Annotated in this window: 49 protein-coding genes (1 of these 49 running past the window's edge); 28 read left to right on the forward strand and 21 right to left on the reverse strand. The window is 40.8% G+C overall.

Annotation, left to right across the window (positions count from 1 at the left end; all coding sequences use genetic code 11):
• Window positions 1-186 precede the first annotated feature (186 nt).
• The 4 genes from ACM5QX_RS21350 to ACM5QX_RS21365 form a co-directional block, all read right to left on the reverse strand.
• Window positions 187-927 (reverse strand): amino acid ABC transporter ATP-binding protein, encoded by a 741-nt coding sequence (locus ACM5QX_RS21350; protein ID WP_414755363.1) that lies wholly within the window; start codon window positions 925-927, stop codon window positions 187-189.
• Window positions 928-1,052: 125 nt separating this feature from the next.
• On the reverse strand, window positions 1,053-2,198 hold the full coding sequence (locus ACM5QX_RS21355; protein WP_414755364.1) for an amino acid ABC transporter permease: 1,146 nt from the start codon (window positions 2,196-2,198) through the stop codon (window positions 1,053-1,055).
• Between the two features lie 78 nt (window positions 2,199-2,276).
• Window positions 2,277-3,203, reverse strand: a complete 927-nt coding sequence (locus tag ACM5QX_RS21360) for an amino acid ABC transporter permease (RefSeq protein WP_414755365.1) — start codon at window positions 3,201-3,203, stop codon at window positions 2,277-2,279.
• Window positions 3,204-3,264: 61 nt separating this feature from the next.
• Window positions 3,265-4,329 (reverse strand): amino acid ABC transporter substrate-binding protein, encoded by a 1,065-nt coding sequence (locus tag ACM5QX_RS21365; RefSeq protein WP_414755366.1) that lies wholly within the window; start codon window positions 4,327-4,329, stop codon window positions 3,265-3,267.
• Between the two features lie 575 nt (window positions 4,330-4,904).
• Here ACM5QX_RS21365 and ACM5QX_RS21370 point away from each other — a divergent pair.
• A complete protein-coding gene (locus tag ACM5QX_RS21370; RefSeq protein ID WP_190567488.1) occupies window positions 4,905-5,462 on the forward strand; it encodes a hypothetical protein in 558 nt (185 codons plus the stop codon).
• Window positions 5,463-5,648: 186 nt separating this feature from the next.
• Window positions 5,649-6,287: a DUF3318 domain-containing protein gene (locus ACM5QX_RS21375; RefSeq protein ID WP_011317601.1), complete on the forward strand. Its 639-nt coding sequence runs from the start codon at window positions 5,649-5,651 to the stop codon at window positions 6,285-6,287.
• A gap of 234 nt (window positions 6,288-6,521) precedes the next feature.
• On the opposite strand, the gene ACM5QX_RS21380 is transcribed toward ACM5QX_RS21375, so the two are convergent.
• Complete coding sequence (locus tag ACM5QX_RS21380) at window positions 6,522-7,316, reverse strand: 7-carboxy-7-deazaguanine synthase QueE (protein ID WP_414755368.1); 795 nt, start codon at window positions 7,314-7,316, stop codon at window positions 6,522-6,524.
• 192 nt (window positions 7,317-7,508) lie between these two features.
• On the opposite strand from ACM5QX_RS21380, the gene ACM5QX_RS21385 reads away from it, so the two are divergent.
• The 3 genes from ACM5QX_RS21385 (at window position 7,509) to ACM5QX_RS21395 (ending at window position 11,712) form a co-directional block, all read left to right on the forward strand.
• Window positions 7,509-8,558, forward strand: a complete 1,050-nt coding sequence (locus tag ACM5QX_RS21385) for an anti-sigma factor antagonist (RefSeq protein WP_414755369.1) — start codon at window positions 7,509-7,511, stop codon at window positions 8,556-8,558.
• Window positions 8,559-8,935: 377 nt separating this feature from the next.
• Window positions 8,936-9,829, forward strand: a complete 894-nt coding sequence (locus tag ACM5QX_RS21390) for a 2OG-Fe(II) oxygenase (protein ID WP_414755371.1) — start codon at window positions 8,936-8,938, stop codon at window positions 9,827-9,829.
• A 587-nt stretch (window positions 9,830-10,416) separates the two neighbouring features.
• Entirely contained in the window at window positions 10,417-11,712 is a 1,296-nt protein-coding gene (locus ACM5QX_RS21395; RefSeq protein WP_414755372.1) for an MFS transporter, read from the forward strand.
• Window positions 11,713-11,857: 145 nt separating this feature from the next.
• On the opposite strand, the gene ACM5QX_RS21400 is transcribed toward ACM5QX_RS21395, so the two are convergent.
• The 3 genes from ACM5QX_RS21400 to ACM5QX_RS21410 form a co-directional block, all read right to left on the reverse strand.
• On the reverse strand, window positions 11,858-13,180 hold the full coding sequence (locus tag ACM5QX_RS21400; protein WP_414755373.1) for a CO2 hydration protein: 1,323 nt from the start codon (window positions 13,178-13,180) through the stop codon (window positions 11,858-11,860).
• Between the two features lie 66 nt (window positions 13,181-13,246).
• The gene (locus ACM5QX_RS21405) at window positions 13,247-14,749 is read right to left on the reverse strand and encodes an NADH-quinone oxidoreductase subunit M (protein ID WP_414755375.1); all 1,503 of its coding nucleotides are present in this window, start codon (window positions 14,747-14,749) and stop codon (window positions 13,247-13,249) included.
• A gap of 94 nt (window positions 14,750-14,843) precedes the next feature.
• Window positions 14,844-16,706, reverse strand: coding sequence for an NAD(P)H-quinone oxidoreductase subunit F (locus tag ACM5QX_RS21410; RefSeq protein WP_414755377.1), 1,863 nt, complete (start codon window positions 16,704-16,706; stop codon window positions 14,844-14,846).
• 432 nt (window positions 16,707-17,138) lie between these two features.
• Between ACM5QX_RS21410 and ACM5QX_RS21415 the strand changes: the two genes are divergently transcribed.
• A complete protein-coding gene (locus ACM5QX_RS21415; RefSeq protein ID WP_414755378.1) occupies window positions 17,139-17,972 on the forward strand; it encodes an SWIM zinc finger family protein in 834 nt (277 codons plus the stop codon).
• A 201-nt stretch (window positions 17,973-18,173) separates the two neighbouring features.
• On the opposite strand, the gene ACM5QX_RS21420 is transcribed toward ACM5QX_RS21415, so the two are convergent.
• Both ACM5QX_RS21420 and ACM5QX_RS21425 read right to left on the reverse strand, forming a co-directional pair.
• Window positions 18,174-18,359, reverse strand: a complete 186-nt coding sequence (locus tag ACM5QX_RS21420; protein WP_011317610.1) for a PCP reductase family protein — start codon at window positions 18,357-18,359, stop codon at window positions 18,174-18,176.
• A 253-nt stretch (window positions 18,360-18,612) separates the two neighbouring features.
• On the reverse strand, window positions 18,613-18,726 hold the full coding sequence (locus tag ACM5QX_RS21425; RefSeq protein ID WP_414755380.1) for a sporulation protein: 114 nt from the start codon (window positions 18,724-18,726) through the stop codon (window positions 18,613-18,615).
• Window positions 18,727-18,858: 132 nt separating this feature from the next.
• Between ACM5QX_RS21425 and ACM5QX_RS21430 the strand changes: the two genes are divergently transcribed.
• Entirely contained in the window at window positions 18,859-20,211 is a 1,353-nt protein-coding gene (locus ACM5QX_RS21430; RefSeq protein ID WP_414755381.1) for a pentapeptide repeat-containing protein, read from the forward strand.
• On the opposite strand, the gene ACM5QX_RS21435 is transcribed toward ACM5QX_RS21430, so the two are convergent.
• From ACM5QX_RS21435 to ACM5QX_RS21445, 3 genes are read right to left on the reverse strand one after another with little or no spacing between them, the layout of a single operon-like run.
• Window positions 20,208-20,870: a Coq4 family protein gene (locus tag ACM5QX_RS21435; protein WP_414755383.1), complete on the reverse strand. Its 663-nt coding sequence runs from the start codon at window positions 20,868-20,870 to the stop codon at window positions 20,208-20,210. The two genes, ACM5QX_RS21430 and ACM5QX_RS21435, sit on opposite strands and share 4 nt — an antisense overlap.
• 16 nt (window positions 20,871-20,886) lie before the next feature.
• Window positions 20,887-21,657, reverse strand: coding sequence for a type I methionyl aminopeptidase (gene map / locus ACM5QX_RS21440; RefSeq protein ID WP_414755385.1), 771 nt, complete (start codon window positions 21,655-21,657; stop codon window positions 20,887-20,889).
• Window positions 21,658-21,662: 5 nt separating this feature from the next.
• Complete coding sequence (locus tag ACM5QX_RS21445; RefSeq protein WP_414755387.1) at window positions 21,663-22,652, reverse strand: Gfo/Idh/MocA family protein; 990 nt, start codon at window positions 22,650-22,652, stop codon at window positions 21,663-21,665.
• A 392-nt stretch (window positions 22,653-23,044) separates the two neighbouring features.
• Between ACM5QX_RS21445 and petF1 the strand changes: the two genes are divergently transcribed.
• Complete coding sequence (petF1, locus tag ACM5QX_RS21450; protein WP_011317615.1) at window positions 23,045-23,344, forward strand: ferredoxin PetF1; 300 nt, start codon at window positions 23,045-23,047, stop codon at window positions 23,342-23,344.
• Window positions 23,345-23,666: 322 nt separating this feature from the next.
• Here the strand turns inward: petF1 and ACM5QX_RS21455 are convergent, their stop codons facing one another.
• A complete protein-coding gene (locus tag ACM5QX_RS21455) occupies window positions 23,667-25,334 on the reverse strand; it encodes a SpoIID/LytB domain-containing protein (RefSeq protein WP_414755388.1) in 1,668 nt (555 codons plus the stop codon).
• A 114-nt stretch (window positions 25,335-25,448) separates the two neighbouring features.
• On the opposite strand from ACM5QX_RS21455, the gene ACM5QX_RS21460 reads away from it, so the two are divergent.
• The 4 genes from ACM5QX_RS21460 to ACM5QX_RS21475 all read left to right on the forward strand — a co-directional run bounded on the left by ACM5QX_RS21460 (window position 25,449) and on the right by ACM5QX_RS21475 (window position 27,860).
• Entirely contained in the window at window positions 25,449-25,712 is a 264-nt protein-coding gene (locus ACM5QX_RS21460; RefSeq protein WP_010998285.1) for a ParB N-terminal domain-containing protein, read from the forward strand.
• 120 nt (window positions 25,713-25,832) lie between these two features.
• Complete coding sequence (locus ACM5QX_RS21465; protein WP_011317617.1) at window positions 25,833-26,324, forward strand: Dps family protein; 492 nt, start codon at window positions 25,833-25,835, stop codon at window positions 26,322-26,324.
• 94 nt (window positions 26,325-26,418) lie between these two features.
• A complete protein-coding gene (gene grpE, locus ACM5QX_RS21470; RefSeq protein WP_414755391.1) occupies window positions 26,419-27,063 on the forward strand; it encodes a nucleotide exchange factor GrpE in 645 nt (214 codons plus the stop codon).
• A 227-nt stretch (window positions 27,064-27,290) separates the two neighbouring features.
• Window positions 27,291-27,860, forward strand: coding sequence for a Uma2 family endonuclease (locus tag ACM5QX_RS21475; protein ID WP_414755393.1), 570 nt, complete (start codon window positions 27,291-27,293; stop codon window positions 27,858-27,860).
• Between the two features lie 165 nt (window positions 27,861-28,025).
• On the opposite strand, the gene ACM5QX_RS21480 is transcribed toward ACM5QX_RS21475, so the two are convergent.
• On the reverse strand, window positions 28,026-29,363 hold the full coding sequence (locus ACM5QX_RS21480) for a protein kinase domain-containing protein (RefSeq protein ID WP_414755395.1): 1,338 nt from the start codon (window positions 29,361-29,363) through the stop codon (window positions 28,026-28,028).
• 288 nt (window positions 29,364-29,651) lie between these two features.
• Between ACM5QX_RS21480 and typA the strand changes: the two genes are divergently transcribed.
• The gene (typA, locus tag ACM5QX_RS21485) at window positions 29,652-31,442 is read left to right on the forward strand and encodes a translational GTPase TypA (protein WP_414755396.1); all 1,791 of its coding nucleotides are present in this window, start codon (window positions 29,652-29,654) and stop codon (window positions 31,440-31,442) included.
• Window positions 31,443-31,594: 152 nt separating this feature from the next.
• Here typA and ACM5QX_RS21490 read toward each other — a convergent pair whose 3' ends face one another.
• Complete coding sequence (locus ACM5QX_RS21490; RefSeq protein ID WP_414755398.1) at window positions 31,595-33,307, reverse strand: AIPR family protein; 1,713 nt, start codon at window positions 33,305-33,307, stop codon at window positions 31,595-31,597.
• 146 nt (window positions 33,308-33,453) lie between these two features.
• Here ACM5QX_RS21490 and ACM5QX_RS21495 point away from each other — a divergent pair, with 146 nt between their 5' ends.
• From ACM5QX_RS21495 to ACM5QX_RS21505, 3 genes are all read left to right on the forward strand, one after another.
• The gene (locus ACM5QX_RS21495) at window positions 33,454-33,738 is read left to right on the forward strand and encodes a hypothetical protein (protein ID WP_414755400.1); all 285 of its coding nucleotides are present in this window, start codon (window positions 33,454-33,456) and stop codon (window positions 33,736-33,738) included.
• Between the two features lie 117 nt (window positions 33,739-33,855).
• Window positions 33,856-34,116 carry a DUF2281 domain-containing protein gene (locus ACM5QX_RS21500; protein ID WP_414755402.1) on the forward strand — a complete coding sequence of 87 codons (261 nt, stop codon included), beginning with the start codon at window positions 33,856-33,858 and terminating at the stop codon, window positions 34,114-34,116.
• Window positions 34,113-34,523, forward strand: coding sequence for a type II toxin-antitoxin system VapC family toxin (locus ACM5QX_RS21505; protein ID WP_414755404.1), 411 nt, complete (start codon window positions 34,113-34,115; stop codon window positions 34,521-34,523). The genes ACM5QX_RS21500 and ACM5QX_RS21505 overlap by 4 nt, the downstream gene beginning before the upstream one ends.
• A gap of 89 nt (window positions 34,524-34,612) precedes the next feature.
• Here the strand turns inward: ACM5QX_RS21505 and ACM5QX_RS21510 are convergent, their stop codons facing one another.
• Window positions 34,613-35,020, reverse strand: coding sequence for a universal stress protein (locus ACM5QX_RS21510; RefSeq protein WP_414755406.1), 408 nt, complete (start codon window positions 35,018-35,020; stop codon window positions 34,613-34,615).
• Window positions 35,021-35,109: 89 nt separating this feature from the next.
• Here ACM5QX_RS21510 and ACM5QX_RS21515 point away from each other — a divergent pair, with 89 nt between their 5' ends.
• From ACM5QX_RS21515 to ACM5QX_RS21525, 3 genes are all read left to right on the forward strand, one after another.
• Entirely contained in the window at window positions 35,110-36,312 is a 1,203-nt protein-coding gene (locus ACM5QX_RS21515; protein WP_414755408.1) for a phosphoglycerate kinase, read from the forward strand.
• Window positions 36,313-36,411: 99 nt separating this feature from the next.
• A complete protein-coding gene (locus ACM5QX_RS21520) occupies window positions 36,412-37,029 on the forward strand; it encodes an NUDIX hydrolase (protein ID WP_011317631.1) in 618 nt (205 codons plus the stop codon).
• A gap of 75 nt (window positions 37,030-37,104) precedes the next feature.
• Window positions 37,105-38,010 carry an amino acid ABC transporter substrate-binding protein gene (locus ACM5QX_RS21525; protein WP_041455994.1) on the forward strand — a complete coding sequence of 302 codons (906 nt, stop codon included), beginning with the start codon at window positions 37,105-37,107 and terminating at the stop codon, window positions 38,008-38,010.
• Window positions 38,011-38,059: 49 nt separating this feature from the next.
• Here ACM5QX_RS21525 and cofH read toward each other — a convergent pair whose 3' ends face one another.
• Complete coding sequence (gene cofH / locus ACM5QX_RS21530) at window positions 38,060-39,235, reverse strand: 7,8-didemethyl-8-hydroxy-5-deazariboflavin synthase subunit CofH (protein WP_414755410.1); 1,176 nt, start codon at window positions 39,233-39,235, stop codon at window positions 38,060-38,062.
• A 255-nt stretch (window positions 39,236-39,490) separates the two neighbouring features.
• Here cofH and ACM5QX_RS21535 point away from each other — a divergent pair, with 255 nt between their 5' ends.
• From ACM5QX_RS21535 to ACM5QX_RS21550, 4 genes are all read left to right on the forward strand, one after another.
• On the forward strand, window positions 39,491-41,077 hold the full coding sequence (locus tag ACM5QX_RS21535) for an LA_3751/LA_3752 family putative glycosyltransferase (protein ID WP_414755412.1): 1,587 nt from the start codon (window positions 39,491-39,493) through the stop codon (window positions 41,075-41,077).
• A gap of 523 nt (window positions 41,078-41,600) precedes the next feature.
• The gene (locus ACM5QX_RS21540) at window positions 41,601-43,292 is read left to right on the forward strand and encodes a glycosyltransferase family 39 protein (RefSeq protein ID WP_414755414.1); all 1,692 of its coding nucleotides are present in this window, start codon (window positions 41,601-41,603) and stop codon (window positions 43,290-43,292) included.
• Window positions 43,293-44,086: 794 nt separating this feature from the next.
• Window positions 44,087-45,331: a glycosyltransferase gene (locus tag ACM5QX_RS21545; RefSeq protein ID WP_414755416.1), complete on the forward strand. Its 1,245-nt coding sequence runs from the start codon at window positions 44,087-44,089 to the stop codon at window positions 45,329-45,331.
• A gap of 86 nt (window positions 45,332-45,417) precedes the next feature.
• Entirely contained in the window at window positions 45,418-47,091 is a 1,674-nt protein-coding gene (locus ACM5QX_RS21550) for a glycosyltransferase (protein WP_414755418.1), read from the forward strand.
• Between the two features lie 82 nt (window positions 47,092-47,173).
• Here the strand turns inward: ACM5QX_RS21550 and metK are convergent, their stop codons facing one another.
• Window positions 47,174-48,436, reverse strand: a complete 1,263-nt coding sequence (gene metK / locus ACM5QX_RS21555) for a methionine adenosyltransferase (RefSeq protein ID WP_414755420.1) — start codon at window positions 48,434-48,436, stop codon at window positions 47,174-47,176.
• A gap of 263 nt (window positions 48,437-48,699) precedes the next feature.
• The gene (locus ACM5QX_RS21560) at window positions 48,700-49,704 is read right to left on the reverse strand and encodes a phosphoribulokinase (protein WP_011317639.1); all 1,005 of its coding nucleotides are present in this window, start codon (window positions 49,702-49,704) and stop codon (window positions 48,700-48,702) included.
• 1,168 nt (window positions 49,705-50,872) lie between these two features.
• Here ACM5QX_RS21560 and petH point away from each other — a divergent pair.
• Both petH and ACM5QX_RS21570 read left to right on the forward strand, forming a co-directional pair.
• Window positions 50,873-52,195 (forward strand): ferredoxin--NADP reductase, encoded by a 1,323-nt coding sequence (gene petH, locus ACM5QX_RS21565; protein ID WP_011317640.1) that lies wholly within the window; start codon window positions 50,873-50,875, stop codon window positions 52,193-52,195.
• 189 nt (window positions 52,196-52,384) lie between these two features.
• Window positions 52,385-53,674, forward strand: coding sequence for a homoserine dehydrogenase (locus ACM5QX_RS21570; RefSeq protein ID WP_414755435.1), 1,290 nt, complete (start codon window positions 52,385-52,387; stop codon window positions 53,672-53,674).
• Between the two features lie 224 nt (window positions 53,675-53,898).
• Here ACM5QX_RS21570 and ACM5QX_RS21575 read toward each other — a convergent pair whose 3' ends face one another.
• Window positions 53,899-54,330 (reverse strand): CAAD domain-containing protein, encoded by a 432-nt coding sequence (locus tag ACM5QX_RS21575; protein ID WP_011317642.1) that lies wholly within the window; start codon window positions 54,328-54,330, stop codon window positions 53,899-53,901.
• 996 nt (window positions 54,331-55,326) lie between these two features.
• Between ACM5QX_RS21575 and ACM5QX_RS21580 the strand changes: the two genes are divergently transcribed.
• The 3 genes from ACM5QX_RS21580 to ACM5QX_RS21590 form a co-directional block, all read left to right on the forward strand.
• Window positions 55,327-55,866, forward strand: a complete 540-nt coding sequence (locus ACM5QX_RS21580) for a DUF3172 domain-containing protein (RefSeq protein WP_010998257.1) — start codon at window positions 55,327-55,329, stop codon at window positions 55,864-55,866.
• 394 nt (window positions 55,867-56,260) lie between these two features.
• Window positions 56,261-57,496, forward strand: coding sequence for a hypothetical protein (locus tag ACM5QX_RS21585; protein WP_414755422.1), 1,236 nt, complete (start codon window positions 56,261-56,263; stop codon window positions 57,494-57,496).
• A 59-nt stretch (window positions 57,497-57,555) separates the two neighbouring features.
• Window positions 57,556-57,671: the beginning of a M15 family metallopeptidase gene (locus ACM5QX_RS21590; protein ID WP_414755436.1), read on the forward strand. The gene runs 574 nt beyond the window's last position; the window shows 116 of its 690 coding nt (coding positions 1-116); its start codon is at window positions 57,556-57,558; its stop codon lies beyond the right edge, outside the window.

Consider the following 57,671-nt stretch of genomic DNA (forward strand, 5'->3'; position numbering starts at 1 on the left):
AGTTGAATCTCTTGTCAATTTTTCTTTTCCTAAAGTAACAAAAGAGGGATTATCTTTAACCTTGGGGAGAATTAGGAAGAGTAAATATCATGTTCAGTTATGTGCGAATTACGGCAGTTTATCACGCACAGACACCAGGGTAAGATTTCAATAAATGCAATTTTTGCATCAGGGTAATTCTTTGTACTAGAGAATCTGTGATAAAAATTTGCGAGTGCGTTCTTCCTGGGGCTTGGTGAAGAAATTGTCAGGGCTAGCGGATTCGACTAGGTGACCGCTATCCATTAACACTACTCGGTCGGCGACTTCACGGGCAAACCCGACTTCATGGGTCACCACTACCATTGTCATACCATCGCGGGCTAGAGAGCGCATCACGTCTAGCACTTCTCTCACCATTTCTGGATCTAAGGCAGAGGTAGGTTCATCGAATAGCATAATTTTTGGTTGCATAGCTAAGGCACGGGCGATCGCTACTCGTTGTTGTTGACCCCCAGATAGCTGTCCTGGGTATTTATTTGCCTGTTCTAAAATTCCCACTCTTTCTAAGAGTTGCATGGCTAACTCTTCGGCTTGGGCTTTTTTCGATCGCCGTACCCAAATTGGTGCCAAGGTGATGTTTTGCAAGACTGTTAAATGGGGAAATAAATTAAATTGCTGAAATACCATCCCTACTTCTCGTCGAATTGCATCAATATTTCGCAAGTCGTGGCTGAGAGTGATGCCATCAATGGTAATTCTGCCTTGCTGGTATGCTTCTAAAGCATTAAATGTCCGGATAAATGTGGATTTTCCTGAGCCAGAAGGCCCCATTAATACTACAACTTCTCCACGATTCACTGTTAAACTGACACCTTGGAGGACATGGAATTTGCCATACCATTTGTGGACATCTTCAGCAATAATTATTGGTGTTGGTTCTGCCATATAAATTAACCTTAGTTTACTTCTATTGTTTCTTGATAAAGATGCACTTTAATTCTGTAGTGTAGAGACGTTGCATGCAACGTCTCTACATCATTTATTTGGAGCAGCTTCATATTAATTTTGTATTAATTATTTAGTTGTCTTTCTAACCGACGGGAAGCAAGGGACATTGAGTAACAAAATAGCCAATAAATCAAGCCAATAAATAAATATACTTCTGCATAACGACCAATAAACTGAGGTTGCGCCAAAATCGAACGGGCTATACCTGTAAGTTCTACTAAGCCTACAAGTGATAATAAAGAAGTGTCTTTAAATAAACCAATAAATTGTCCGACGACGGCGGGAATTACTGCGCGTAAGGCTTGGGGCAAGACAATTAACAATACTACGAAAAAAGTATTTAACCCTAGTGCTTTTGCGGCTTCAACTTGTCCACGGGAGACGGCTTGCAGACCACCGCGCACGTTCTCGGCCATATAAGCTGCACTAAATAGTACCAAGCCAGCGATCGCTCTCAACACTCGATCTAAACGGACATCGGCTGCAAAAAACAAAGGCAACATCACTTGTGCGAGAAATAAAATTCCAATTAGTGGAACTCCCCGAATAATTTCAATGTAAAGAATAGAAAACCAACGTACTACAGGCAAATTGCTAGTACGTCCCAAGGCAAGTAGAACGCCGATGGGAAAAGAAAGAACTATACTAATTGCTGCCATCAATAAGGTGAGTAGTAAACCGTTCCACAAATTGCTGGATACGGGACGCAAACCAAAGTTGCCACCAATCAACCACAGAATGATGGGGAACGACAACAACCAGATCAAGGAAAGCCACGGGGCGACTAAATTTGTCAACTTTGATCCAAGTATAAAACCAGGTATCAATAAAATCGCCGTCAACAGCAACCACAGGCGCGATGACAAATCTAGGGGGAAAAGAATTAATAGCAAGCCGACAATAAAAGCAAATAAGCCTACTTTCCGCCATGTCAACTTTTGCTGATGAAAGAAAACACCCGCAGTCACAGCACCTAAAGTAGAAGCGATCGCTAAAACAATCCAAACTCGCCAGTATTCAGTTTGGGGAAATCTGCCAACTAAAAATAAGCGTAAATTTACTTGAACAACTGCCCATTGTGCTTTGGTAGTTGCCCAAATGACAATTCCTTGGACTAGCCACAACAATAACGCCGAGCAGATAACAGTTAATAGGCTGTTATACCAAGTACTAAATAGATTTTTGTGTAACCAAGTTAGTTTAATCATTAGTCATTAGTCATTGGTCAATAGTCCATAGTTATTCTTCTTTGCTTCCCCTGCTCCTCTCTCTCTTAAGAGTCCCTTTTACCTTTCTTTAATCTGTACGGTGCGATTAAAGGTATTCATGATGAGGGAGATAGTCAAACTGAGAGAGAGATAGGTAAGCGTTAGGAGTAACATAACTTCTACTGCTTTTCCTGTTTGATTAAAGGTGGTGGAGGCAACAAAATAAATATCGGGGTAGCCGATGGCGATCGCTAAACTGGAATTTTTGGTGAGATTAAGATACTGGCTTGTGAGTGGGGGAATGATGACTCGCAAGGCTTGAGGGAAAATAACTAGGCGCATGATTAAGCTTGGGTTTAATCCTAGCGATCGCCCTGCTTCCCATTGTCCCTTAGATACTGACTGAATCCCGCCTCGGACAATTTCCGCAATAAAAGCTCCAGTGTAAAAAATTAGCCCCAGCAGTAAAGCAGAAAACTCTGGTGAGAATGTAACCCAAGGTAGTTCTAGTCCATTTTGGCTCAGGCTAATAAATCCCCCAAGAGAAATTTTATTATCTGCTTTGGGAAGCCCTAAAAAAACTGCAAAGTACCAAAACAACAACTGTAAAAGTAATGGGGTATTACGGAATACCTCTACATAAACTAAGGAAATGTTCCGCACTAACCAGTTATCAGATAATCTGGCAATTCCCGCAATGACCCCAACAATTGTTGTCAGAATGATGCCAATAAATGCTATTCGTAATGAATTAATTAGTCCTACCCATAAAGCCAGACTATAAGTATCAGTTGGTTTATAAGCAATCAGCGTTTCGCCGATATCAAAAGATGCTTGCTGCTTGAGAAAATCAAAGCCAAATTGAATGCCCAATCGTTGCAAATTGCGGTTGAGATTACCTAACAGGATAGTCACTACAAATGCAGCTAAAAATAAAGCAATCAATTGCCCAGCAATATACCAGAAGCGATTATCACGCCAAAAAGGAGGTTTTTCGTTGGTCATTGAAACTTTGCGGTGCAATTCTTGTATATATATAGTCCATAGTCATTTTTTTTGCACTCGTCTAGCGGAACGGTGGAGAGTATAATAATCCGCCTTTTGACCACAGTTGGTTTTGACCTCGTGCTAAATTAAGCTTTGTTTTGGGGCCGAGGTTGCGATCGTAAAGTTCGCCGTAGTTCCCTACGTGTTTGATGATTCTGGCGGCGAAGTCGTTAGTTAAACCAAGTCCTTGACCTAAATCACCTTCGGTTCCTAAAAAGCGTTTAACATCTGGGTCGTTACTAGTCGTAAATTGACCTAAATTTTGAGAATTAATCCCTAATTCTTCACCTTTAATTAGGGCATAAACTACCCAATTCACAGTATCACTCCATTTAGCATCACCTTTAGCAACTGCTGGTGCAAGTGGCTCTGAAGAAATAACTTCATCTAAAACCACATTATCCTCCGGTTTGGGTAGGGTTGTGCGTCTGGATACTAAGGCTGAACGGTCGGCGGTGATTGCATCACAACGTCCTTCAGCATAGGTGGCGAAGGTAACGTTAACGTCTTCAAACACAACTGGCTTATAGGTGATATTGCGCTTCCGCATTTGGTCTGCTAAGTTCTGCTCAGTTGTAGTACCTGTTTGCACACATATGGCTTTGTCTTTCAGGTCTGCTAGAGATTTGATGGCGCTATTTTTGCGAACCATGATTGCTTGACCGTCGTAAAAGACTACAGGTGCAAATTCTAGACCAACTGAGGTAGCGCGGCTGAGTGTCCAAGTAGTGTTACGGCTGAGAATATCTACTTCGCCAGTTTGCAGCGCTGTAAATCGTTCTTTAGCGCTAAGGTTACGAAATTCTACTGCATCTGGGTTGTCAAACAAAGCTGCGGCGATCGCTCGACAAACATCTACATCAATACCGCTATACTCACCATTAGTTCCCACAAAACTGAATCCTGGGACTTCGCCACTGACACCGCAAATTAACTGACCACGATTTTTAATCGTATTCCAGCGATTTGCGACTAATGTACCTCCTGAATTAGTAGATGTATCGGTTGTTGGCGCTGAATCTCCTCCACAAGCAGTAGTAGTAAAAATTAATGATGCGCCCAGGATAAGAACTAATTTATTCATAAACATCTAAGTTAGCGACCCTCCAAAAGTGTTGCTGAATACAATAAAGTCATAGCAACAAATTGATGTTTGTAATATAAGGCTTTTTGGGTACTTATCACCATCCTATTTAATTCATGTAGTTACTCAAATAAACTATTAATGGGTAATAAGGCGAAAATCATATGCAGACTTATTACTAATTGGACGTAGTATTTATAGGGTGGGCATTGCCCACCCTATCCGATTTTTGCTGGGTAATGCCCACCCTACGTATAATTTTTGAATTTTGAATTAATTCATGTTTAAAAATTTGTCTTCAATACCTGACAAATATCAAACAAAACATAGCCTTTTTCATTAATTGAGAGACACAATAGACGACTCATTTGAAAAATTGATTACCTGAGAACTCACCAAATTTCTGCAATATGAAAAATCTGGATATATCTACCAATAGATTTATCTAGTTGTAGTAAGACTTTCTGTATCCTGACGAAAAATAGAGCAGCCATTATGTCAATTAATCCAGATGCCCCTAAAAGGTTACACTAGTCCTGGTGACAAATGCTCCACCATTTTTTCGAGAGGGTTTTATGGGAGCTAACCTCAAACAAATTGCTAATTACTTAGACAAACTAGGTTGGGACTACCGTCTTGAGGAAGAAGAAGACCGCATTATTACAGGTGTGGACGCTGACAACCTAGAGGACTTTCTCATAGTTGTCCAACTAGACGAAGAAGGAAAATTTTTTCGAGTATTTGCGCCGCAAGTTCTGGCTGGAGTACAAGACCATCCTTACAAGGGAGCTATCTTACAGACGATGCTAGCAATTTCTTGGGAAACGAAAATGCTGCAATGGGAATATGACCCGTCAGACGGTGAAATTAGAGCAATCATTGAGTTTCCCTTAGAAGACTCGATTCTCACCGAGAGGCAATTTCATCGGTGCCTGAGTGGATTAATTCAGATTGTGGACAATATAGCTATACCCCGATTGATAGAAGTGATGAAAACAGGTCATGATCCTGGGAATATAGAACTTGGTGAAAGAATATTATTAAGTATTCAGGAAGAAGCTCCTGGATTATTAGAAATTTTAGAAAAAGCAATGGAAGCGCGAAAGAAGCGGGGTAGTTTTCCTACAGAGTGAGACGCATCATCACTTAAATAGTTATCATTAACTGTATACACCACGATGAATGGAAAGGAGCGCTGAGGATAAAGGCCAGATGTTCAAATTTTTTACCCAGAACTCAGCACTCAATACTCTTCCAAGTCAGCTATACTCCAAAGTGATACCCTCACAATATACTGAAATTTTCTAGGGCTGGATTTTATGACATCCTATGCAACCTCCTCTGCTAAAGCGGAAATGAGTGAACTTCGGCGGTTGAAAGGCCTACTACCGCCAGAATTGCAGAGCTGGGTCACGGTTGAAGGTACAACTGAGGTCAATCCACCCCTGATCCGTAGCGAAGAAATTGGTAAAGACCAGGTAGAAATTCAAATTGACTTGGTTAAATGGGATGCTCTGGCAATGGATCAGCGTAATCTGCTATTTTGGCATGAAGTAGCCCGTATTCAAAATGACACAATTCCCAAAGATGGTTGGGAAATGGCAGCATTAGCCATTGGTTTGGGCGGTGCTGTGGGTGAGTTATGGGTACAGGATGGATTATTGTTGGTGTTGGCTTTGGCGCTGTGCGGTGTTTCTGGCTGGCGGCTGTATCAAAAGAATAATGGGGAAAAACAAATTAGAGAAGTTCTGGATGCGGATGAAAAAGCGATCGCCTTGGCAACTCGCTTCGGTTATAGTCTCCCCAATGCCTACAAAAGTCTTGGTAGCGCTTTAAAAACTCTCATTGACACTACTCCCAGTAAACGCCAACGCTCCCGCTATGAAGCCAGACTGTCGGCACTCAAACGCAGCGCTAACAAAGCAAAAGCTAAATCTAAAGCCACTGATGAAGACTAAGAAAAATACATGAAGTGGATAATAACAGCCTAAATATCTCTATTTGTGTGCCTCTGTGGTTGAAAATTTATTTAACCGCAGAGGCACAAAGGTAAAAGGCTACAAGATAAACTAATCTAGCCGCTCACCTCTTGCAGAGTGTATTGTACACAACGAAAAAACACTATATAGCCTTGGCCTTACAAAGTTTTTAATTTCATCAGAGAAATTTACAGAAATTTGTTGGTTTACTCTTCATAACTGATTTAACATTTTATGAGTCTGCGGCACAACGCGAACGTATTTTAAAAACCGTTTCATCGAAGTTTGCCACGTCAAAACATCTGCTGGAGCAGGAGCAAGCGCGGGTGTTTGGCTGAATTGATCAGACTCGGCTAGAGGCGTGACAGGCTGCAAAAATACAGGGATTTCAGGACTGACATCTGCTACAAGTAAAGCCGCACGTTCCAATTCAGCTAAGTCTGTGCGATGAGAGATAATTATTTTGACAAAAGTCTCTGATTGTGGGTGACAAAGTTGAAGGAATTGGGAATGTGCTTGCCAATGAGATTCACCACTGACACTAGGGAGTTTCAAATCCATACCCACAGAGTCTAGATAGGGTAAAATCGTAGCCAATTGTTCTGGGCGATGTCCGCCAGTCTCTAGGTATATAGGTAAACCAGTGAGCGATCGCACTTTGGGCAAAAATTCCTGTAAAAAAGGAGCATGAAGAAGCGGTTCTCCACCGGTCAAGCTAATGCTATCGTGTAGACAAGGTAAATTTTGCCTTTCAACCCATTCGATGAGAGTGGTTAGAGGGACAGGATTTGGGTGACTTTCAAAATCTCGCAGTCCTGGCGATCGTTCTATCCTACAACTAGCAGGCGCATTCCATGTGTGGGCGCTATCGCAAAAGTGACAGCGCAAGTCACAAAAAGCAAAGCGAATAAAAATTTGACGTGTCCCGACATTCAGTCCTTCCCCTTGAATAGCAGAAAAGACCTCAACCAGGCGTGCAGTAGGTTCGGCTGTAGTTTTAGCAGTCATGGGTGTAATATGCGATCGCACTACGTCGATGCAACAACAAGTATGTTTTTTAGCTTCTTGTTCTATTGTGAATCTTTGTAGGCAATCTCTAATCTGATCCTGAGTAACTAACTATGAGTCATTACTCCTACTGATTAACATAAGGTTAGGTAATTTTCTAGAACAAAATAATGTGTGGCAGATTAAATGTACATGGCAACCAAAGTGCAGAGCTTCATGACTAGCCAACCCACAGAGGTAAATTTTCTAGTTACCACCCTAAATGAAACCCTAATAGTGCAGGTTCCTGTCCGATTAAGCGTGCTGGAAGCAGTGGGCTTTAAGCAAACCTGCCAAGAATTAACCAAAGGAAACTCTCATCCCAAGGAAATCATTATTGATTTTCAACAAACTACCTTTATGGATAGCAGTGGCTTGGGGGCATTAGTTAGTAACTTTAAAACCACTAAAGAAAAAGGAATTGTCATGATCCTGCGGAATGTCACTCCCCAGGTCATGGCAGTATTAAACCTCACCGGACTAGATAAAGTTTTTTCTATTGAACCCAGTAGCAATATATCCCCAACAGAAGCTGAGAATGCTTTAGATAATCAGAAAGCTTCTACTCGTAAAATAGAGCAACTACCTACCACTCATCCCTCTGTTGCATCCTGGACTAAACGATTTTTGGATATTCTTGGCGCTTTAGTGGGTTTGGTAATCACGGGAATTTTGTGTATTCCCATTGTGATTGCAATTCAAATCGATGACCCAGGCCCCATTTTCTTTGGACAAATCCGTTGTGGTTGGATGGGGAAACGCTTCAAAATTTGGAAATTTCGCTCCATGTGTGTGGATGCGGAAGCAAAAAAATCTCAAGTTGAAAACCAGGTACAGGGTGCTTTTTTCAAGAATGAAAACGATCCTAGAATTACACGAGTAGGCAGATTTTTACGGCGTACTAGTCTGGATGAATTTCCTCAATTTTGGAATGTTTTGAAAGGAGATATGAGTTTAGTAGGGACTAGACCACCTACACCTGATGAAGTAGAACGCTATGAAGTACCAGAATGGCAACGTTTGGATGTTAAACCCGGTATGACTGGGGAATGGCAAGTAAATGGTAGGTCTAAAGTTCGTAGTTTTGAAGATGTAATTCGTCTAGATTTGCTATATCAAAAAAACTGGAGCTTGATGTATGATTTAAAGCTAATTTTCAAAACTGTAGCTATTCTATTTAATAGAAATAGTGGCGCTTATTAGCAGATTTATATGATTGGGTGACCAACAAAACCCATTGCTGCCATTAACTAAATACAATCATTTTGTAAAATTACCAAGAATCTCTGATAAAAATATCAGGGATTCTTATTTTTTATTAAAAATAATTTTGCAGTATTTAAGTAGGTTTTTATTTTATTGAAATTAATGCCAAGATGGCTTATTGCGAAACATGGAAGGCGATATTATTAATTAGTATTTGCAGGAATATCACAACTCGAAAAATATTCATAAACTTTACGGAAATACTGGATTATAAATTTATCTGCGTCCATTTGTAGTTATTTCTTCCTGCCTCTAATTCGTTGGTATGAGAATCACTACAGATTTTATTTGAAAATAATAGTATCAGGGCAATTATGATAACAATTGTTAAAAAAGTTCGCAACGAAATAATTAGAAAAATCTATCGAATACCATTGTTCAGTAATACGGCTGATATTGCATATCAAACAGCGATCGCTCAACATACTGATCATCTACCTTATCTTGCGGAAAGTGATTTATCTTTGGTTAAAAATCTTCAAGAAGAAGGGATTGTGATAACTTCATTAACAGAATTATCAATTCCCTCTACGATGGAAATGCTCCAAGCGGCAAAACTTTTGAAGACAAAAATACCGAGAAATATTGCTGGAAATCAAAATGAATTTACTGTTCATGCTACCTCTGAGCAAATTAGAGAGCATTCTAGTATTTTCTTTTGGGGACTTCAGGAGAGATTACTTAATATCGTAGAAAACTATCTTGGTTTGTCAGTAGCTTATCATGGTGCTTATTTTCGCCGAGATATTAACAATCAAGTGCGAAAAAAATCTCGATTATGGCATCTGGATAAAGAAGATAGGAAGATGCTCAAAATTATTATTTATCTTAACGATGTAAATGAAGATGGTGGGCCTTTTGAATATATCCCCAAGTCTTTGACTTCGCATATTTCTAAGTCTTTGAAATATGATGATACTTATATAAAGGATGAGACTATGGATCAGGTTGTATCTTCATCTTATTGGCAGCCCTGCACAGGAAAATCTGGGGCAGTGATTTTTGTTGATACTGCTAATATTTTTCATAGAGGAAAACTACCTCTATCTTCAGACCGATTGTCAATATTTTTCGATTACACTACTAGACAACCAAAACACCCATTTTATTGCAAGTCTTCTCTGAGCAACAAAGATTTATTGGCTGTTAGTGTAGAACTATCTGAAAATCAAAAACAATGTATATTTTGGCAGCACAATTATAATTAAATTTACTATTACTTCGAGTTTTTCACCACAATCACTTATACCAATAGGTCTGCTAATATCTCAGTTACACTACAGCCGTTAATTAACAATTGGGACGGTACGATAGCGATCGCCTAATTATAACGTGGACTTTCGACAAGCCTCACTTGTAACACATCTTTTAATTATTTAAGATGGCGGTGAAATTTATCACCAGTGATGTAAAAGAGTTAAATTATGGCTACCCTATTCATTCCGTAGATTCCGCCGATAGTTCTGCCAATTTTTCAGTATAATATTTTACTTTCTTAATAACTGACTGTAGCAACTGCTGTTGTAGTTTTGTGATTTGTCATGGTAGCATATGCTTCGTTGTTTTATTAGCTAACTATTCTATACCCAAATAGTAAGCATGCAAACTTTATGCCAGTCTAATATTAAGCCATGTTAAATATCGATGGCATTTGGTAATGATTTAGTCAGACCAAACTGTATTGACAACTTTTGAACTTATGAAGAGGGAAAGAGAATAGGTTTTCACTACTCTTGACTCTGAAATCTCTAGTTTCATCAAAGTTTTGCAGAGACTTTTAAACAAGGAATATCTGATGACACCAACTCATAGAGAAAGCTCTAAAATAGAGAAACTCAAGTTAACTTTTTTTGAATTCCCCCCGGCGCTTAAGTCTTTAAACTTTGCTAGTTTTGTCATTGGAGAGAGCTTATCTTTTTTCGGCTCTTGGATGACACAAATTGCCTTAGTATGGTTGGTTTATCAATTAACAAATTCAGCTATGTTAGTTGGAGTAGCTGGATTTACTAATCAAGCTGTAGGCTTATTTGTAACACCATTAGCCGGAGTTTTACTAGATCGCTGGAATCTACGATATGTTTTGCTAACAACGCAAACAGTGTCTATCATCCTATCTTCAACATTAACTTTTCTTACCCTGAACAATCACATCAACGTTACGTGGATAATTCTGATTGGGATGCTTCAGGGAACTGTGAAAGCGTTTGACTTACCAGCACGCCAAGTGATTATTCCCAGATTGGTGGAAACCAAAGCAGATGTTTATAGTGCAATGGCTTCCCATTCATTCATGATTAATACTGCTAAGTTTGTCAGTCCAATGATTGGCGGTATATTGATTGCTCGGTCTGGTGCAGCTTCATGCTTTTTAGTTGATGCTATTAGTTACTTGCCATTTATATCAGCAATATTAACCATTGAAGTCAAGTCACTTCCTAATAGTTCATCTCATAAAACAACACCTATCTGGGAACATCTCAAAGAAGGATTTGTTTTTGCTTATGAATTTGTGCCAATAAAATATCTTTTGATATTACAAATATTAGTTTGCTTTATGGCAATGACTTATGTAAACTTAACGCCTATATTTGCAAAAGAAATTTTAAATGGTAATGCGGAAACTCTAGGATTTTTGATGACTGCTTCAGCTTTGGGTTCGATAGTATCCGGGCTGTATTTAATTTCGCGGAAGAAAGCTTTGGGTTTGGTGGAGATCATAGCGCGTTCCGCTATACTTTTAGGCTTAAGTTTAATAATGTTTTCTCGTTCAACAGTATGGGAATTCTCTCTGATTTTTATTTTTCTGATAGGAATGAACAATACTTTAACTCTAGCAGCACTCAGCAATTTTATGCAGTTAATTATTACTGATGAGAATAAAAGAGGTAGAGTAACTAGCATATTTACAACTGGTTTCTTGGGAATACTACCCATTGGAAATTTATTTTTTGGTGCATTAGCCAGTCAAGTTGGCGTGGCAAATGCTTTATTGTTTGGCGGTATTTGCTGCTTGATTGGGGGGTGTATATTTGCTAGACAAATATCCACTATTAAGAGAATAGTAAAACCCATATACGAAAGTGTGGCTTGAATTAGCCAATCTAGTGGATGATGAATAATATAAAAAAAGCTCACAAGTCATAAACATCTTGTGAGCAAATAAATTATTCAGTTACTTCTGGATAGTAAATAAAAAGGTGATTGGGTAACTGAATTGCAGTTAGTAGGTAAATTTTCTACCGATAATCTTGATTTTGAATACTCCGCAAACGAGCAGCGTCACGCATACCATATTCTGAGCGAGTAAAGCGATTTAGTTGTGATTCAAAGAAGTCGCGGTTGGCTTGTAAATGTTTAGGATTGGGGTCATCTAAAGGATATAAAAGTGCTGTTCGCAATGCTTGAATTACGGCAGAGGTGACGTTGTACATTGAACGTTGGAAAGTAATTCCCAACTGAATCAACATATCTTCTTCCCCACGACAATATTTTTTGTAGTAATCAACAAGATATTGTGGTAAGAAGTGCAACATATCTTGCATGAGTAATGTGGGAGGAATACCCGCAGTTCCTACAGGAAACACATCAGCGTAGAGAATACCGTAGTGGAAGTCTTTTTGGTCAGCAGGTACTTGACCGGCTTGAGCGTTATAGGATTTAGTCCCACGGAAAGGGGCTGTGCGATAGAAAACGGCTTCTACATAGGGTAATGCGGCTTCGTATAGCCAGGTAAAACCTTTAGATTTAGGAATGATTTCGTAGCATTCACCACGGATATATACATGATGGTAAATCGGACGACCTGCGATCGCAAATATGCCATTAACCAAAAAGTTCATTGCATCTGGAACACCCTTAAAGCCACCTTCATCATAGATATCCGACATTTCAAAGAATACAGGAGCCATGACTTCCCAGAATAAGCCCAAGTTAGAGTAGTAAGACATCTGGCGGCACTGTTCCAAGAACATATCCGGGAACAGCTTGTAAAGCCCCAACATGACTGGGTTGCCTTGAAAATAAGCTTTAATTGCTCTATCAGCGTTAGCCTTATATTCTTCTGAGTCGAGGTAAGCGTCAAATTGGTTAACTGGCGCATACATTTTACGGTGCCAAAGCATAGCCTGCATACAAGCTTCGGCAAACTCCATGTTAATGCGATCGTGCAACAAATGATGCAATAATTTTGGCATCTTAAAGGTTTCACCCTTTTCCATAAATGCCAAAAGTTCTGGATGGGCTGTAGCTACACCTCGCCAAATTCTTAAATCAGCATCATCACCGGCGTAATGATTATGTAGGTCTAAATATTCTTGGGAAATGAAGTATTTAAAAAAGGGAAATGGGTTTAGAAATACTTGTTCAGCAATATAAAGTAGGTCGCGCCAGTAAAAATCCATCGGCACAGCATAAGCCTTATATATGCCGATGATTTGCATCAGGTTCTCTGGTGTATCTGGCAACATAGAACCGCCTGCTTCTAGGCGATAAATTATATCCGCAAATTCATGCTGGGAAGGAGGGATTTTTGTTGTGGGTTTTTCTGGAGTTTGTACCATCGTGATTTCCTAATCTTCAAGAAGGTTACTTAGTCAGATGTGGGTTTTGAGTAATTCTCTGGTTGACTACTTCAGCGCAACTTGCGAGATTACTGTTTTTTCCACAGGAGGAATCGCTGCGACCATTGCTGTAGTTGTGGGTTCACTCCACCGCACTAACCAAGTTGGTTGTACTCCTAGAAAGATGATTAAGGCTGCCAGAATTAAGGCTGGTGTTTTCTCTGACCAAAGAACTTTGGCGTAGTAGGCTTGGTTGTTATCGAGTCTGCCAAAACAGGTGCGGTTGAGGAGGATAACAAAATAAACTGCTGTTAGACCGCTAGATGCGACACACAATAAAGTAGAGAAAGGGAAGGCGGCAAAGCTGCCTTGGAAGACGATAAATTCGGCGATGAACCCTGTTAAACCGGGAATACCTGCGCTAGCCATACCACTTAAAACTAGTAATGCACTAATGAGGGGTAAACCGCGAATTGGACTCATTAAACCGTTGAGTTTGTCTAACTCCCTTGTGCCAACTTTCTCTTCTATGACTCCCACCAAATGGAAAAGTATAGCCAAAATCAAACCGTGGCTGAACATTTGGGATACAGCACCAACGAGGGCTAGAGAAGTACTGGCAGCACTGGCTAATAATACATAACCCATGTGACCGATGGAACTGTATGCTACCATGCGCTTGATGTCTTTTTGGGCGATCGCAATTACTGCCCCATAAATTGCACTCACAGCCCCCCAAATTGCTAAGGTTGGCGCAACAGCACTCCAAGTTTGCGGAAACATTCCTAGTCCAAATCGCAAGAGTCCATAAGTTCCTAACTTTGCCAACACGCCACCCAAAAGAATGGCGATTGGTGCGGAAGCTTCTACGTAAGCATCAGGCAACCAAGTATGAAAGGGAACCAAAGGAATTTTGATACCAAAGCCTAAGATGATTCCTACAAGTAGAATCAGTTGCAGTCCGGCAGAGAGGTTTTGGGTAGATACAGCATCAAAGGCGAAACTGGAAGAACCCGTTAGCCAAACCATACCCAAAAATGTAGCTAGAATGAAAGCCCCAGAAACGGCTGTGTAAATTAGAAACTTAATCCCAGCGTAAGCACGTTTTTCTCCTCCCCAAATCGAAATTAATAAATAAAAGGGGATTAATTCTAGTTCGTAGAAGAGGAAAAACAGTAGTAAGTTTTCAGCTAAGAAAGCACCTGCAACTCCACCACTGACTAGCAGAATCATTGAGTAAAAAAGGCGGGGGCGTTCTGTTTGTTTGCTACTGCTGTAAATAGCAATCCAGGTGAGGAGGCTATTTAATACCAACATCAAAATTGATAACCCATCAACGCCTAGTTGATAACTCAAACCTAAAGTTTCATTCCAAGGTAGATATTCTTGGAACTGCATTCCTGGATAGCTGATATCAAATTTCAACAGAATAAACAGATTCCAGAGTAATACTATTCCTGCAACAGTTAAAGCTACTAAGCGAACACGGCTAGCTTGATTGGGATTACTAGGCCAAAACCCGATAACTATAGCACTTAAAATTGGTATCCAAATTAGTACACTAAGCATAATACTTTTGTAAGTCGAATATTTTATTTGCCTGGGTGTGTCAGTTGTCAATTTTTTGCCACTGACAACTGACAACTAACTACTGACGAATTACTTAAAACATCAAATCCAAAAACTGGAATCCCCAGAAAGGCCAAGTCACCCAAGCGCCCAAAACACCTACTCCTAAAAGAACAGTCAAGGCATAAAATTGGGTTTGTCCAGAAGTACTGTATTTTAGACCTTCACCACCTAACAGTGAGAACAGACCAACAAAATTGACGATACCATCGACTACGAATCGGTCAATCATATCGGCAAATTTAGAAACTTGGGCAACACTGAAAATAATGGTTATGCGATACAGATTGGGGGTATAAAAATCGTATGCTAGTAGGTCTTGCAAACCTTTCCAAGGTAAGCGAATTGGTTTAGGAAGAATGTTGCTTAAATAAATGACACTGCTAATACTGCAACCAAAAATGCTTGACCAAATTAACAGTAATGCGACATCTTTGTTGATATTTGCCCAATCAGGTAAAAGCGATAAGCTTTGCAAAATTAAAGGCAGATGCAGAACAAAGCCAAATAAAATCATCATTGGCAGTACCATCGGCCAATGAACTTCTGGCGATCGCTCAGTCATCTGTTTCGGTTTACCACCAAAAATCAAGCCAAATTCTCTCACTAAACTGAAGGCGGTTAAACCATTGACAGCTATGACAATTCCCACTAACCAAGGGTGAGTTCCCCATAAGCCATCGGCTAGTTTTAATAATGCCCAAAAGCTACCCAATGGGGGGAATCCAATTAAGCCCAATGTGCCGACAATGAAGGCTAACCCAGAAATGGGGCGACGTGACCACAGTCCACCTAGTTGAGTCACATCTTGGGTAACACTGTTCCAAATAATACCGCCGGTACTCATGACCAATAATGCCGCCGATACTGCATGGGTGAGTACTAATAACAGTGCAGCTTCATCTTGGCGTGCGCCTACCGCAATAAACACCAAACCCATGTAAGCGCTGACAGAATAGGACAAGCAGCGTTTAACATCAATTTGGGCGATCGCAATTAAAGAACCACCAATGGCTGTGACTGCACCAATCCCCACAATAAATGAGGAAACTACAGGTGATAAAGTTAACACTGGTTGGAGTTTAATCAGTACCCATGCTCCACTGGCAACTACTACCGAGTTCCGTAAAATAGTACTCGGCATCGGGCCTTCCATCGCTTCATCTAACCACAGATGCAAGGGGAATTGGGCGCACTTACCCATTGGCCCAGCAACTAAAGCTAAACCCACTAGTGTAATAATTGTGGGGTCAACGTTGGCTGTTTCCGCCCATTGCGCTAGTTCTGGATAATTCCAAGTTCCTGCTAGCGGCCATAATCCCAATACACCCATGAGTAGGAACAAGTCTCCCACCCGCTTGGTCAAGAACGCATCTCTTGCGCCACTGACTACTAATGGTTGGCTAAACCATAAACCAACTAGTAAGTAGGTTCCTAATGTGAGGATTTCTAGAATTACATAACTGAAGAATAGATTGTTGCATAAGGCTAAGGCACATAATCCCGCCTCAAATAATCCCAATAATGAATAAAAGCGTCCCCAACCCCAATCCATTTCCATGTAGCCGATAGCAAAAATTTGGGCAAGGAAATTCAACCCCGTAATGACTACCATTGCGCCTACACTTATAGAAGAAATTTCTATGGCAATGGTAAGGTCTAAACCAGCAGTAGATAGCCAAGGTAGAAATACTTCTGTGGGCGGATGATTCCAAGTCGCTTGTAAGGCGATCGCACTATGAACCAACGCCAAAAACGTCATTATTAAATTTACATAACCAGCCGGTCTTGGCCCCGTCTTGCGAATGATCCCCGGCGACCAAGGTATGGCTAATAGACCGCCAATTAGAGCATACAAAGGGACTAGCCAAACAGTCTCAAGGAGAAACTGAGCCATGAACTTACCTCTAGATTTGTCACAAAAAATTAAAGTATTTCGGAGTTAACTTGTATAAATCCGAATCAATACAGCTATCGTAAATAAGGCAAATTTATCTTTGCTTAATATTCTTCTTAGCTTACCGTTATCTCTATCAAAAAGGAATTACCCATCAAAATAAATCAACGATGTCTACTCTAATTAATTCTTATATGTCGAATAAATCAATAATTATCATAGATAAAAATCTATGTATTTTATGAGACATTTGATAGGATTACAAGGATGCTATTCAAATTTGCGACCATTAACACTTGACGCGGAAATCCTGGAGTACCTGCGTGATGGTAACTTGAAGCAGACTAAGCACTTGGCTAAGGAGTCAAGAGGCAAGGCGGATATAGAATAATTCGTAATACCCTATAGAAAGTAAACTACATATATTTAATAATGACGACTTACACTTTACAAGCGAGCCGGGAATGGTGGTCACAAAGATGGCTCGATTTATTAGATTCTTATCGCTTTAAAAAACGTTTAGAACGAGCGCGGATATATTCTCGTCAAGGTAATGTTTTGAGTATCGAGTTTAAAGGTGCAAAAGTATTAGCTAGAGTTCAGGGTAGTGAAGAGGAGCCTTATAAAGTATCCCTATCACTTGATCCATTTAGTGATGAGCAGTGGGGTTATGTAATTGAAACTATGTCCCAAAAAGCTGTTTTCGCTGCCAAGCTATTAGCAGGAGAAATGCCCCAAAATATTGAGGAAGTATTTACAACTAACGGGCTTTCATTATTTCCTTTCACTTTGTCCGATGTCCATAGTAAATGCTCCTGCCCTGATAAAGCTAACCCTTGTAAACACGTTGGTGCAGTCTACTATCAATTAGGCGATAGATTTAGTGAAGATCCATTTGTCTTGTTTCAATTACGTGGACGTAATCAGGAAAAAATTATCCGCGATTTACGACAACTACGTAATGCAAAAATTGAAACTAAAATAACAGCAGCATCTGAGCCTCAACAGCAAGTTACTCGAACTCAATCTAATATAAAATTGGATTCTTGCTGGCAATATCATGAACCACTCGAATCATCATTAGTTGTGATTGCTCCCTCAACTTCTGAAACAGTGTTAGATGTATTAGGAGCAGTTCCTCTAGTAAAAGATGAAGAAAGTTCAACAGATTTAAACTCTAGTGATGTAGTCATGAAATATTTAGCAACCCTGTACAAAGAAGTTGGACAGAAGGCTATGTTAGCGGCGATGAATGTGGGCAGTTAATAATAATTCGTAATTCGTAATTCAGAGGTTATTTATAAAGTAAAAATTAGATTTTTGTAGTGTTAGGCGCAGATTTCGATATGATTAGCCACAAAAAATAATCTCCACGCCTAACGCACTGTGTTATGTGGCAGTGCGTGATAGCAAAGCCATTACACAAAGGCAATCAAGCGGGAAGAATATCTACACCGCTTTTTGCCTTTATTGTCCAAACTCCAGTCTGGCTTGTTCTACTAACTCTGGTGTGACTATATCCTGTTCTGCTTGACGCGCTAACTGCTCAATTCTTGCTTGGGCTTGAGAGCGTGCAAAAAAGGGAATATTTTTCAACTTTGTCTTGGCTTCTGATGTCCAGCGCAAATTATCTGTAAAATTATGTTCGCTCATATCACTTACACCCCTTTCTTAATCAAAAAATTTGCTTGCCATTGCTATGTCAAACTAGCAATAAAAGTTAACTAAGATGACATTGAATTATCTGATCAATCAACGCTTCTAAATCAGTTTCATATAAATCTGATTGTTTGACAATCAAGTACTCATCTATAATCAAAAGCTTCTTCTGGCGAACCTTTCCAACCACTGGTGCATTTATCAATCTCCAGCAACACTTGTAACTGATCTGCGATCAGAGGGAAAACTACTGCCAATTCATTCCAGGAATGACGGAATTCTTGAACAGGCGTGTATCTACTTTAGCTGCGCCAATACCAACACTCACTAACAAATTCTTAAGCATAGATGTTGAACTCATAATTAAGTTAAAAAAATGTTCAGTAAAACTAAGTTTTACTTGTACTTGGTGTAATACTTATCAGGCTGTGCTGTGAGTTTTATGCTTTGTCTACCTTTGTAAAATCAAGTTGACTGGGGCAAAATAGAAAACATGACGATTGAATCCAATTCCTCAAATTCACCAACCCCAGAATCTACACCTGAACACGACTTGCAACCAGATGATTTTGATGGTGGTGCAGGTGAAAATCACTTAACCCCAGAAGCATTAGCAGCACAACAAGCTCTAGCTGCTATTTCTTCCTTACAATCACCGCAAAATACAGCCATATTGAAACAAGCCCGTTCTGGTTTTCAGCCACGTCCTCAACCTCCAGTTACAGTCAAACCAAGGGCATTGTTGATTACTGTAGCGGGAATGGCCATTACTATTATTGGTATTGCACTCAATAGCTGGATTATTGGTGTCGTGGGTACGCTGCTGACATTGCTACTATCTTTGGCGATGCTTTTGCCTTGGGTGTTGTATGTAATTGATGAGTGGTTTACATCCCAAGATAAAAATTTGTTTGTGGCTTTTGTGGGGCTAATAGTAGCGTTCGTTGGCTTTTTGCGGTTTAGTGGTGTGGGCGATCGCCTGCTACAGTGGGGCCGAAAAGTCAACTGGGAGGCTTCCGGTACTCTGGCGGAATGGTTTGGTGCTTTGGGACAAATTGCGATCGCCATTATTGCTGTTTACGTAGCGTGGCGACAATACGTTATTTCTAAGGACTTGACCATTCAACAAAATTTGTTAACTGTCCAGCAAAATATCATCACCCAACAACAAACCATCGATTCTTATTTCCAAGGCGTTTCCGATTTGGTTCTAGATGAAGAGGGATTACTCGAAGATTGGCCGCAAGAAAGAGCGATCGCCGAAGGACGCACGGCGGCTATTTTTAGTAGTGTCGATGGTAGTGGTAAAGCCAAAATCCTCCGTTTTCTTTCCCGTTCTAAGTTACTCACCCCCCTAAAACGCGATCGCCGTTTGGGTAGAGCAATTCTCAACGGTGTTGGTGGTTACGCTGAAGACCGCCTAGAAGGGGTGCGCGTCATCGATTTAGGTGTGATGTTGGCGGGGTCTGACTTGTCTCAAACAGATTTACGTTGGACAGACCTCAGTGAAGCCAATCTTGTCCGCGCCAATCTAAGCGGTTGTGATTTGGTCAAAGCCAACCTTTCCCGAACCATCCTCTATGATGCTGACCTCAGTGGTGCTGACTTCAATGGAGTTCGTCTATTTTATGGCTCAGTAGAAAAAGCATCACCCCGCAGCCGCACCGAACCACCAGATTACAGAACAGGCGAGCATACCGGCGCTGTGGTCGAAAATGCCGACTTCAGCAATGTACAACGGATGTCAGAGGCTCACCGTTATTATTGCTGTGCGTGGGGTGGGGAAAAAACTAGAGCCACTATTCCTGGTGGTTGTGAGGGTATTCCCAACCTGCTAGGCCGTTAATTTGCAGGGAGAATAATATTTAAAGAAGTACGCACATCCGCCAGAGGTTTTTCCCATAGTAAATTCCATTCAATACCAAACAAAGGCTTGGCTTGCTTTGCCATTACCCAGCCTGTGGCGATCGCATCCATGTATGGTGTGGAAAGCTCTATATCGTAAATTACCGCTTTGAGTAAGTTTTTCGCCAGCAATGCTAACCAAAAGCGACTAGCGTATAATTGCGACACATAAAAAGCTTCTAATTGGATTTCTCCCAAAATGCTGGTATCGGCTCCAGTAACTATATGCCAGAGGTCGTGTGTCTCGGTAATATGGGTTTTGAAAAATTGATAATCATTGTCTATTTCCTGGGACTGTAAAGGCTGCAAATTATTTTGCAGCATCTGGTCAGCATAGACATATCCCAAAGTGTTAGTTGGCAATTGATGGAGTTTTGGTAAATCCACCACACCTAATCTTGGACGTTGTTGAAATGCTTGCTTCCCCTGAGGGGTACTAGAGAGAAAGTCAATTATTTTTTGCAAACTGTACTCATCACTTACAGTCTCAGCAAGTTTGTAAATGCAGGTAAAATCGCCATCGTATGATCTGACAAAGCTAATAAAGCTATCAATGACGCTATCTTCCCATGTTGAATCTATTTTCTCTGGAGATTGCATAGTCAAAAACCTTTATTTACTCACTTTCAGGTAGAGTAAGAATTTCTACGCCATCTTCTGTAACTACGATGGTGTGTTCAAACTGAGCTGATAGCTTGCGATCGCGTGTTACGGCTGTCCACCCATCACCTAACATCTCAACTTCGTAAGTCCCTTCATTAATCATTGGCTCAATGGTGAATACCATCCCTGGACGCAGGCGCTTGCCTTTCCCTCGTGTGCCGTAATGGGGTACATCTGGTGCAGTGTGGAAAATATTACTAATACCATGTCCCACAAAGTCGCGCACTACAGAAAAGCCCTGAGCCTCAGCATACTCTTGAATTGCTGCCCCAATATCCCCTATCTTTGCTCCTGGTTTCACTTCTGCAATCCCTAAATTTAGGCATTCTTCCGTTACTTCTACCAGTTTCTTGGTTTTGGGAGCAGCATTGCCCACAATAAAGGTTTTAGATGTGTCCCCGTGGTAGCCATCAACAATTGGTGTCACATCAATGTTAATGATGTCACCATCTTTAAGAATCTGCTTGGCGTTGGGAATCCCGTGACAGATCACTTCATTGACGCTGGTACAAATTGACTTGGGGAAACCCTTGTAACCCAGAGGAGCGCTTTTAGCTCCATGTGCTTGTGTCCAACGTTCAGCTTCATCATTCAGTTCCAGAGTACTTACCCCTGGCTTTACCAATGGCTCAAGATGTTGCAGGAGTTTAGCCGCCAAGCGTCCCGCTTGCCGCATTTTTTCTATTTCGCGTTGGGATAAGATAACGATGAACTCGGTTTTCATGAAATTTAATTTAGCTTATCTGTCAAAAATATAGTTATTCCCATCTGTGCGGCTCTTTGAGCAGCATCAGCAACTCTTAGGGTATACAAGCTTTCTTCCGGGGTGACATACAAAGGAGCGCCATCCAAAATATGGTCTAAAACCATACTTGTGTCTTTGGCGAATAATCCCCGACGAGTACCCACTTCTATGGGTGTGCTTTCCCCTGCTTGAATGAAAAATCCTGTGTCCCCGTCAAAAATTAAAGCACCATTGTCACCATGAACTTCAAACTTGCGTTCTGGTTGCCACAAAGTTTCACCTTTACCGTAAATCACTTGGGCTAATAATCCACTAGTAAAGCACAGTTGAGTCATACAAAAACAGGTCTGGTAGTATTCTGGTTCTATTTCCCAATACCTTTGATGGCAGTTAACTGTAAAGACTTTACCAAATAAATCTGTGAGACGATGCAGACGGGAAAGTGCGCCAATTAGGGGAAAGCCGAACATTTCATGGTTATAAGTCCACTTACGGGGTGCAGGGTTTTGAGGATTGATGGTGCTGTAGCGTACGTAAAAAAGATGACCTACTTTATCTAAATTTTGCTTTAAAGCTTGATGTAAGCCACCTAAAAGTTCAATATGTTCAACGTGGAGTAATTTTTGCTGTGCTTTGGCTAAGGCAATCAGTTCTTCTGCTTCAGTTAAATCTACAGATAAAGGATATTCTACAATTACGTGTTTGCCGGCAGTTAGAGCAGCACGGGCGATCGCACCATGATCACGATTGATGGTACAAATAACCACTAAATCTATATCTTCTCGTTCTACTAACTGTTGCCAGCCAGTTATCGCTTCAGCCTGGTAATCTTGAGCCAAAGTCTGGGTTCGCTCCAGTGTACTACCCGCTATGGCGACTAGGTGCGATCGCTCATCTTCCAAAAAGGCTTCTGCTCGCAGTTTTGCTGCATACCCTGTGCCAACTATGCCAATACGTATTGTTGCTTCTGCCAAAGCTACCTCCGACTCCTATATAATCCTCACCAGTCCTGCTACCAAGCACAGTGATAAATTTTCATTTTTCAAAAAAAGCTAGGTTCACGCAGTACCAGCCTAACTGAAGGTTATCCCTGCTCCAGAACTTTTTTATCATATTCTTGATTCAAGCCATAAATTTTTCTAATAACTGTGGGTTTAACGTCTTGAAAGTATAAAAAAAACTTATTGTTATCTGCTAACTAAATTTCATTACTAATCGTGGTGGATTTCAAGTTATATACTTTGATTTTTCCCGTAGTATCAGAATTGAACTAAATTTAATTCTGTGGCTAATCCCCTGAGAATAGCCGCTAAGTTCTGCTTTAGCATAACTTATACTGCCGATTACAAAAGAGAGGATTACGGAAATGGCAACTTTTAAAGTTACATTGATCAACGAAGCAGAAGGAACCAGCAACACAATTGACGTTCCTGATGATGAGTATATTTTAGACGCTGCCGAAGAACAGGGTTATGACCTACCCTTTTCCTGTCGTGCAGGTGCTTGCTCCACCTGCGCCGGTAAACTAGTATCCGGTACTGTTGACCAGTCTGACCAATCATTCTTGGATGACGATCAAATCGAAGCTGGATATGTATTGACTTGTGTTGCTTATCCAACCTCCGATGTAACCATCCAAACCCACAAAGAAGAAGACCTCTACTAAGAGTCAAGTTAGCTTGGAAAATAGAGGCTAGAGGCTAGCAGCTACAGACTAGTCCCTAGCCTTTCTATTTTTTTACATTAGGGAATAGTCTGTTGATACTGGGTGTAAGGGTTTAAGGGTATAGCGGTGTAAGAGTTTCAAACATTTATACTCTTTTTCAAACCCTTGATATTTCGTTTTCATCCGTAAGTTCCACAAAAAATAAATTATCCAAAATTGATGGTTTGGTAGGGTGCGTCAATAGAAATCATTTCTGAGTGTATTTAGGCTCTATCGCGCTGACGGACACTACATTTTGGATATTTTTTGATCTGGAAGTCCCTTAAAATTTGATTTCTTCATTCAGGCTTTGAAGTTGTGTACCAGGATAATAAAATTGGAGAATTTTGCTGCTAGACCAGCCTAGTTTAGCTAAAGTTTGAGCGCCAGTTTGACTTAAGCCAACTCCATGTCCTAAGCCACCACCAATGAAAGCGTATCCCCACAACTCTTCTTTGCCTTTGTTGAGAGGTACTATGTAAAAAAGCGTGCTTCTTGGCGCAGCAAAGGCACTACGCACTTCATCTTTGTGTAGGGTAAAAATGCCGATATCCGTCTTTACTGCTAGTTCCAGTATCCTTCCGCTTTCACTGCGATTGGTTATGGCCATTGCCTCGATCGTCTGGAATTTAGCATAAGGGCTATTTTTTGCCCGGAGAAACTTCTGTAAGTCTTTGACTATTTCATTGACAGGTGTTTCTTTATACCATCGAAACACATCCCAGCTACTTTCGTTAAATCCTTGTTGCAAGGTAATAAACCTCTGAAAATTCCTTTCATCTTTTAAATTTTGTTTGGAGAAATCCCAAATACTATTAGGTGCATCTACTACTGGCCGTAAGTAAGGCCGATCCTCTCCGTTCCAAACATCACTAAAAGAGGCAGTAATTCCGCCAGTGGTAGAAGAATAAAGAGCATCTATTAGCTCATTGTTATAGGTTAGTACCATACCTCTGGTGGCGGCGATCGCTTTATCTATCCTGGGATCTGTACTACCCAGCCCATAATAAACTTGGCAGTGAGTATTAGCACATAGTTGATAGTTGTCTATAGCGAATCTACGCAAATTTCTTAGAGCATAAGTCCGAGCTAAAATTGCTTGCGCTTCAACAGCAGCAGTTGGTGCATTAGTGCCAATTTCGTGGGGTACAACACCACGCAAATAAGTCTCTAATGATACTTCATTTACCAGCGTGTAAGTACCATAAGCATTCGGCTGAAAATTAATTTGCCCAGAATAAAGTCGAGAAGTGTTCAATTTTTCGCCTTTTTTCAACCGAATTAAGTTTTTAACTGTGCTAACCTCTACATAATTTGGGGTGTAGCGTGTACCATTCACAGTCCAACTTATTTTCGGTACTTTCGGCAAAACTTTTGTGTCAATGTAAGCCAAATCATTACTGGCGGCTTTTACATTCTTGAATAACAAGCGACGTAGTAAGGGGGTATTGTAAACATCCCGTTTTGCCCAAACTTGCCAACGATCCGGCTGGGCTATTTCTACCTCTATCCCTCGCTTACGCCAATTTTCAGCACTGTATTCCGCCGTTTCGTAGGTGCGATATGTACCTAAAACCACAACCTCTGCAATTGTTGGTTTGGGCAAAGCTTGCATCACTGTTTCTAACTGGACAGGTTTTTCCGTCAGGAGAACTCGCTCTTTGTTACCTTCGGCAAACTTGAGTTTTAAGCGATCGCCTGTTGTCGGTTCCAATTGCAGTTTAGCTGTAGACTCCTCCCCAAATCGCTGTACAATCCCAATTTTCAGTTCTAAATCCTTAAGTTTATCTTCAGTGGCCGATGCGCCTGTCAATCCCAATAAACAGAATGTCATCAGTACTGTGTAAGAAAAACGCCAGAACGGATGTTTCACTGATATCAGATTTTTCCCCTCTGTGCTTTGGCGCTCGGCTGGTGGCAATTGCTTTATAAACTGGTGGTTTTGTCGCATGAACGCTCCAATAATACCCTTACCGGTTTTGCTCTAGAAAGAGTTGCAAAACGAAGTCATAATGACTATGATTTATATAGAGATACGAAAAGGAACTAGTTGGGTTTACTCCTCATGGTTAGGGTACAAGAAATTCCATTAAATCAAATTCGGCGGCCATTGCCTCGTGGCAACGATCCCTATAAAGTACAAGCCCTAATGGAATCGATTGCGGCAATTGGACAACAAGAACCCATCGACGTTTTAGAAGTAGATGGACAATATTATGGCTTTTCTGGTTGCCATAGATATGAAGCCTGCCAACGTTTAGGTAAAGAAACCATTTTAGCTAGAGTTCGCAAAGCTCCACGTAGTGTTTTGAAGATGCACTTAGCGTAGAAAATAGTAAGAGGCAGGGGGCAAGAGCGAGAAACAGAGAAATATTTCCCTTTTTTCCCAGTCCTTAGTCCCCAATCCCCAATCCCCAATTAATAATAATTACTCAATTTGGAGACTCACATGGCATCTCAAGGAACAATTAACAATGTAAATATCGGCATTGACGAAGCCAACCGGGCTAAAATCGCCGAAGGGTTATCTCGTCTGTTAGCTGACACCTATACACTTTATTTGAAAACACATAATTTTCATTGGAACGTTACAGGGCCGATGTTCCAAACACTGCACCTGATGTTTGAGACACAGTATACAGAGTTAGCCCTAGCAGTAGACTTAGTTGCGGAAAGAATCAGGGCGCTTGGTTATCCAGCACCAGGAACTTACAGCGAATACGCTAAACTGAGTTCAATTCCCGAAACTTCAGGAGTTCCCAAAGCTAAGGAAATGATTCGTTTACTAGTGGAAGGACAAGAAGCTGTTGTGAGAACAGCACGTTCTATTTTTCCTGTGGTAGATGAAGTCAACGACGAACCCACCGCCGATTTACTCACTCAACGGATGCAGGTACATGAAAAAACTGCTTGGATGTTGAGAAGTTTACTGGAAGAATAAGAGGCAGGGGGCAGGGTGCAGGGTGCAGGGGAGGCAGGGAGAGAAATTCCCAGTCCCTAGTCCCTAGTCCCCAGTCCCCAATCCCTAATAGCCAATGTCCGATTTTACGCAAAAGTTGCAAAATTTAATGCAACAGGTAAATATTTCTAGCTTTAAAGCCTTGAGTCGTCAGGCTGACGTTTCCGAATATCAAGTATTACGCCTGCGCCAAGGCAAGCTAGAAAAGATGCGCTTAGATACCCTGCTGAAGCTATCAAAAGCGTTGCAAATACCCTTGAGCGAATTATTAGCAACTTTTTTAGAATCAAGTATTGAGTACCAAGTACCTCCCTATTCCCAAGAAATTGCTGATTTAAAAAAAGAGTATGAGCGATCGCAGCTACAACTAGAACAGCAGCGAGAAATATTACAGCAACAGTTCCAGCAGTCGAGTTTACAACTGCTGGAACCTTTGTTATTACAATGGCCGACAGCTGCTCAGAAGGCGCGAGAGAATCCCGAATTAGCGGCTGTGAAAATCGTGTCTTTAGTAGAAAAACCTTTAGAAAAATTATTACAGGCTTGGGGGATAGAGGCGATCGCACCTGTAGGATCAGAAATACCTTATAATCCTCAATTGCACCAATTAAAAGCGGGAACAGCACAACCAGGTGAAACAGTGAAAGTAACGCACATTGGCTATCTTCAAGGTGAAAAACTGCTGTATCGAGCCACAGTTAGTTTAGTTGAAAGATCATAGCGCTCTCGCCCTCAACCTACAATAGAAATACCTCTCCCGCTTGTCATACCATCATCATGAACAGCAAACCAATAACGGTGCAGTCTTTGTACACTGTCACTGATGAAGAACTAATGTTGATGAGTTCACAAAACCCAATATCCAGCCACAGCAATCTTGAGTGGTGAAGATGTTGTACCTGGGTTTACATTGGCTTTAGCAAAATTGTTGTAAGGGAATTATTGCTGATGACGTTATCAACTCAAGTATCTTTTCACCCGTCTTTGGATGAGTTTCTCAAATTACCAGAAACCAAGCCAGCTAGTGAATATATCGATGGACGCATCTATCAAAAACCAATGCCCCAAGGAAAACATAGTATTCTTCAAACTCGTTTATCAAGCAATATTAATCAGGTAGGTGAACCTCAGCAAAAAGCTTTAGCATTAACCGAGTTACGCTGTACATTTGAGGGACGTTCCTTAGTTCCCGATGTTGCTGTGTTTGAGTGGTCACGTATCCCAACTGATGAAGATGGAGAGATTGCCAATAGGTTTGAAAGTTACCCAGATTGGATTATTGAGATTTTATCACCTGATCAATCGCCTAACCGAGTAATTAATAAGATTATTTTTTGTATTAACCAAGGAACTAAATTAGGTTGGTTTATTGACCATAATGATAAATCTGTGATGGTATTTCAACCAAATAGACTACCAGAAGTGAAGTATGATAATGACAATTTATCTGTCCTTGATGTATTAGAATATTGGCAGACAAAAGCGGCAGATATTTTCAGTTGGTTGAAAGTTAAATAATTAAAGATTCATCTAATATTGAAATGATCGCGGTTTTACTCCATTATTTCATTTTATAGTAAAGGCAAGCGCATAGGTGTAACTTTTAATGAAGAACTAACCACAAAGTCATCTAAATGCAATCTCATTTCATAAATGATGGCAAAAACTTATGATAAAAACCTACTACTTCATTTTACACTTATCAAATCTCGATATAAAAGAATAAAGCCTACTCAAATTACCGTCCCAATATGCACCGAACCAGCCTGATTTCCATACAAAACCCAATACTTCTAGAAATTGTGGTAAATGCCCTTCAGGCGCATTGAGATTGAATGTGTAGTTAATATATTTAATCCACGATTTATTCTCACGCCATCCAACACGATTACCAAACCCATCCACATTTTTATTAACATTTTCCCAGATACGTTTTTGCACAGTAAAACCAAAGCGTTCATTACTGTATTCAAGCCAGAGTTGGTTGATAATCTGAAGGTCTTGGTAGGGAAAACTATCAATATCTTTATCTCGTAGCCAACCTTCTGTACTCCGATTAGCTATGTACAGAATAAGGGTTCTAGTTTGTTGATCAGCCTCTTTCCAATTTCTGGCAGCAAGTAGCCTGTTAAGGCTGTGATATTCCATTGCTACTGGTGAACTCAAATCATCAAGAAAAAACAAGTAAGAAGAGCTAGTATTAGCATTTAGTGGCAATTGAAGTAAAGCCAACCAATGTTTTATTGACTTAGGGCGATCTTCCGGCTTCACTGCCATCCCCTTCATAATTGCCTGATTAACCTTGTTACTAATACTAGAATTAATATTTTTGGGTTGTTCCAATGATGTACCAATAGCTCTGAGTGGAGCCATTGTAGGAACTTCACCTGTTACTAAAGAATATAATGTTGCTGCCAAGGCATAAACATCTGTATAAGCACCCCGTTTTGCTCTTTCCTCGTATTGCTCTATTGGTGCAAAGCCAGAAGACAAATATTCAGTGTGTTTCTGTGTCAAATTTGGACTAAATTGACGAGCTATACCAAAATCAATTAACACCGCTTCTAATTTACCAGAACGCAGCATGATATTCTGTGGCTTGATATCCCGATGCAGCAAGCCGTTATTATGAACCACTGTTAGCGCTTCACCAATCTGCTGAATGTAACGCAATGCTTCGGCTTCTTGTAAAACACCTTGATTTTCAACCCGACTGGCTAAATTTTCCCCGTCGATGTATTCCATCACAATGCACCACAAGGAATCCTCATTAATAACCTCATGGATTTGGACGATGTGGGGGTGACTACATTTAGCTAACTTGATAGCTTCATTCAAAAAATCTTGCTGAAACTTGGCAAAATCGGAATGGCGTTGCACTTGATCATTCAGAGTTTTGATAACAACCGAGCGCCCATAATTATCTCTAGCGCGATAAGTTATACCAAATCCGCCTTCGCCTAATTCTTGTTCAATAGTATACTTCCTACCTTGCAATTGCTGCCCTGAAACCCAAGCCATTGTTTACAAGCCAATAAAATTAGTGTCAATTTTGGCACTGTCATTACATAAATGTCCTGAGAAGGATTGACTATTTATTTTGTGTAAACTCAAAATCCACTGAGTTTAATAAACTGCCTTATTTCTCCATCGCTGTCACATTTACAAAGACCTCTAGAATTGTGACAATTACGCTAGAATTATTAAAGCTTCTTTACAGAATTCGCAGATCATCCCCAATTCTGTTAAAACAGCCTAGACCAAAATGTAAATTGTAAAATTTCCCCTAGACTTCACTAAAAATCCTCTATGACGCTCCCAATTCGTAACGTCGCCATTATCGCCCACGTTGACCACGGCAAAACAACCCTGGTTGATGCTCTCCTCAAACAATCCGGCATTTTCCGCGAAGGCGAAGACGTTCCGGATTGCGTCATGGACTCCAACGCTTTGGAGCGAGAGCGGGGGATTACCATTTTGTCGAAAAATACAGCCGTTCGCTACAAAGAAACACTAATCAATATTGTTGATACTCCCGGACACGCCGATTTTGGTGGTGAAGTGGAACGGGTACTCGGCATGGTTGACGGATGTCTACTGATTGTTGATGCCAATGAAGGCCCCATGCCTCAGACAAGGTTTGTGTTGAAAAAAGCTTTGGAAAAAGGCTTGCGCCCCATCGTTGTTATCAACAAAATTGACCGCGCTAAGGCTGACCCCCACGTTGCAGTGGATAAGGTGCTGGATCTGTTCTTAGAATTAGGCGCAGACGAAGACCAGTGTGATTTTACCTATCTCTTTGCTTCTGGGATGGGCGGTTATGCCAAAGAAAGCATGGAAGCAGAGGCGGTAGATATGCAACCTCTGTTTAATGCGATTCTGCAACACGTTCCACCACCAGTAGGCGACATCAACAAGCCCCTACAATTACAAGTCACAACCCTAGATTATTCTGAATACTTGGGACGGATTGTCATTGGCAGAATTCACAACGGTACTATCCGCGCTGGTCAACAAGCGGCTCTAGTAACAGAAAATGGCTCTATTGTCAAGGGCAAAATCACCAAGCTGATGGGATTTGAAGGGCTGAAGCGGGTAGAGATGGAAGAGGCAACCGCAGGTTATATTGTTGCGGTTGCTGGTTTTGCTGATGCTTACATTGGTGAAACAATTACTGATCCAACTGAACCCCAAGCCTTACCACTAATTAAAGTGGATGAGCCTACCTTACAGATGACCTTCTGGGTAAACGATTCACCCTTTGCTGGTCAAGAAGGTAAATTGGTGACATCCAGACAAGTACGCGATCGCCTATTCCGCGAACTAGAAACCAACGTGGCTTTACGCGTTGAAGAAACCGACTCCCCCGACAAATTCCTAGTTTCCGGTCGTGGGGAACTGCACCTGGGTATCTTAATCGAAACTATGCGCCGCGAAGGTTTTGAGTTCCAAGTATCCCAGCCACAAGTAATTTACCGCGAAATTAACGGTCAACCTTGCGAACCTTATGAATTATTGGTTTTAGACGTTCCTGCTGATTCTGTTGGTAGCTGTATCGAACGTTTGGGACAACGCAAAGGCGAAATGCAGGATATGCAGCCGGGAAGTGGCGATCGCACCCAGCTAGAGTTTGTCATTCCCGCCCGTGGTTTGATTGGTTTCCGTGGTGAATTCATGCGGATGACCCGTGGTGAAGGCATCATGAACCACAGCTTCTTAGATTATCGTCAACTCAGTGGTGACATTGAAGCCCGTAACAAAGGTGTACTTATCTCCTTTGAAGAAGGCGTTTCTACCTTCTACGCCATGAAGAACGCTGAAGATAGAGGTTCATTCTTCATCACTCCCGGTACTAAAGTTTACCGAGGCATGATTGTCGGTGAACACAATCGCCCTCAAGACTTAGAATTGAATGTCTGCAAAACCAAGCAGTTAACCAACCACCGTGCGGCTGGTGGTGATGAATTGGTTCAGTTGCAAGCACCAATCGACATGAGCTTAGAGCGTGCGTTGGAGTACATCGGCCCCGATGAGTTGGTGGAAGTTACACCCCAGTCAATTCGCCTACGGAAGATGTCGAAGAAATTGGCAAAACGGTAAGTAAAGCTATAAATTAATTAATTTAGACAGCCCGCCGATGCGGGCTTTTTTTTACTTTCTCTGTTATGTCATGATTATGCACACGTAAACCCTCAGTTGGGGTAGATTTCGGAGTTTGTCTTTAAGGTTTGATCTATTCAAGTCCTGATTATTTATGCTTTTAAGGTGTTCTGATTTGATAATTTATTCCATAACTCAGAAAATGACTCAGCACGTTTACGCGTGATGAGTTTTTTATAAGAAGTAATTACCTTTCTGGCTAGACTTCTGAGAAGATTTGGAGCTTTGAAAGTTGCTTTAAAGTCAAACTTCTCTCCACCTGCTTCTTCTTCAAATTCTGCATTGAGATCAATAATTAATTCTCCCAGAATGGTGTTAATACATATTAAAAGATGAGATTCCTGGATAGAATTCTGGTAAAAATCTTCTGGCTTTCTACAAAAAGATTTTCCAACTTCATCCTCTGATAAAACCTCTGCAAGCAGGTAAAGAAGAAAAAATTTAGTTATTTCATAACCACTAAATAGTGCAGGTTCGACTTTTACCAAATTCTGTTCTATCTCTTTATATAAATTAAATAAAACTACAATTCTTCCTCCAGTTACTTCTGGTCGAGCAAAAATTTGTTGGTGTAGATCATCAAAAATTTTACTATGTCTTTGAACAAGTGAAGGTTGCTTTAAGTCGAACGCAAGTAGAATCTGCCCAGCGAGTGTATTTTCGATAACTGTACGATCACCAGGGGCATCTCCACGCTTAATTTCGTAAAAATAGTTTGGATATTTCTGGTCAATCTCTTGTTTAAGCCTGACTTGGGTTTGTGTGTTTGATCTAAAATCTCTTACTTGAATACCATTTTGGTTATTGCTATTATATGTAATTTTAGATATGAGGCCTGACTGGGCAGAATTTACCTGAATTATCCGAGTTAATATTCTTAAATCACGTGAGACTTTAATTCTATTTTCATAAAGACTAGATACTGTTTGACAACCATTTACTACTGAATATCCTTGTATTTTGACCTTATCCTTTTCTGATGTATCAAGTCTGTCACAAATGATAGTTATTCCATTATGGTAGAGCAAAAAATTACTATGCTCTGACTGATCAGATATGCTTTTAGTAATATCTTTATTAACCTTTGTCTTTCCTAAACCTTTTCTTAAATTCAAGTCAAAAATTTGTTGATTTTCAATACCTTCCATTTGCACTAAATCTACTGCTGAAACAGGTGCAATTACCACTTTTGCTGTAGTGCCAACATTATACTCAGTATAGTCAAAGCCAAAAACATCAAAAGCAATCTCTGATGTTCCTGGAATGGATTTTTCGCTTGGAACATACATTTGAGATATCAAAGATTTATCCCATACCTCCAACTTAGTTGTTGCTTTTGACATTGTATTAAGAAAACTTTCAGCATTTGAATCCTTATTAGCATTAGTAACAAATATTCCATGAATGGTATATTTTGAAGAGATAAAATAATCTCTGTATTCTACAAGCAAATTTTTAAGTTGAGTATTTCCAGTCGTCGATATCATTGAGTCTATACCATCGGTTGTTTCTAGCTGTGTAAGGCTCCCTACAAATTCTTTGAGTTGTGTATCTCCTAAAGTTTTATCAGAATTTTGAACAGTTTTAGATTGAAAAATATCTATACATTCTTCATTTTCATTGATATAAATTCCATCAATACCCTTATCTCCACGCCCATCACAAACTATGTTCTGGACTTGAATAATGTCTAGTCTGTAAATATTTACTAAGAACCAACTTAAGAAAGCACTAGCTTCTTCACGGCCTGGAACCTTATAAGGCTGAATAATTTGGACAAGATTAGTGTAATTAAGATCAAGCATAGATTCGAGTAGACAGATTAAACTTTTCTATCATACACGACACAAGATTGAAGGCTATTTCAACGGAAGAACATATTAAGGGCAAAAATGAAATAATTCGGATCATTTCTGCACGCACAACGCGACACGCAAGGAGCGAGAATATTATGAAAGCTGACGCATTAAAAAAGCGACTAGATAAAAATCGTCCAATTACGACAATCACAATTCGCATTCCCGAAGATGTCATTGAAGATTTGAAGCGCATAGCACCATTACTCGGATTTTCTGGCTATCAGCCACTAGTCCGCGCTTACATTGGTCAAGGGCTAAGAGTCGATCTGGAAATACTAGAGGGTGATACAGTCTCAGCACTGATTAGCAGCTTGAAGCGTCATGGTGTTAGTGATGAAGTTATCAATGAATCCCTCAGTGAAGTTACTCAAAGGTAGTTTAATGGCGATCGCCACAACTCACACGAAAGGTTATTAGTGGGAAGCGATCGCTCTTATCATAATATTTAGTCCAATTTTGAGTAAAAATTAAAAGGATTGAAAAAAGCAATTCTTATGACTATTCGTGAAACTACCATCGCAAAATTGCAGCAACTTTCCGAGCCACTCCTGCAAGAAGTGACCGACTTCATTGATTTCGTTATCCAAAAACATCAAGCTAAAATGACTGATAATCAGCCTGATGAAAGGCTCGAAGAAAAATGGTCACAATGGTTTGAAGCTGTGGATTGTCTGGATGTATCTCCATCTGAACCAGTCAGTAACTATCAGCAACTCTTACTCAACAAGTATCGGCAACAAGGGCTAGAGTTATGACCCTGTGCGATGCAGGAGTTTTATTGTGTTTAGTTGACCGTACTCAGCCTCAGCATAATGCTTGTAAAATCGCAGTGATACGTTTGACAAAGCCTCTCATCACAACTTGGTCATGCCTCACAGAAGCTATGTATCTTGCCCTACATCGTGGTGGATGGCAAATGCAAAAACAGTTAGGGCAGCTTCTTTTAGATAAACTGCTGACGGTTTACGAAATTCAGGAGAGTGACTATAGCCGCTTATTGACACTGATGGAGCAATATCGCGATCGCCCAATGGACTTAGCAGATGCAACGTTGGTTTTGACGGCTGAAAAGACAGGGAATCGTCAAATTCTTACCCTTGACTCTGATTTCTTGTTTTATCGAATTGGTCATCAAGACACCTTTGAAATCATTTCACTCTGAAACCATGAGCTTCAGTGTGGTCAGGATATCTTTACTCTTCATCAATTTAGATGGTGCGTCAACGGGATGTAACGCACCCAAATAACAATTTAAGGGACAATTAGCACCGGACAAGGGGAAAGGTTAATCACGCGAGTCGTGACGCTATCGGTAGCACCTTCCTCGGTTAAACCTAGTCCCCGGCAACCCATGATAATTAAATCAGCACCAATCTCGTCCGCCACATCGCAGATGGTAAAGGCTGGTTTGCCTTGTTTTTCCACAATTTCTGAAGAAATACCTTGCTGCGAAAATAAAGCTTGGGCATCCCTGAGCAGTTTGGCAACGGCTTCGGGAGACACCATTGGATCAGCACTAGACTCGTCTGGGGAAGATTCTTCTACCACAGACAGCAGTATTAAACGACTGCCATATTTCTGCACGACGTTGGTGACAACATCAGCAGCTTCCCTTGCTTCTCGGCTTTGATCGATGGGAAATAAAACTGTCTTGAACATCTCTGCACCTCCGCACCCCCGACTCCGGTAAAATCTTGATGGTTCTACTTTCAAAACAATAACAAAAAGGCAATCAGGAGGGTTTGGCTGTGTCTAAAAAAACTGTGGCTAGTTTATCTGCTGCTGATATTTCTGGTAAACGCGCTTTAGTGCGTGTTGACTTTAACGTGCCTTTAGACGATCAAGGCAACATCACAGACGATACTCGCATTCGTGCGGCTCTGCCAACCATCCAAGATTTGACGCAAAAGGGCGCTAAGGTCATTTTAGCAAGCCATTTCGGTCGTCCCAAGGGTGTAGATGAGAAATTGCGTCTTACCCCAGTAGCCAAGCGGCTATCTGAGTTGTTGGGACAAGAAGTTGTCAAAACCGATGACTCAATTGGTGATGAAGTCGCGGCTAAGGTGGCGGCGCTGCAAAATGGCCAAGTTCTTTTATTAGAAAACGTCCGTTTTTATAAAGAAGAAGAGAAAAACGATCCTGAATTTGCTCAAAAATTAGCTGCTAATGCTGATTTCTACGTAAACGATGCTTTTGGTACTGCACACCGCGCTCATGCTTCTACTGAAGGTGTAACTAAATTCCTCAGTCCCTCTGTGGCTGGATATTTGGTTGAGAAGGAATTGCAGTACTTACAAAGTGCGATCGAAAATCCCCAACGTCCTTTAGCAGCCATTATCGGTGGTTCTAAGGTTTCCAGCAAAATCGGTGTGATTGAAACCCTACTAGAGAAGTGCGACAAGCTGATCATTGGTGGTGGGATGATTTTCACCTTCTACAAAGCTCGTGGTTTGAATGTTGGTAAGTCTCTGGTGGAAGAAGACAAGCTAGAACTGGCGAAGTCTTTAGAAGCCAAAGCAAAGGAACGGGGCGTTAGCTTGTTGTTACCTACAGATGTGGTAGTAGCAGATAAGTTTGCACCTGATGCTAATTCTCAAACCGTCAGCATTGACAACATCCCTGATGAATGGCTGGGTTTGGATATCGGCCCTGATTCTGTCAAAGTCTTCCAAGAAGCCCTTGCAGATACTAAAACTGTCATCTGGAACGGGCCTATGGGTGTATTTGAGTTTGATAAGTTTGCTGTGGGTACAGAAGCGATCGCTCATACACTAGCAGAGATTGGCAAAACTGGCACAACTACTATCATCGGCGGTGGTGACTCGGTAGCGGCTGTTGAGAAGGTAGGTTTGGCTGATCAAATGAGCCACATCTCCACCGGCGGCGGCGCTAGCTTAGAGTTACTCGAAGGCAAAGTACTGCCCGGTATCGCTGCTTTAGATGAGGCGTAAGTAGAGGATTGGGGTGTGGGGAGTAGGGAGTGGGGTTATTTCCGTAACTTCTAGCCCTAGTCTCTAAACCCCAAATCCTGGGTATTTAGTGAGAAATATATGCAACCAAAATGGCTGGAGTGGACGCAAAAGCTACAAGCTATTTCCCAAAATGGACTTACCTATTCAGAAAATCCATTTGATATCGAACGCTATAAACAGTTGCGAGCGATCGCCTCAGAAATTATGGCGACTTACTCAAATGTCGAAGATAGTTATGTTTTAGATTTATTTGCCCGTGAACTAGGTTACGCTACCCCTAAGGTTGATGTACGGGGTGCAGTCTTTCGGGATAACTCTATCTTGTTGGTCAAGGAACGCGCCGATGGTCTTTGGACTTTACCTGGGGGATGGGCTGATGTTGGTGAGTCACCTAGTGAGGTCGTTGTTAAAGAAGTCTTTGAAGAATCTGGCTATCAAACACGCGCTACTAAAGTACTAGCAGTTTACGACCGAGATAAACAAGGACACCCGCCGTTTCCCTTTTATATCTATAAGCTGTTTTTTCTGTGCGAACTTGTAGGCGGTTCTCCCACATCCAGTATTGAAACTGAAGAAGTCGGTTTCTTTGCTGAAGATGCTTTGCCCGATCTCTCTTTAGGACGCATCACACCAACCCAAATTCAACGCATTTTCCAACACTATCGCCAGCCCGATCTACCTACAGATTTTGATTAAGGGAATAGGGATAGGAGAAAAAGCAGGAGAGTAGATAACTCTTGACTATTGACTGTGGACTAATGACTAATGACTATGTATAAAAATTTAGCGATCGCTCTTTTCAGTTTGACCTTGACGACAGTCATACCAGATGCAGCATTCGGGGAAACTGTCATGCAGAAAGTTGCTCGTACAGGGGTATTAACTGCTGGCACTAGTAGAGATGCAATGCCCTTTGCCTATACTAATGCTCAGGGACAGTTGACTGGTTACTCTGTCGATATGCTATCTGTAATCAAGCAACAGTTAGAAAAAGAATTAGGGAAAAAAATACAACTAAAATTAGTGGCATTAACTCCTGCACAAAGGATTCCCAAAATAGTTAATCAGCAAGTTGATATTGTTTGTGATGCTAGTAGTTTTACCTGGGAACGAGATAAGAAGGTAGATTTTTCTGTCAGCTATGGCGCTACTGGCACCCAATTATTAGTGAAGTCCGGCAGTAATCTTGGTTCCCCTGAATCGCTAATTGGTAAACGCATTGGTGTATTAGCACAAACTACCAATGAGCAAGCAATCAAGCGGGTACAACCCCAAGCTAAACTAGTTTATTTGAAAAGTCGTTCAGAAGGTTATACAGCTTTGCAAGAGGGCAAAATAGATGCTTTCTCATCTGATAGCATTTTGTTAGAAAGCTGGTTGCAAAAGGCCAAAAATCCCGATGATTTTGCGATCGTCCCCGATCGCCCTTATTCACGGGAGGGTATCGCCTGTATGGTTCCTGAGAATAATTCTAAATTTTTGGATGCAGTTAATTACTCTCTGGTGAAGTTTATGCAGGGATTTGTCAATGGTGATACTCGATATGTAACAACTTTTGATCGCTGGTTTGGGGCTAAAGGTGTTGTTTTGCTAAATCGGGATTTGCGCGATTTAATGAAAGAAACAATGCAGTTGTTTATCGAATTTCGGGAAGAAATTCCTCAACAAGAACTTTAACTTTTAGTTGGTAATAGGTGATTGGTAATTGAGAAGAAATTTTCACCAATTACCCATTACCCATTACCGTATTAGCCAATTGTTTGGCTGAATCTACTGGTTGATAAAGCGTATCACGTTGTTGGTAAGGTCTACCTATGGAGGCGATCGCATTTTGCAAGGTTTCAACTTCCATGCACGTACCGCCTACAGCACCAGCCATTGTGGTGATATGTTCTTCCATCAATGTACCGCCTATATCATTACAACCCCAATTTAAGGCTTCTGTCGCCCCAGTTAACCCCAATTTGACCCAACTTGGTTGATGGTTGGGTATCCAATTACCTAAGTAAATTCTTGCGACTGCACCCAGTAATAAAGCATCGGCTAAAACTGGTTGATCGCGCCCGACACGACGGCGTAAAGATTTAGGTGCTTCTTGACCAACGAAAGGTAAGACAATAAACTCGGTAATTCGGGCTGGGTATTTTTGATTGGTGGCTATTTGTTGGAGCGATCGCAATTTTTCTAAATGCCCAATTTGTTGTTCTGGGGTTTCAATATGCCCTGATAATATAGTACTGGTCGTATGTAAGCCTAATTTGTGGGCTGTACTAATAATCTCTAACCAAGTAGCAGTATTAATCTTCTCAGGACAGAGTACGCGCCGCACTTGATCATCTAAAACTTCAGCTGCTGTTCCCGGCAAAGAATTAACGCCAGCGTTTTGTAAAGCAGAGATGACACCAGCATATTCTAGTCCATCCATTCTGGCGATAAACTGCACCTCTTGGGGCGAAAAAGCGTGTAGATGAATTTGGGGATACTCTTGCTTAATTGTTTCTAGCAATTTCAGGTAATAAGGCAAAGATTTACCATCAATCTGGGCTTGTGGGTGCAATCCTCCCTGCATACAGATTTCTGTTGCCCCTCTCTGCACCGCGTCGTGGGATTTTTCCAAAATACCTGCCCAATCTAACCAATAAGCATCAGCATCTCCATCATTTCGCCGAAATGCACAAAAACTACAGTGCTGCTCACAAATGTTAGTAAAGTTAATATTCCGATTAATTACGTAAGTAACAGTATCCCCGGCTTGCTGTTGGCGGAGTTTGTCAGCTGTATGGCGAATAGAGGCGATCGCACCTGAGTCCGTTTGCGTTAGTAAGACTATTCCTTCTTGTGGTGATATATCATCCCCTAACAAGGCACGCTCAAGAATTACATCAACAGTTTTATAATTCACAGTAACTTAAAAATATCTCTACAAAATTTTGTACTTACGAGCCTACAAATACTTACTTTGTCGTTAATCACGCCAAAAAATTATATAACTTTCACACTTTGGCTTAACAAGGTAATTTGCTGCATGGTATTGTAAGTCATATTACTTATAACTACCCATTAGTATATTACCCATTTGGTAAATACTCACCATTCATCCTAAAGTTTTAACTTTCTCTTGTTTAATTTTAGTAGTAATTATTCTGTAATTTTCAATATGAAATTACCAAAAATTAATCTACCTTTACTGATAATTTCATTGGGTATAATTTTTTCATTATACTTACTATCACGAGTGCCTGAGGATATTTATTTTAGTGGCGACGCTGGATTAAAAGCCCTACTAGCAAAGCAGTTTAGTTCTGGGAAGTTCAACTTTGATCTGGATTTATCAGTACCCTCATGGGTACGTAATCTCTGGGATAATGGGCTTTATCCTTTTGAACCACCCTTTAGTTATAAAATATCTAATCGTTACTACATTACTTTCCCCTTTACTTTTCCCTTAATCACAGCGCCTTTCCATGCCCTATTCGGTTATAGAGGTTTTTATATAGTACCCCTATTATCTACATGGATAATCTGGTTTAATTTTTATCGCATTTGCCAATTTTTCCAAATTAGTATACTCACAACTTCTATAGGTCTTACCACACTGATATTTGCTTCTCCACTCACCATGTATAGTGCTATGTATTGGGAACATACACTTGCAGTGAGTTTAGCTTTTGCTGGACTAGTAATTATTTTAAGTAAGGGTGAAGAAGGGTTTACTCAAAAAGATGCCATAGTTAGTGGAATATTGATTGGTTTATCAGTCTGGTTTAGACCGGAGTTTCTTGCCCTAGTGGCAATTTTAATTCCTTTAGTTCTTTCTTCCTATAAAATTAAGCTAGGAAAAATCAGTATTATCAATCAGCATAAAATCTTATTTATTATTAGCTTACTGGCAACGGTTTCCTGCTTTTTCATTATTAATAAATTAATCTATAATCACCCCTTAGGCGCTCATGCACTCCAAGTTGTAGAAGAATTTTCTCTTCAAGAAAGGTTATCAAAAGCTAATAAGATTTTCGGTCGTCTGTGGAAAAATTTCCGAGAATACTTTCCTCTTGTATATTTCACAATTATTTTTACTGGGTTGTCAGTGTTCTATAAATCTATAAAACTGACAGCCGCAATGAAAAAAATTGTTTTGATATCTATCCCCTTCATTTTTTTAGTACCTATACTTCTACCTAGTGATGGTGGTAAACAATGGGGACCTAGATTTTTGTTGATTCTGATTCCGCTACTGAGTCTACTAGCAGTATTTCTTTTAGAGTCTACTTTATCAATTAGACAGTTTGGCATCAAATATATTAGTACTGCCATCTTCGCAGCACTATTTATAATTGGTGTTTACGCAAATACATTTATGGGGATAAATTACAGCTATTTTACTGGAAACACAGAAGCTATAGATATCCTCAATTTTTTGCGCCAGGATGATCACAAAATTGTAGCCGTTGCTCACCAATATATTAGCCAAAGTTTTGAAGCTGCTTTTAAAAATAAACTATTTTTTCTTACAAAGAATTTAGACGACACAAGTAAGCTAGGTTTAGCTTTAAACGAACAAGGATATGATAAGTTTGTTTACCTATGTGCTTCTTATGATCCATGCTTCTCTTCACCGACTATACCTAGTCAAATAAATATTTCTGCGACAGACAAACTTTTACGCGTTCAACTGAAAGAGGTGAAAAAGAACAAAAAGTATATCATCCAAGAAGCTGAGATTGTTCAGGTGCAAGATAATTGAAAATTAATTTGTATCCCTACTAGAGTAATTACACGAACTAAAGTTAAGTAGGGTGGGTCAATATCAATAGTTTCTGAGTATAGTTAGGTTCTATCACTATGATGCAACCTACTAGACTAAAATAATGCAACAAACTGGGATGAAATTAAACACAGATGCACGTAGATATTGACGAAGTCTTCCCGCAGGGTACGCGGATAGCATTTCTGTGACTGCACTATTTTAGATTTGCCATGCCACTATATCTTTGATATTTTTATCTGGAAATCTTTACGTAAGCTTTTTAAGTAAGAAAAGCTTTACTATTATTTTCACTTAATCATCAATACCTATGTGTATCTTCCAAAAGATGCAAAAGGTCTACTCAAGAAGACTACTTAGTTAGCCTAAAGTTAAAAATCTAACTATAATTGACAGTATTTATATTTAAAAGAATATCAAAAACATATTTAACACAAATATTACAGTGGTCTGTAAATATTCTTGGTATCATCAGGACAACACCATATAAGCAAATATATTGATGAATCCTGGGTTCCCAGTTACTAAACTTAATAAACTAGTTTCTCTAGAAACTTTAGCATTAGCAGCGATCGCCATCGCCGTGCTATTACGTATAGTGAACTTAGGTAGCCGAGAATTTTGGTATGACGAAGTGCTATCTCTACTCCTAGCTACAGGCCAGAAAAGTGCATACCAGACTCCCAAAGATATACCAGTAGCCTTGGCTGAATATTTGCCGTTACTCACCTTACCTATTGAATCGGGTTTTGGTGCAGTTATCGCCACCGTCAAAGAATTACTGTTGAGTTTACTGGGAGGAGAACCGCATCCACCATTATTTTATTTGAGTCAGCATTTGTGGTTGCGCCTTTTCGGTAATAGCGAAGCAACCATGCGGAGTTTAAATACATTATTCAGTATTGGGGCGATCGCTAGTGCTTACAGTTTAGGTAAAGTCTTCATTGGACATCGTGGCGGCTTACTGCTGGCAGCATTCCTGGGAATTAACCCCTTTTATTTATTCCACTCGCTGAATGTGCGGATGTATGCGCCTTTAGTTTTGTGGACAACACTCAGTGCTGCTGCACTCTTTCATCTGATTAAAGAATCTCCTAAGTCAAAGGCTAACCACAGCCATCATCAGTTATGGTGGAACATCCTATTTATTGGTTCCATAGCTGCTGGTTTGTTGACCTTTTATTTTTATTTATATTGGGTGATAGCTTTAGCCGTTTTAGTAGTTTATCTGGATAGGCAACATTGGTGGCAACATGGTTTGCGTTTAGGCGCAGGAGTGATGCTAACCATTCCTTGGATGCTGTGGGGGGGTATCAAACAAATCCGCAGTGCAGATTTGCAAAGATTTGGTAGTCTTAAAAATACTGGTTCAGCAATATTAACCCACTTGCAAGACACAACTCAGACCTTAGCGAGTAACTTAGTATTGGGGGACTGGGTAACGAGCTTGCCCACAATTAGTATAGTTATAGTTGGTTGTTTAGCGATCGCTTTCATCATCGCCTCTAGTCTGAAACTCTGGCGACAAGGTGAGCGAAAAGATTTGACTGTAGCTTTAATATTAGGAATTTTGCCCCTTTTAATAGCTTTAGGATTAGATATTGTCACAAAAAAGACTACTTTAAATTTTGGCGGCGGAAGAACCATGATTATTATTCTTCCTGGGTGTTTATTATTATTAACTTTGTGGTTAGAGAAAGCCTTGTCTTCACAATGGCGCACACTAGTAATTTCTAGTTTATTGCTGTTATATCTCACCATTGGTATCAGCGATTTTAGTTTACGACAACGCTCAATTTTTCATTCAGTCGCCGAAATCATCTCCCAACAGCGAGAACAACCAACCCTAATTGCCATGAATTCTAAAGCTTGGGGTCATGTTTTACGCTTAGCATATTACGCTCCTTCAAAAACCCCAGTGATGCTGTTAGCCGAACATCCTGCGGATTTAGCAACTTCACTAGAAAAAGTTTTAAAAAATGAAACCCAAAAATATCCCCGGATTCTTTGGTTGGAAAGTGCAAATCCTGTATGGTCGAAATTAAAAACATCAGCACAAATAGAAACCGAACATCAGAAGATGCAGGAAATTTTATCAAAGCAGTTTCAACTAACAAAAACTCAAAATCTCACGGGTACAATGGACTTAGATAGTTTTACCCTTAAAGTCTACAATCGTTCTACCAATAGTTGAAATTTACAGAATATAATCATCAAAGACTGAATCAGAAATTTAAATTGTGTGGTTAACATATTTCTCAATGGCATTGATGGAATTATTGTCATATTCTCATCAAAATACATCAAAGCCATCGGGAAATTTTTCTTATTTAACCATTTATGTTTGTTGACTGTTAATAGATTTGAAAGCCTTTTATTTTCAGGGCTTTATTGAATATCAATTATCGATGAAGATGCGCTTAATTATTTGATAACTAGCGAATTATCATAAGGAAATCTCTGCTTACCTTGGCGCTAACCACCCTGCGGTAAGCCGAAGCGTCCACAGTGTTACTATGCCTTACAAAGGCTAAAATTTGGCGCAGTTTGACAAAGAAACGGTATGAACTTTATATCTTAATCAAACTTGAATTTACATTATCTTGAAGTTTTAGATCGTATCTCATCAGTACATTCAGTAGTATTAATAATTTCAATTTAATCAAGACTTCAAAATTAGCTCTCAAGTCTAAAAAGCTTGTAAACCTTCCAGAATTATATTAGTCATATTCACTGAATTACCGCATACTGAAGTAGTCATAGTAAAACTATGGTTGTTTAACTCTATTCACCACAAACCAATACTTGAATTACGTAAATTTACTTATTCCTATTACCTATAGTAATCCGTTCTACTTTTTGTTGGCTTTGGTGCCAGCCTGCCCCATCAAGGAGAATAGGCTCATCCAAAAGCAATTGATTAATGACAACTAACCATTAACACTGACCGTACATATCAGTTCTATTTTTCACACCTCATTTAAATTTATGAAAATCAACATCGCCAACGAATTATTAACTGTCCCAACTGGCCTTTTACAAGTTTCTGATGTGCCACCTAATAGTGTCGGTACTGGTCATAGAGATATATTTTTTTCTTTAATAATCCCTACCTATAAAGAACGGGACAATATTGAAAATGTTGTCAAAATCTTGAGTCAAACTCTAGATGAATTTATCCCAGGAGATTACGAATTAATTGTTGTGGATGATGATAGTCCAGATATGACTTGGGAAGTTGCCCATTCTTTGACTGAAGAGTATCCCCAACTGCGGGTGATGCGACGACAACAGGAACGAGGACTATCTTCCGCAGTTGTTCGTGGTTGGCAGGTGGCGAGAGGAAGTGTTTTAGGGGTAATTGACGGAGATTTACAGCATCCACCAGAAGTATTAACACAACTGTTGACGAAAATTACCCAGGGAGCAGATTTGGCATTAGCTAGCCGTCACGTAGATGGTGGCGGTGTCAGTAGTTGGAGTGTAGTCAGACGTTTCTTATCTCGTGGCGCTCAAGTTTTGGGGTTGATGCTGTTACCGGGAGTATTGGGAAGAGTTTCTGACCCTATGAGTGGCTATTTTATGGTGCGTCGCAGCAGCGTAGCCGGGGCAACACTCAACCCAGTGGGATATAAAATTCTGTTAGAGGTCATTGGCCGGGGTAATGTTAAAAATATTGCTGAGGTTGGTTATGTGTTCTGCGAACGCCAGCAAGGTGAAAGTAAAGTCACATGGAAGCAATACATAGACTATATTCACCATTTAGTCCGGTTGCGTTTATCTACTGGGCGTGTAGGTCGAGTCCAGAAAAAAATGAATTTCCCCATAGATCGATTTCTCCGCTTTGCCTTGGTGGGACTGAGTGGAGTGTTTGTAGATATGGTACTGCTTTATTTACTCAGTGACCCCTCAACCTTGGCTTTGCCTCTGACTCGCAGCAAAATTATTGCTGGTGAAATCGCCATCTTCAATAACTTTTTGTGGAATGATGCTTGGACGTTCGCTGATGTGACCATGAAACAGCAGGAATGGCATCAACGCCTGAAGCGATTTGCTAAATTTAACGTTATTTGTTTGGCGGGATTGGTGCTGAATGTATTGGTGTTGAATTTAGTGTTTAATTTCCTTATTCCTAACCGCTACATTGCTAACCTAGTAGCGATCGCCGTTGCTACTATTTGGAACTTCTGGGTTAACCTCAAACTTAGCTGGCGAGTCACTGACGTAAAATAGTCAGCGAACTTAAATTGGCGTGTGCGGTCTAATATATACAAATTGACTTGTTCTGCCACTTGGCTTTTCACAAGGAATAGATTGGTTTGTATAATTGGCACTCTCAAGTTTCGACTCGCTGGTTTCATCCTTTACTTTTACTAACCTGGTTTATCATCGGTCTGGGCTTACGTTTTACCAACTTGACCGCCAAGCCTCCTTGGACTGATGAATTTGCTACTTTAGTGTTTAGCTTGGGGAATAGTTTTTTACCAGTACCCCTGGATCAGGCGATCGCACCTGATATTCTCTTACAACCCCTACGACCAAACCCAGGCTACGGAATTGGGGACGTAATTCACAACTTAATCACAGAAGACAACCATCCACCACTATATTTTGTCCTGGTGCATCTGTGGATGAAGTTGTTTCCCAATCAAGGAGAATTAGTCTCCCTATTGGCGGCGCGTTCATTTCCCGCTTTACTAGGGGCAGTCTCCATTCCCCTTACGTATGTCTTAGGTAGGTTAGCTTTCCGTTCTTCATTGGTAGGACAGTTAGCGGCTGGAATGATGGCAGTGTCACCATACGGAGTGTATTTAGGACAGGAAGCACGCCATTACACCTTAGCTATGATCTGGGTGATTGCATCCCTTTCCTGCTTAGTAATTGCCACACGCCACATTCAAAACCGCACATTATTACCCTTATGGTTAATCATCTTGTGGGTGGGAATTAATGCTTTGGGAATTGCCACCCATTACTTCTTCACTCTGACTCTTTGTGCAGAAGCCTTGGTATTAATATTTTTAGCCTGGCAACAATCTACACAAAGCAAAACTTTAGTATTTTTCTCACCCCTTTGGTGGCGCATCTATGCTGTGGCGGCTGGTACGGCTGTAGCTGGTTTAGTTTGGCTACCCAGTATTTTAGAAAATCGCTATCGCAGTAGTTTAACGGCATGGATTCAAGTTGGTGGCATCGGCTTACACCTAATCAACCCGATTTTTCAAGCTTTCGCTGCATGGGTGACAATGATTATGTTGCTCCCAATCGAGTCATCACAGCTAGCAGTAGTGATTGCTTCCGGCTTGGTAATGCTAATTTTTGCTATTTGGGCCACACCGATTTTAGTGCGTGGGTTTAAATTCCAACTACAACAACCCCAAACCAGCTTGGCGACGCAAGTATTTACTGGGGTAGTTTTAGGAGCGATCGCTTTATTCTTTATATTGACTTATATTTTTGGTGTTGATATTACACGGGGCGCTCGTTACAACTTTGTCTATTTTCCCGCCGTCATTATCCTGGTTGGTGCTAGCCTAGCCGTCTGTTGGCGAACTAGCAAAAAAGCTGTGATGATCATCTGGTTGATGGGATTCGTCAGTGCTGTCACAGTTATTTGTAATTTGGGTTATCAAAAATACTACCGCCCTGATTTGTTAGTTCAAGTCATTCAACAAAATTCTCAGGTTCCAGTTCTCATTGCCACAACCCATAAAACCCTAGTCCAAACTGGCGAAATGATGGGGATAGCCAGGGAATTAAAATTATCTACTTCACAAACTTCTACTCAGTTTCTCCTAGCTCATCAAGAAACAGACCCCAACACTTCCACTGTTTCCCTAGAAAATACACTGAAACAACTACCACGACCTTTTGATCTGTGGCTCGTCAACTTTCACGCGCCAATAGCAGCAGAAGTCGAACAATGTCCGGCTGACAGCAAACCGTTAACCGCCGTAGACGGCTATGAATACAAAATTTATCACTGTCGTTAGTAAAGGGTAAGGAGTGGGGAATAAAAACATTTTCTTTCCCCTATACCCTTACACCCTTACATCCCTAATTCTGTTGGAGTAACTAGGCGATCGCAGCTGATAATGAATGGGTAACCGCTTGCTTCAAGAAATCCGCCTTATCGGTACGTTCCCAGGGTAAATCTAGGTCGTTCCGTCCCAAGTGACCGTAAGCCGCGACGTCCTGATAAAAACGTCCGCCTCGTTCGCTTGGTAAGTTGCGTAAGTTGAAACTGTGGATAATCCCTGCTGGACGTAGTTCAAAGTTATCTTTAACTAGTCCCAACAAAATTTCATCATCTACCTTGCCAGTCCCAAAGGTATCGAGAAAAATACTCACCGGTCGCGCTACACCAATGGCATAGCTCAACTGGACTTCACATTTTTCTGCCAACCCAGCAGCTACAATATTTTTAGCTACATAACGAGCCGCATAAGCCGCAGAACGGTCTACCTTTGTGGGGTCTTTGCCAGAGAAAGCGCCGCCACCATGTCGGGAATAACCACCATAGGTATCGACAATAATTTTCCGTCCTGTCAAACCAGAGTCGCCTTGCGGCCCACCAATGACAAACTTGCCAGTGGGGTTAACTAAAAAGCGTGTCTCTTGATCTGGTTTAACTTCCAGGTCACCAAACACTGGTTCAACTACAGCAGTCCACAGGTCTTGTTTGATTTTGGCTTGTACTGCCGCTTCATCAGTAATATCCCCAATGGTGGCTGTATGCTGGGTGGAAATCAGCACCGTATCAATGCCAACTGGGCGGCCATCTTCGTAAACGACGGTAACTTGAGTTTTACCGTCAGGACGTAAATAGGACAATTCCCCAGTCTTACGGACTGCTGCTAGTCGGCGAGCAATCCGGTGAGCCAAGCAAATAGGCAAAGGCATCAATTCTGGAGTTTCGTTACAAGCAAAACCGAACATGATACCTTGATCACCAGCGCCGATTTTATCGAACAGTTCTTCACTATCCTGTTCGCGGGTTTCTTGAGCAGTGTTTACACCTTGAGCAATATCTGGTGATTGTTCATCTAAAGCCACAATTACACTAGTGCTGTTAGCAGAAAAGCCATTATCAGCATTGGTGTAGCCAATTTCCGCAATTTTTTGGCGGGCAATATTGGCATAATTAACGTTAGCCTTAGTGGTGATTTCACCGGTGATTAACACCAAGCCAGTATTTACCACAACCTCAGCTGCCACCCGACTAGTAGGGTCTTGTGTCAGCAAAGTGTCTAAAATCGTATCAGAAATTTGATCGCAGATTTTATCTGGATGGCCTTCGGTGACTGACTCGGAGGTAAATAAATAACGTCGAGACAATTCGTATTCCTCCTAATGATAGTATTTTCACTGACTAAGCATTTGAGATATTTAGTCAAGCTACTAATTACTGAAATCATAACAATCTTGACACATCCAGCAGGGAGTATCTTGTTTTTTCGGGTAAAGTTACCCTATCTTTAAGTATTTATATTAGACAATTTTAATTTACCGAAATTATCAATAGGTTGAATATGTTTTCGTAGATACAAAAAAGGGGTACTCGTAAGTACCCCAGAAGTTTTGACACAAAAACTGCTGTATTAAACCTGAACTGCTAGTTTGGCTTCCTTTGCTGTCAAGCGCTCGTAAGCAGCACGCATTTTCAAACCTGTTAATACTTGGAAAAAACCAGTTCCGTTGTTAGAACCGGGATATTCACGGTGTTGGAGCAACAGCTGAGTCAACTCACCTTGATACTTAGTAGATGTATTGCTGAGGTGGGTTTCGATGTAGATTACTTCTTCGAGGTTGTCAAATTGACCATCTACCTCTAGAACTGAGACATAGCGACCGTAGTAAACATCGGAACCGTAGTATAACTGCATTCCGGGGTAAGAACAGGTAAGCTTACGTCCGCAAGGAGTCCAGTTAATTGTTGAACCTTCATCAAACAAGTAAGCGGGTTCAAAACCTTCTTTTCCTTCCCGTTGTAGCATCCGCACCCGCAGGACTTTACGATCTGTATCATCCTTGATCAAGTTGGTGGGCAATACTTGTAGCACCACATCGGCGAATTCTCTTTGAGGTTCGATATATTTTTGGAAATCTGGCTTACGAGAATTGATAGCCGCTAGAACGTCTTCGTAGCGATGACCTCTTTCTGCCATATCACGCTGGATTTTCCAAGCAATCTTGACTTCATCGCTGATGTCAAAGTATACGCTGAAATCGAGGAGCGATCGCACCCGTTCATCATATAAAGGGTGTAGACCCTCAACCACTACAATGTGATTTGGTTTTACTATTTCAGGTGGATCGATTAGGCCGGTTTCGTGGTTATAAATCGGCTTATTAATCGTTTGCCCTTCTTTGAGCGCTTTGATTTGCTCATACATCAGGTCAAAATTGTTGGCCCTGGGGTCGAGTGCGGTGATTCCAGTTTCTTTACGTTGTTTACGATCCAAAGAATGGTAGTCATCTAAACAGATGACTGTCATAAACTCTTCACCAAATAAATCTATCAGACGACGCAAAAACGTAGATTTACCGCACCCGGAGTCTCCGGCTACTCCAATCAGTACCACGCGTTCCGGCTTAGTTGTCATAAATCTCCTCAGATACTAAAGATGTGTCAATCAATAATTTTTCACACAGCAGAATGTGAAGCCAGGAGTTTACCCCATAGGTTTGTCCTGCGTTCTTGCTACTTAACAGCATTAAGTAATCATCCAGATAGGCCTACAACCGAAATTAACGACTGCAATCCTCTGAATATCCTTGATTTATAGCTGGTAAGTATTTAATCCTAGTGGTATAGCTGATTTTAACAGAATGGGGTATCCCATACAAGATTGATTGTCAAGAGAATCTACCGACTGAACAAACATACCAATGATGTAATTGTGGTTTCTAAAATTCCACTAATCACTACTCGTAATCTGTGTAGCAAACTCGTCTATTATTTTGTAAGTTTATATCATTCAGTCTATAAGGTATAAATTTTTTTTGCAGTGAATTTGGGAAGATTTTCGCTAACTTTTTATTTATACCCTCGTCCTAGCTAAAAATATTCTCGGCTGAATCTATCTCCAGAGCGAACCAGCAAGTTGTACAAAAAAGTTATGGGGATCATCTGATACAGATATATAGCCCTGAATTTAAGCATGATCCCAAGGTGCTGATATAGGTTGACAGATGTTTCACATCAAGTAAAACTTATGTTATGTATCTGACTGGGAAAGAGTCTGAGTGCTGGGTGCTGTAAAGCCCTGTGGGCCTAGTTGTGCTTAGAGCGGTAGCAAGGCGTGTAGTCGGTGCTGAGTGCTAAGTAAAAGGCACAGGTTTCTCATCTCTAGTTTATGTTCGCTTTTTCATCTGTCCTGGTGTACACAGTTCATAGTGGCTGCTAATAACAAGTCTTCCCAAGAGGATTCATGTTTGCTAATTGCACTTGAATACAAGACTCAGAACTCAGGACTCAAGACTAATTGCTCTTTCAAGGCAGGCGTATAACTTCACGAAAAAAAAGATTAAATTGATTCATTATTAACATTCTCCACGAGACTTATCCTCTAAGTTAGAAGGTGAACAGGTGTGTTTATTACTATGCCTGCACGTCTTGAGGAGAGTGTAACAACCAAGGCATTGATTGATAATGCTACTTTCTCAGAGTGCTAGTTTTAGTAACGAAAAATCCGATAAACTAAAGCTGGCTTGTGAAGAGAAAAGCTTTTTTGAGAAACGGTTAAGTTAAAGATCGGAGTGGTAGAAGGAATGTCTAATCAAGGTGCTTTTGAGGGTGCTGCCAACGTAGAATCAGGTAGCCGCGTCTTCGTTTACGAAGTGGTGGGTATGCGTCAGAACGAAGAAACAGATCAAACGAACTACCCAATTCGTAAAAGTGGCAGTGTGTTCATCAGAGTGCCTTACAACCGCATGAATCAAGAAATGCAGCGTATCACTCGACTAGGCGGCAAGATTGTTAGCATTCAAACGGTAAGCGCACTACAACAACTCAATGGTAAAACTACCATTGCAACAGTAACAGATGCGTCTAGTGAGACTGCTAAGTCTGAGGGGAATGGTAAAGCCACACCTGTAAAAACTGATAGTGGAGCTAAAGGCTTCGCTAAACCACCAGCTGAAGAACAGCTTAAGAAAAAAGACAACAAAGGCAACACCATGACTCAAGCGAAAGCCAAACACGCTGATGTTCCTGTTAATCTTTACCGTCCCAATGCTCCATTTATTGGTAAGGTAATCTCTAATGAACCACTGGTAAAAGAAGGTGGGATCGGTATTGTTCAGCACATTAAATTTGATCTAACTGGTGGTAACTTAAAGTACATCGAAGGCCAAAGTATTGGTATCATTCCGCCAGGTGTGGACAAGAACGGCAAGCCGGAAAAATTGAGACTCTACTCCATTGCCTCGACCCGGCACGGCGATGATGTTGATGATAAAACGATCTCACTTTGTGTCCGTCAATTAGAGTACAAACATCCAGAAACCGGCGAAACAGTTTACGGTGTTTGTTCTACTTACCTGACCCACATCGAACCAGGTTCAGAAGTGAAAATCACTGGGCCTGTGGGTAAAGAAATGCTGTTACCAGATGATCCTGAAGCTAATGTCATCATGTTGGCAACAGGTACTGGTATTGCGCCCATGCGGACTTACCTATGGCGGATGTTCAAGGATGCAGAAAGAGCAGCTAACCCAGAATACCAATTCAAAGGATTCTCTTGGTTAGTCTTTGGTGTTCCTACAACTCCCAACATTCTTTATAAAGAAGAACTGGAAGAAATCCAACAGAAATATCCCGATAACTTCCGCCTAACTTACGCTATCAGCCGGGAACAAAAGAATCCCCAAGGTGGCAGAATGTACATCCAAGACCGTGTAGCAGAACACGCTGATGAACTGTGGCAATTAATCAAGAATGAAAAAACCCACACCTACATCTGTGGTTTGCGCGGTATGGAAGAGGGCATTGATGCTGCTTTAAGTGCTGCTGCTGCGAAAGAAGGTGTTACCTGGAGTGATTACCAAAAAGACCTCAAGAAAGCTGGTCGCTGGCACGTAGAAACATACTAAGTTGGTTATTTGTCATTAGTCGGTTGTCATTCGCAAAATACAAACAACTGACCACTGACAACGAACAACTAACAAAATTGATGAATTTGTAGGGTGGGCAGTGCCGACCCTACAATTGTTTTGTATATAAATAGCTGGGAAATGATATCTCAGGACTCAGCAGTTAAAACTAAATTTGGTACAAAGTTTGTGGGTGTAAAGCTGGGAATCTTAGGATTAGGTACGGTAGGAACAGGGACAGTGCAACTGCTACAAGATGCAGTTGGTCGTCACCCTTTACTGCAAGAAATAGAAATATATCGGGTGGGAGTACGATCGCCTAATAAATCCCGCGATGTACAATTACAGCCGGAAGTTATAACCACAGATTTAGAGTCAATCGTCAATGACCCGGCAGTAGATATTGTTGTTGAGGTCATGGGAGGATTAGAACCGGCGCGATCGCTCATTCTCCAAGCCATAAATAATGGTAAGCACGTAGTCACGGCTAATAAAGCAGCGATCGCTCGTTTCGGGGCAGAAATTTTTACTGCTGCTAATCAAGCCGGAGTCTACGTGATGTTGGAAGCCGCCGTTGGTGGTGGTATTCCCGTAATTCAACCATTAAAGCAGGCTTTAAGTGTCAACAGGCTGCATACTGTTACAGGCATTGTTAACGGTACCACTAATTACATCCTGACTCGGATGCAAACAGAGGGTAGCGACTTCGGTGATGTGTTAGCTGATGCTCAACGTTTGGGTTATGCGGAGGCTGACCCTACGGCAGATGTAGACGGCTTAGATGCAGGGGATAAAATTGCTATTCTGGCATCACTAGCTTTTGATGGGCGAATTAACTTAGAGGATGTCTATTGTGAGGGGATTCGCCAAGTTAGTAAGACAGATATCGCCTATGCCGAAAAATTGGGATTTGTGATTAAATTACTGGCGATCGCTAAAAATCAGGCTCAAGATGCCACTAAACTGTCGGTAAGGGTTCACCCTACCTTCGTACCCAAAACACATCCCCTAGCCAGTATTAACGGCGTATATAACGCCATTCTCGTAGAAGGAGAACCCATAGGTCAGGTGATGTTTTTTGGCCCTGGTGCAGGTGCAGGTGCAACCGCCAGCGCCGTCACCTCAGATATATTAAGTTTGGTTGCAGCCCTCAAGAGTAATACAACAGCCCCTAATCCCCTATTAACCTGTAGACACGAAGAATATAGCCAAGTTGCTCCCATCAGCGACCTTATAACCAGATTTTATGCCCGATTCCTCACCAAAGACCAGGCTGGTGTAATTGGTCAATTGGGTACTTGCTTTGGAAATCATGGCGTAAGTATAGAATCGATTGTGCAAACTGGCTTTCAAGGAGAACTAGTAGAGATAGTAGTTGTGACTCACGATGTCAGGGAAGGTGAATTTCGCCAAGCCTTAGCAGAAATTCAAAATTTACCAGCTATTGACAGTATTCCTAGCATATTGCGGGTGTTGTAGTAAGTGGGATGGGCATTGACAACTGACACCAATTCTCTATGAAGTTGCACCAAATAAATGATGTAGAGACGTTGTATGCAACATCTCTACAGCCCAGAATAAAGCACATCTTCATGAAGAAACGGTACGACACACACAGCGCAGTAAAAAAATGACCAAGCATAGTTTGCTTGGTCATTTCTCTTATAAAACTGGTCTTGGGCTTTGGTTAGTCAAAAATTAGACTATGAATCCTCTTGACCAACTACTTGGGATTTGAGAGTGGTAATTTCATGAGTTAGCTCCTGTCTGGTCGAAGCTTTCAATAAGTAGCGGTAGACAAACCAAGCAGAGTAACCGATACCAATCAATTCAAACGTTGGTGCTACTAAAGGAATATCATTCAAAGAATCTAAAACTGCTAACAGTACCTTAACTGCGACAATTGATGCCACAATTAAACCCACACTGACTAAGGGTTGTTTGTATTGATTAAAAAAGTTTCCTACGTAATCGGGAAGAGTCGCTAAAAAATCAGAAACTTGTTCTCCATATTTGCGCCATTCCTCTTGAGACTGTACAGGAGGCTGGAGTTTAGTAATAGTTCCTGTTTGGCTGTTGATTTCTGGCACTGTTGCCTCTTTTGACTGGGTTTGGGCGAATTCCGGTTCTTGCATTTTCACTTCCGTAAATTTGACAGTTGAGGTTCTCTATTAGGACAATGACAACCGAAAGGCTGTTGATTAGGCAATGCACAAGTGCATCAGACTGAGTTGGGGAACAGGGTTTGGTATCCTATTAACCATACTTGTCCCATAACATCTACTGCATCAACTACAAGGTAGACGGTCAGTAGGAAGATAGAAGTCAGAAAAATGCGGAATGTAATACAATCAGCACCTTTCTAAATTCTGTTTTCGTGGATCAACTGCAATCTTCAGGTTGTTATTATCCCAAACTGTGTCAGTTGCTCATAATCGTACTCATTTAAGTGCCAATTATGCAAAAATCACTCTACCTCTCATTTATATAAGCATAAACGCCAATTTTATCTGAATATTAAAGCTATCTTAAGCCGTGATGGTCTACGATTAACCATCGATCATCGCCAATTAGCCTATGGGCTCTCAACACTGATATTGAACAGAAATTCTTATAGGTTGAAATCAACTATAGGAATAGTATTTGATTTCTGAAATATACGTAGGGGAGCCACTGCGTTGGACGAAGAAAAGTCTAAGCGGAGGTTTCCTGGCAGTCACGTGAGTGGCCTTGGGCAATGCCCACCCTACAGATACTTAGATATTTTCAATAATCAAGCCGGATGCCGAGAGACATTGAGATTTTCTTATGGTAATACCGTTTCTTGATGTAGCTTGTCTGGCGTAGCCATAGATGTACTTTGTTCTGTACTGTAGAGACGTTGCATGCAAAGTCTCTACATCATTTATTTGGCGCAACTTCATAGAGAATTGGTATGATACGTCAAATATTAAATATTGTCTGAGAAGTAGCGGTCAATTACGTCAATAATCGGCATACTGAAATAGGGAGAGTAAACTAAATCAGTGAACAGCAAACAGTTATTAACATTCTCTTGCATTGATAACTCGTAACTTATTACTGTTAGAACAACTCTCGGCTTTTTCAGGTATGAAGGTTATAAGGCAAGAATGAGACGTAAATCTACTGGTAGATCAACTACTACATCTAAATCTCCTGGTTTCCAACCCTCCATATTTAACTTTGCCACCATTGCTATTTTGGGGGGAGTTCTTGTATTAGGAATTGGAATTGGTATTGCTTTTAGCTCTACAACCACCTTATCTTCATCAAATGTTGCCTCTCGTGAATTTATCGACACGAAAGCACCAAATCCAGAGATTTGTGTCCAGTACGGGGCAAGTGCAATGGTGATGGACGCTCGATTATTTGTGACCCTCAACCCATTTAATGTCTATGTTGCCCAACCTAGTATGCGGCCTGGATGTGTTCTGCGGCAAAATAACTGGGCGCTTTTGGAGCAACGTAAACTTGTCACATCTGATCAAGTTAGAGAATGTAAAAATCGTCTCAACACCTTTGGCTTTACAGGTAATTTAGACAGCGAAAAACCTGATATTAGGTGTATTTATCAAAATGAGTCTGCCCAAAACTTCTTTATGTCTCAACCGGGAGCCGTCGCACCATCTCAAGAAACAGAAAGATTTTAATGAGTTAGAACTGGTAATGGGTAATGGGTAAAAGTCTTTTCTTAATTAGCGATTATTTTCTTATCGTTCGGAATTTTCTGTGGGATGCTATGCGGACGGCGTGAGCGCTCAGTTGAAAGCTGACGATGATGGCGAAAGCCCATTACCAAACTTCAAGACTAAAACACCTATACTTTAAATAGTTAGGTAAATATAAATTATACAATCCTAAGTATAAGTAATATAAAACTATAGGAGTACAATTCGATTTGTGAATTATACATAAGGAAGCCACTGTATTGGATTGGTTTCTTGACTGGAAGTGGTGTTGGGCAATACCCAACCCGTAGATACTTAAATTTGTTTAATCATCAAATCAGATTTCTATATCAATCACTTATCTAGCAAAAATATTATGCCAAATCGTCGTTATCCTTCTCCATACTGGCGCTATCTCAGAGCTAGGTTATTAAATTTGGGCAAACCTAGTTTTTGGGGAACAGCAATTTTCTTATGTGTCGTAGGGCTAGTTCTTCAGCAATACTGGGCTAACCCCGATGTATCAACTAATAATCCAGCAACTCAGAACCCTGTTACAAATGCTAATGACCCCTCTCTTTCCGAGGAAGATAAAGCTATTGCAGCAGATATTGATAATTTGCAGTCTTTGTTTGCTGAAACTGAGCCAATCATTACACCAACAAAGATAGCTAAATCGCAGGAGAATAAAAATAAAACTCCGTTACCTAATACAGCCAACAAAACACAGACTATTGACAGCTCTAAAGCAAATTCAGGTGCCAATTTAGTTAACGGTCAATTGCCTACATCTGTTGGAAAAAGTATTTTTATATCAGAAGCAGAAAACTTATTGCGGTTTGGTGCGACAGATAATAATCAGTTGTTGGGATATAAGATGGGGAATGGTTCCACTGCACCTATAAGAGAAACTGCTAATTCTTCTATACTCAGTCCAGGGTTAGTTAATCAAATTAACGGTAGGCAAAACATTGACTCAAGTACTGTATTACCAACAGGAATGAGCCAATCGTCTAATCAGACAATGTCTAGTCTAAATAATAACCCTTCAGCCATCATCAACCCTACAAGCGTAACTTCCTATGGTGGAGTGACGCAGTCTTTTCCCAGCAGCACTCAACCTAGTCAAGGGTTTTCACCTAGCACGGGTTTAAATGCTGGCTCCAATTATACACAGCCAGGTGCTTACAATAACTTAAATAACGGTCAGTCTGTTCCACTAAACACGAGGTTAAATTCGGGAACGGGTTACATTCAGCCACTTCCTTACAATAACTTGAATAACAATCAGCCGATCGCACCCAATACAGGAGTCAGTTCGGGAACAGGTTATACTCAGCCAACTTTACCGAATCCTGCCAATAATTTGAATTATCTCCAAAATTTACCAAACCAAAATCAATCGACGTCAACCGTCCTGACTGGAACATCACCGATTATTGGCCCCTACTCTGTGCGAAATCCTCGCGCTAACGTTAACACAACTACAAATTCAGTAATTCCTGGTAATTACGGCAATTCACAACTACCCCAATCTAATTTTCCCAATAATGGCTTGCCTCACGGGCAGAATATCAACGGGATGCAAAATAATGGTTACTCTTATCCTTAAAACAAGGTAAATTCTAGGTTTATGTTTAACTAAACCTGCTGAGAGTGATTAATTACCAGATCAGACCTTATCACCAGATACCGATAGTGGAATGTGGTGAACCACTAGTAGAGATTCCTTTGGAATTGTTTGCGTGGGAATCTCCCCATCCTTATGCAAGATTAGGGGCTGCTTA

Origin of the sequence: Anabaena sp. CCY 9910, assembly GCF_963920875.1 — a bacterium.
Taxonomy (GTDB): domain Bacteria; phylum Cyanobacteriota; class Cyanobacteriia; order Cyanobacteriales; family Nostocaceae; genus Trichormus; species Trichormus variabilis.

What these genes read in the sequence shown, in the direction of transcription:
- ACM5QX_RS21350 (WP_414755363.1), bottom strand. Translation starts at nt 927, where the DNA reads ATGGCAGAACCAACACCAATAATTATTGCTGAAGATGTCCACAAATGG.
- ACM5QX_RS21355 (WP_414755364.1), bottom strand. Translation starts at nt 2,198, where the DNA reads ATGATTAAACTAACTTGGTTACACAAAAATCTATTTAGTACTTGGTAT.
- ACM5QX_RS21360 (WP_414755365.1), bottom strand. Translation starts at nt 3,203, where the DNA reads ATGACCAACGAAAAACCTCCTTTTTGGCGTGATAATCGCTTCTGGTAT.
- ACM5QX_RS21365 (WP_414755366.1), bottom strand. Translation starts at nt 4,329, where the DNA reads ATGAATAAATTAGTTCTTATCCTGGGCGCATCATTAATTTTTACTACT.
- ACM5QX_RS21370 (WP_190567488.1), top strand. Translation starts at nt 4,905, where the DNA reads ATGGGAGCTAACCTCAAACAAATTGCTAATTACTTAGACAAACTAGGT.
- ACM5QX_RS21375 (WP_011317601.1), top strand. Translation starts at nt 5,649, where the DNA reads ATGACATCCTATGCAACCTCCTCTGCTAAAGCGGAAATGAGTGAACTT.
- ACM5QX_RS21380 (WP_414755368.1), bottom strand. Translation starts at nt 7,316, where the DNA reads ATGACTGCTAAAACTACAGCCGAACCTACTGCACGCCTGGTTGAGGTC.
- ACM5QX_RS21385 (WP_414755369.1), top strand. Translation starts at nt 7,509, where the DNA reads ATGGCAACCAAAGTGCAGAGCTTCATGACTAGCCAACCCACAGAGGTA.
- ACM5QX_RS21390 (WP_414755371.1), top strand. Translation starts at nt 8,936, where the DNA reads ATGATAACAATTGTTAAAAAAGTTCGCAACGAAATAATTAGAAAAATC.
- ACM5QX_RS21395 (WP_414755372.1), top strand. Translation starts at nt 10,417, where the DNA reads ATGACACCAACTCATAGAGAAAGCTCTAAAATAGAGAAACTCAAGTTA.
- ACM5QX_RS21400 (WP_414755373.1), bottom strand. Translation starts at nt 13,180, where the DNA reads ATGGTACAAACTCCAGAAAAACCCACAACAAAAATCCCTCCTTCCCAG.
- ACM5QX_RS21405 (WP_414755375.1), bottom strand. Translation starts at nt 14,749, where the DNA reads ATGCTTAGTGTACTAATTTGGATACCAATTTTAAGTGCTATAGTTATC.
- ACM5QX_RS21410 (WP_414755377.1), bottom strand. Translation starts at nt 16,706, where the DNA reads ATGGCTCAGTTTCTCCTTGAGACTGTTTGGCTAGTCCCTTTGTATGCT.
- ACM5QX_RS21415 (WP_414755378.1), top strand. Translation starts at nt 17,139, where the DNA reads ATGACGACTTACACTTTACAAGCGAGCCGGGAATGGTGGTCACAAAGA.
- ACM5QX_RS21420 (WP_011317610.1), bottom strand. Translation starts at nt 18,359, where the DNA reads ATGAGCGAACATAATTTTACAGATAATTTGCGCTGGACATCAGAAGCC.
- ACM5QX_RS21425 (WP_414755380.1), bottom strand. Translation starts at nt 18,726, where the DNA reads ATGAGTTCAACATCTATGCTTAAGAATTTGTTAGTGAGTGTTGGTATT.
- ACM5QX_RS21430 (WP_414755381.1), top strand. Translation starts at nt 18,859, where the DNA reads ATGACGATTGAATCCAATTCCTCAAATTCACCAACCCCAGAATCTACA.
- ACM5QX_RS21435 (WP_414755383.1), bottom strand. Translation starts at nt 20,870, where the DNA reads ATGCAATCTCCAGAGAAAATAGATTCAACATGGGAAGATAGCGTCATT.
- map (WP_414755385.1), bottom strand. Translation starts at nt 21,657, where the DNA reads ATGAAAACCGAGTTCATCGTTATCTTATCCCAACGCGAAATAGAAAAA.
- petF1 (WP_011317615.1), top strand. Translation starts at nt 23,045, where the DNA reads ATGGCAACTTTTAAAGTTACATTGATCAACGAAGCAGAAGGAACCAGC.
- ACM5QX_RS21455 (WP_414755388.1), bottom strand. Translation starts at nt 25,334, where the DNA reads ATGCGACAAAACCACCAGTTTATAAAGCAATTGCCACCAGCCGAGCGC.
- ACM5QX_RS21460 (WP_010998285.1), top strand. Translation starts at nt 25,449, where the DNA reads ATGGTTAGGGTACAAGAAATTCCATTAAATCAAATTCGGCGGCCATTG.
- ACM5QX_RS21465 (WP_011317617.1), top strand. Translation starts at nt 25,833, where the DNA reads ATGGCATCTCAAGGAACAATTAACAATGTAAATATCGGCATTGACGAA.
- grpE (WP_414755391.1), top strand. Translation starts at nt 26,419, where the DNA reads ATGTCCGATTTTACGCAAAAGTTGCAAAATTTAATGCAACAGGTAAAT.
- ACM5QX_RS21475 (WP_414755393.1), top strand. Translation starts at nt 27,291, where the DNA reads ATGACGTTATCAACTCAAGTATCTTTTCACCCGTCTTTGGATGAGTTT.
- ACM5QX_RS21480 (WP_414755395.1), bottom strand. Translation starts at nt 29,363, where the DNA reads ATGGCTTGGGTTTCAGGGCAGCAATTGCAAGGTAGGAAGTATACTATT.
- typA (WP_414755396.1), top strand. Translation starts at nt 29,652, where the DNA reads ATGACGCTCCCAATTCGTAACGTCGCCATTATCGCCCACGTTGACCAC.
- ACM5QX_RS21490 (WP_414755398.1), bottom strand. Translation starts at nt 33,307, where the DNA reads ATGCTTGATCTTAATTACACTAATCTTGTCCAAATTATTCAGCCTTAT.
- ACM5QX_RS21495 (WP_414755400.1), top strand. Translation starts at nt 33,454, where the DNA reads ATGAAAGCTGACGCATTAAAAAAGCGACTAGATAAAAATCGTCCAATT.
- ACM5QX_RS21500 (WP_414755402.1), top strand. Translation starts at nt 33,856, where the DNA reads ATGACTATTCGTGAAACTACCATCGCAAAATTGCAGCAACTTTCCGAG.
- ACM5QX_RS21505 (WP_414755404.1), top strand. Translation starts at nt 34,113, where the DNA reads ATGACCCTGTGCGATGCAGGAGTTTTATTGTGTTTAGTTGACCGTACT.
- ACM5QX_RS21510 (WP_414755406.1), bottom strand. Translation starts at nt 35,020, where the DNA reads ATGTTCAAGACAGTTTTATTTCCCATCGATCAAAGCCGAGAAGCAAGG.
- ACM5QX_RS21520 (WP_011317631.1), top strand. Translation starts at nt 36,412, where the DNA reads ATGCAACCAAAATGGCTGGAGTGGACGCAAAAGCTACAAGCTATTTCC.
- ACM5QX_RS21525 (WP_041455994.1), top strand. Translation starts at nt 37,105, where the DNA reads ATGTATAAAAATTTAGCGATCGCTCTTTTCAGTTTGACCTTGACGACA.
- ACM5QX_RS21535 (WP_414755412.1), top strand. Translation starts at nt 39,491, where the DNA reads ATGAAATTACCAAAAATTAATCTACCTTTACTGATAATTTCATTGGGT.
- ACM5QX_RS21540 (WP_414755414.1), top strand. Translation starts at nt 41,601, where the DNA reads ATGAATCCTGGGTTCCCAGTTACTAAACTTAATAAACTAGTTTCTCTA.
- ACM5QX_RS21545 (WP_414755416.1), top strand. Translation starts at nt 44,087, where the DNA reads ATGAAAATCAACATCGCCAACGAATTATTAACTGTCCCAACTGGCCTT.
- ACM5QX_RS21560 (WP_011317639.1), bottom strand. Translation starts at nt 49,704, where the DNA reads ATGACAACTAAGCCGGAACGCGTGGTACTGATTGGAGTAGCCGGAGAC.
- petH (WP_011317640.1), top strand. Translation starts at nt 50,873, where the DNA reads ATGTCTAATCAAGGTGCTTTTGAGGGTGCTGCCAACGTAGAATCAGGT.
- ACM5QX_RS21575 (WP_011317642.1), bottom strand. Translation starts at nt 54,330, where the DNA reads ATGCAAGAACCGGAATTCGCCCAAACCCAGTCAAAAGAGGCAACAGTG.
- ACM5QX_RS21580 (WP_010998257.1), top strand. Translation starts at nt 55,327, where the DNA reads ATGAGACGTAAATCTACTGGTAGATCAACTACTACATCTAAATCTCCT.
- ACM5QX_RS21585 (WP_414755422.1), top strand. Translation starts at nt 56,261, where the DNA reads ATGCCAAATCGTCGTTATCCTTCTCCATACTGGCGCTATCTCAGAGCT.